Annotated in this window: 55 protein-coding genes (2 of these 55 running past the window's edge); 35 read left to right on the top strand and 20 right to left on the bottom strand. The window is 68.5% G+C overall.

Features of this window, described 5'->3' with window-relative positions; genetic code table 11:
- The 3 genes in view from ACTJI6_RS04765 to ACTJI6_RS04755 are tightly spaced (each overlapping or abutting the next) and all read left to right on the top strand, a layout consistent with a single transcriptional unit that may run on beyond the window.
- Window positions 1-351 carry the 3' portion of an SPFH domain-containing protein gene (locus ACTJI6_RS04765; RefSeq protein WP_420899381.1) on the top strand. It extends 507 nt beyond the left edge of the window, so 351 of the gene's 858 nt are visible here — the last part of the coding sequence; its start codon lies off the left edge, out of view; the stop codon is at window positions 349-351.
- Window positions 348-608 (top strand): hypothetical protein, encoded by a 261-nt coding sequence (locus ACTJI6_RS04760; protein ID WP_126153057.1) that lies wholly within the window; start codon window positions 348-350, stop codon window positions 606-608. Before ACTJI6_RS04765 ends, ACTJI6_RS04760 begins: the two co-directional genes overlap by 4 nt.
- Window positions 605-1096, top strand: a complete 492-nt coding sequence (locus ACTJI6_RS04755) for an NUDIX hydrolase (RefSeq protein ID WP_440798311.1) — start codon at window positions 605-607, stop codon at window positions 1094-1096. Before ACTJI6_RS04760 ends, ACTJI6_RS04755 begins: the two co-directional genes overlap by 4 nt.
- Here ACTJI6_RS04755 and ACTJI6_RS04750 read toward each other — a convergent pair.
- Complete coding sequence (locus ACTJI6_RS04750) at window positions 1044-1763, bottom strand: hypothetical protein (RefSeq protein ID WP_440798309.1); 720 nt, start codon at window positions 1761-1763, stop codon at window positions 1044-1046. The two genes, ACTJI6_RS04755 and ACTJI6_RS04750, sit on opposite strands and share 53 nt — an antisense overlap.
- A gap of 21 nt (window positions 1764-1784) precedes the next feature.
- Complete coding sequence (gene pyrF / locus ACTJI6_RS04745) at window positions 1785-2468, bottom strand: orotidine-5'-phosphate decarboxylase (RefSeq protein WP_440798307.1); 684 nt, start codon at window positions 2466-2468, stop codon at window positions 1785-1787.
- Window positions 2469-2624: 156 nt separating this feature from the next.
- On the opposite strand from pyrF, the gene clpB reads away from it, so the two are divergent.
- From clpB to ACTJI6_RS04730, 3 genes are all read left to right on the top strand, one after another.
- Window positions 2625-5264, top strand: coding sequence for an ATP-dependent chaperone ClpB (gene clpB, locus ACTJI6_RS04740; RefSeq protein WP_440798304.1), 2640 nt, complete (start codon window positions 2625-2627; stop codon window positions 5262-5264).
- A 140-nt stretch (window positions 5265-5404) separates the two neighbouring features.
- Window positions 5405-6460, top strand: a complete 1056-nt coding sequence (locus tag ACTJI6_RS04735; protein WP_440798302.1) for a glycerophosphodiester phosphodiesterase family protein — start codon at window positions 5405-5407, stop codon at window positions 6458-6460.
- A 54-nt stretch (window positions 6461-6514) separates the two neighbouring features.
- Window positions 6515-7186 (top strand): hypothetical protein, encoded by a 672-nt coding sequence (locus tag ACTJI6_RS04730; RefSeq protein ID WP_440798300.1) that lies wholly within the window; start codon window positions 6515-6517, stop codon window positions 7184-7186.
- Between the two features lie 38 nt (window positions 7187-7224).
- On the opposite strand, the gene dxs is transcribed toward ACTJI6_RS04730, so the two are convergent.
- From dxs to ACTJI6_RS04705, 5 genes are read right to left on the bottom strand one after another with little or no spacing between them, the layout of a single operon-like run.
- On the bottom strand, window positions 7225-9141 hold the full coding sequence (dxs, locus tag ACTJI6_RS04725; RefSeq protein ID WP_440798298.1) for a 1-deoxy-D-xylulose-5-phosphate synthase: 1917 nt from the start codon (window positions 9139-9141) through the stop codon (window positions 7225-7227).
- 33 nt (window positions 9142-9174) lie between these two features.
- Window positions 9175-10035, bottom strand: a complete 861-nt coding sequence (locus tag ACTJI6_RS04720; RefSeq protein WP_440798296.1) for a polyprenyl synthetase family protein — start codon at window positions 10033-10035, stop codon at window positions 9175-9177.
- Window positions 10035-10271, bottom strand: a complete 237-nt coding sequence (locus ACTJI6_RS04715; protein ID WP_126153065.1) for an exodeoxyribonuclease VII small subunit — start codon at window positions 10269-10271, stop codon at window positions 10035-10037. The genes ACTJI6_RS04720 and ACTJI6_RS04715 overlap by 1 nt, the downstream gene beginning before the upstream one ends.
- A complete protein-coding gene (locus ACTJI6_RS04710) occupies window positions 10268-11188 on the bottom strand; it encodes a histone deacetylase family protein (RefSeq protein ID WP_440798293.1) in 921 nt (306 codons plus the stop codon). Before ACTJI6_RS04710 ends, ACTJI6_RS04715 begins: the two co-directional genes overlap by 4 nt.
- Window positions 11188-12828: an MFS transporter gene (locus ACTJI6_RS04705; RefSeq protein WP_126153067.1), complete on the bottom strand. Its 1641-nt coding sequence runs from the start codon at window positions 12826-12828 to the stop codon at window positions 11188-11190. Before ACTJI6_RS04705 ends, ACTJI6_RS04710 begins: the two co-directional genes overlap by 1 nt.
- A 351-nt stretch (window positions 12829-13179) precedes the next feature.
- On the opposite strand from ACTJI6_RS04705, the gene ACTJI6_RS04700 reads away from it, so the two are divergent.
- The 3 genes from ACTJI6_RS04700 (at window position 13180) to ACTJI6_RS04690 (ending at window position 15938) form a co-directional block, all read left to right on the top strand.
- On the top strand, window positions 13180-14022 hold the full coding sequence (locus ACTJI6_RS04700) for a L,D-transpeptidase family protein (protein WP_126153116.1): 843 nt from the start codon (window positions 13180-13182) through the stop codon (window positions 14020-14022).
- Window positions 14023-14140: 118 nt separating this feature from the next.
- Window positions 14141-14971: a hypothetical protein gene (locus ACTJI6_RS04695; protein WP_440798290.1), complete on the top strand. Its 831-nt coding sequence runs from the start codon at window positions 14141-14143 to the stop codon at window positions 14969-14971.
- Complete coding sequence (locus tag ACTJI6_RS04690; RefSeq protein ID WP_440798288.1) at window positions 14943-15938, top strand: lytic transglycosylase domain-containing protein; 996 nt, start codon at window positions 14943-14945, stop codon at window positions 15936-15938. The genes ACTJI6_RS04695 and ACTJI6_RS04690 overlap by 29 nt, the downstream gene beginning before the upstream one ends.
- A 118-nt stretch (window positions 15939-16056) precedes the next feature.
- On the opposite strand, the gene ACTJI6_RS04685 is transcribed toward ACTJI6_RS04690, so the two are convergent.
- A complete protein-coding gene (locus ACTJI6_RS04685) occupies window positions 16057-16440 on the bottom strand; it encodes an Ig-like domain-containing protein (protein ID WP_440798286.1) in 384 nt (127 codons plus the stop codon).
- 108 nt (window positions 16441-16548) lie between these two features.
- Complete coding sequence (locus tag ACTJI6_RS04680) at window positions 16549-18750, bottom strand: primosomal protein N' (protein WP_440798284.1); 2202 nt, start codon at window positions 18748-18750, stop codon at window positions 16549-16551.
- A 107-nt stretch (window positions 18751-18857) separates the two neighbouring features.
- Here ACTJI6_RS04680 and fsa point away from each other — a divergent pair, with 107 nt between their 5' ends.
- From fsa to ACTJI6_RS04640, 8 genes are all read left to right on the top strand, one after another.
- Window positions 18858-19514, top strand: a complete 657-nt coding sequence (gene fsa, locus ACTJI6_RS04675; protein WP_440798282.1) for a fructose-6-phosphate aldolase — start codon at window positions 18858-18860, stop codon at window positions 19512-19514.
- A 31-nt stretch (window positions 19515-19545) separates the two neighbouring features.
- Entirely contained in the window at window positions 19546-20241 is a 696-nt protein-coding gene (locus ACTJI6_RS04670) for a DUF484 family protein (protein WP_440798280.1), read from the top strand.
- Entirely contained in the window at window positions 20238-21167 is a 930-nt protein-coding gene (locus ACTJI6_RS04665) for a tyrosine recombinase XerC (RefSeq protein ID WP_440798278.1), read from the top strand. Before ACTJI6_RS04670 ends, ACTJI6_RS04665 begins: the two co-directional genes overlap by 4 nt.
- 63 nt (window positions 21168-21230) lie before the next feature.
- Window positions 21231-22013 carry a dienelactone hydrolase family protein gene (locus ACTJI6_RS04660; protein ID WP_440798276.1) on the top strand — a complete coding sequence of 261 codons (783 nt, stop codon included), beginning with the start codon at window positions 21231-21233 and terminating at the stop codon, window positions 22011-22013.
- 62 nt (window positions 22014-22075) lie between these two features.
- Window positions 22076-22639 (top strand): peptide-methionine (S)-S-oxide reductase MsrA, encoded by a 564-nt coding sequence (gene msrA / locus ACTJI6_RS04655; RefSeq protein ID WP_440798274.1) that lies wholly within the window; start codon window positions 22076-22078, stop codon window positions 22637-22639.
- Entirely contained in the window at window positions 22639-23511 is an 873-nt protein-coding gene (locus ACTJI6_RS04650) for a 50S ribosomal protein L11 methyltransferase (RefSeq protein WP_440798272.1), read from the top strand. Before msrA ends, ACTJI6_RS04650 begins: the two co-directional genes overlap by 1 nt.
- A gap of 163 nt (window positions 23512-23674) precedes the next feature.
- Window positions 23675-23881: a cold-shock protein gene (locus ACTJI6_RS04645; protein ID WP_126153077.1), complete on the top strand. Its 207-nt coding sequence runs from the start codon at window positions 23675-23677 to the stop codon at window positions 23879-23881.
- A 103-nt stretch (window positions 23882-23984) separates the two neighbouring features.
- Window positions 23985-24239, top strand: a complete 255-nt coding sequence (locus ACTJI6_RS04640) for a DUF982 domain-containing protein (RefSeq protein WP_440798270.1) — start codon at window positions 23985-23987, stop codon at window positions 24237-24239.
- An 82-nt stretch (window positions 24240-24321) separates the two neighbouring features.
- On the opposite strand, the gene ACTJI6_RS04635 is transcribed toward ACTJI6_RS04640, so the two are convergent.
- Window positions 24322-24516 (bottom strand): DUF1127 domain-containing protein, encoded by a 195-nt coding sequence (locus ACTJI6_RS04635; protein WP_126153078.1) that lies wholly within the window; start codon window positions 24514-24516, stop codon window positions 24322-24324.
- A 193-nt stretch (window positions 24517-24709) separates the two neighbouring features.
- On the bottom strand, window positions 24710-25426 hold the full coding sequence (locus tag ACTJI6_RS04630) for a 16S rRNA (uracil(1498)-N(3))-methyltransferase (protein ID WP_440798268.1): 717 nt from the start codon (window positions 25424-25426) through the stop codon (window positions 24710-24712).
- Window positions 25427-25439: 13 nt separating this feature from the next.
- Here ACTJI6_RS04630 and ubiA point away from each other — a divergent pair, with 13 nt between their 5' ends.
- From ubiA to ACTJI6_RS04615, 3 genes are all read left to right on the top strand, one after another.
- Window positions 25440-26378: a 4-hydroxybenzoate octaprenyltransferase gene (ubiA, locus tag ACTJI6_RS04625; protein WP_440798266.1), complete on the top strand. Its 939-nt coding sequence runs from the start codon at window positions 25440-25442 to the stop codon at window positions 26376-26378.
- Window positions 26379-26440: 62 nt separating this feature from the next.
- Window positions 26441-28567 carry an OmpA family protein gene (locus ACTJI6_RS04620; RefSeq protein ID WP_440798264.1) on the top strand — a complete coding sequence of 709 codons (2127 nt, stop codon included), beginning with the start codon at window positions 26441-26443 and terminating at the stop codon, window positions 28565-28567.
- Between the two features lie 19 nt (window positions 28568-28586).
- On the top strand, window positions 28587-28895 hold the full coding sequence (locus ACTJI6_RS04615; RefSeq protein WP_440798262.1) for a hypothetical protein: 309 nt from the start codon (window positions 28587-28589) through the stop codon (window positions 28893-28895).
- Between the two features lie 29 nt (window positions 28896-28924).
- On the opposite strand, the gene ACTJI6_RS04610 is transcribed toward ACTJI6_RS04615, so the two are convergent.
- Both ACTJI6_RS04610 and ACTJI6_RS04605 read right to left on the bottom strand, forming a co-directional pair.
- Window positions 28925-29356, bottom strand: coding sequence for a VOC family protein (locus ACTJI6_RS04610; RefSeq protein ID WP_440798260.1), 432 nt, complete (start codon window positions 29354-29356; stop codon window positions 28925-28927).
- Window positions 29357-29388: 32 nt separating this feature from the next.
- Window positions 29389-30753 carry an aminotransferase gene (locus tag ACTJI6_RS04605; protein ID WP_440798258.1) on the bottom strand — a complete coding sequence of 455 codons (1365 nt, stop codon included), beginning with the start codon at window positions 30751-30753 and terminating at the stop codon, window positions 29389-29391.
- A gap of 138 nt (window positions 30754-30891) precedes the next feature.
- Here ACTJI6_RS04605 and ACTJI6_RS04600 point away from each other — a divergent pair, with 138 nt between their 5' ends.
- On the top strand, window positions 30892-31338 hold the full coding sequence (locus ACTJI6_RS04600) for a DUF2380 domain-containing protein (RefSeq protein ID WP_440798256.1): 447 nt from the start codon (window positions 30892-30894) through the stop codon (window positions 31336-31338).
- A 21-nt stretch (window positions 31339-31359) separates the two neighbouring features.
- Here the strand turns inward: ACTJI6_RS04600 and ACTJI6_RS04595 are convergent, their stop codons facing one another.
- Window positions 31360-31686, bottom strand: coding sequence for a TfoX/Sxy family protein (locus ACTJI6_RS04595; RefSeq protein WP_440798254.1), 327 nt, complete (start codon window positions 31684-31686; stop codon window positions 31360-31362).
- 62 nt (window positions 31687-31748) lie between these two features.
- Here ACTJI6_RS04595 and miaB point away from each other — a divergent pair, with 62 nt between their 5' ends.
- The gene (gene miaB / locus ACTJI6_RS04590; protein ID WP_440798252.1) at window positions 31749-33080 is read left to right on the top strand and encodes a tRNA (N6-isopentenyl adenosine(37)-C2)-methylthiotransferase MiaB; all 1332 of its coding nucleotides are present in this window, start codon (window positions 31749-31751) and stop codon (window positions 33078-33080) included.
- 37 nt (window positions 33081-33117) lie between these two features.
- Here miaB and ACTJI6_RS04585 read toward each other — a convergent pair whose 3' ends face one another.
- The 4 genes from ACTJI6_RS04585 to ACTJI6_RS04570 all read right to left on the bottom strand — a co-directional run bounded on the left by ACTJI6_RS04585 (window position 33118) and on the right by ACTJI6_RS04570 (window position 38634).
- Window positions 33118-35721, bottom strand: coding sequence for a DNA translocase FtsK (locus tag ACTJI6_RS04585; RefSeq protein ID WP_440798250.1), 2604 nt, complete (start codon window positions 35719-35721; stop codon window positions 33118-33120).
- A 6-nt stretch (window positions 35722-35727) separates the two neighbouring features.
- A complete protein-coding gene (locus tag ACTJI6_RS04580; RefSeq protein ID WP_440798248.1) occupies window positions 35728-36936 on the bottom strand; it encodes an aminotransferase class I/II-fold pyridoxal phosphate-dependent enzyme in 1209 nt (402 codons plus the stop codon).
- Between the two features lie 169 nt (window positions 36937-37105).
- Complete coding sequence (locus ACTJI6_RS04575; protein WP_440798246.1) at window positions 37106-38440, bottom strand: amidase; 1335 nt, start codon at window positions 38438-38440, stop codon at window positions 37106-37108.
- 2 nt (window positions 38441-38442) lie between these two features.
- Entirely contained in the window at window positions 38443-38634 is a 192-nt protein-coding gene (locus ACTJI6_RS04570; RefSeq protein ID WP_126153090.1) for a DUF1674 domain-containing protein, read from the bottom strand.
- A gap of 90 nt (window positions 38635-38724) precedes the next feature.
- On the opposite strand from ACTJI6_RS04570, the gene ACTJI6_RS04565 reads away from it, so the two are divergent.
- The 9 genes from ACTJI6_RS04565 to ACTJI6_RS04525 all read left to right on the top strand — a co-directional run bounded on the left by ACTJI6_RS04565 (window position 38725) and on the right by ACTJI6_RS04525 (window position 49279).
- Window positions 38725-39957: an RsmB/NOP family class I SAM-dependent RNA methyltransferase gene (locus ACTJI6_RS04565; protein ID WP_440798639.1), complete on the top strand. Its 1233-nt coding sequence runs from the start codon at window positions 38725-38727 to the stop codon at window positions 39955-39957.
- Between the two features lie 109 nt (window positions 39958-40066).
- A complete protein-coding gene (gene purH / locus ACTJI6_RS04560; RefSeq protein WP_440798243.1) occupies window positions 40067-41656 on the top strand; it encodes a bifunctional phosphoribosylaminoimidazolecarboxamide formyltransferase/IMP cyclohydrolase in 1590 nt (529 codons plus the stop codon).
- The gene (lspA, locus tag ACTJI6_RS04555) at window positions 41656-42327 is read left to right on the top strand and encodes a signal peptidase II (protein WP_440798241.1); all 672 of its coding nucleotides are present in this window, start codon (window positions 41656-41658) and stop codon (window positions 42325-42327) included. The genes purH and lspA overlap by 1 nt, the downstream gene beginning before the upstream one ends.
- Window positions 42328-42356: 29 nt before the next feature.
- Complete coding sequence (locus ACTJI6_RS04550; protein ID WP_126153092.1) at window positions 42357-42875, top strand: DUF3035 domain-containing protein; 519 nt, start codon at window positions 42357-42359, stop codon at window positions 42873-42875.
- On the top strand, window positions 42872-44086 hold the full coding sequence (locus ACTJI6_RS04545; protein WP_440798239.1) for a cytochrome P450: 1215 nt from the start codon (window positions 42872-42874) through the stop codon (window positions 44084-44086). Before ACTJI6_RS04550 ends, ACTJI6_RS04545 begins: the two co-directional genes overlap by 4 nt.
- A gap of 70 nt (window positions 44087-44156) precedes the next feature.
- Window positions 44157-45560, top strand: a complete 1404-nt coding sequence (locus tag ACTJI6_RS04540) for a M16 family metallopeptidase (protein WP_440798237.1) — start codon at window positions 44157-44159, stop codon at window positions 45558-45560.
- Window positions 45557-46891, top strand: coding sequence for a M16 family metallopeptidase (locus ACTJI6_RS04535; RefSeq protein WP_440798235.1), 1335 nt, complete (start codon window positions 45557-45559; stop codon window positions 46889-46891). The genes ACTJI6_RS04540 and ACTJI6_RS04535 overlap by 4 nt, the downstream gene beginning before the upstream one ends.
- 141 nt (window positions 46892-47032) lie before the next feature.
- A complete protein-coding gene (gene mutL / locus ACTJI6_RS04530) occupies window positions 47033-48844 on the top strand; it encodes a DNA mismatch repair endonuclease MutL (protein ID WP_440798233.1) in 1812 nt (603 codons plus the stop codon).
- Between the two features lie 63 nt (window positions 48845-48907).
- Complete coding sequence (locus ACTJI6_RS04525; RefSeq protein ID WP_440798231.1) at window positions 48908-49279, top strand: DUF3775 domain-containing protein; 372 nt, start codon at window positions 48908-48910, stop codon at window positions 49277-49279.
- A gap of 1 nt (window position 49280) precedes the next feature.
- Here the strand turns inward: ACTJI6_RS04525 and ACTJI6_RS04520 are convergent, their stop codons facing one another.
- Together ACTJI6_RS04520 and ACTJI6_RS04515 are read right to left on the bottom strand one after the other, a co-directional pair.
- On the bottom strand, window positions 49281-50480 hold the full coding sequence (locus tag ACTJI6_RS04520) for a PQQ-dependent sugar dehydrogenase (protein ID WP_440798229.1): 1200 nt from the start codon (window positions 50478-50480) through the stop codon (window positions 49281-49283).
- Between the two features lie 71 nt (window positions 50481-50551).
- The gene (locus ACTJI6_RS04515) at window positions 50552-51616 is read right to left on the bottom strand and encodes a saccharopine dehydrogenase (RefSeq protein WP_440798227.1); all 1065 of its coding nucleotides are present in this window, start codon (window positions 51614-51616) and stop codon (window positions 50552-50554) included.
- Between the two features lie 101 nt (window positions 51617-51717).
- Between ACTJI6_RS04515 and ACTJI6_RS04510 the strand changes: the two genes are divergently transcribed.
- The 4 genes in view from ACTJI6_RS04510 to ACTJI6_RS04495 are tightly spaced (at most 42 nt apart) and all read left to right on the top strand, a layout consistent with a single transcriptional unit that may run on beyond the window.
- Window positions 51718-52494: an MBL fold metallo-hydrolase gene (locus ACTJI6_RS04510; protein WP_440798225.1), complete on the top strand. Its 777-nt coding sequence runs from the start codon at window positions 51718-51720 to the stop codon at window positions 52492-52494.
- 42 nt (window positions 52495-52536) lie between these two features.
- A complete protein-coding gene (locus ACTJI6_RS04505; RefSeq protein ID WP_440798223.1) occupies window positions 52537-53478 on the top strand; it encodes an ABC transporter permease in 942 nt (313 codons plus the stop codon).
- Window positions 53475-54287 carry an ABC transporter permease gene (locus ACTJI6_RS04500; RefSeq protein ID WP_440798221.1) on the top strand — a complete coding sequence of 271 codons (813 nt, stop codon included), beginning with the start codon at window positions 53475-53477 and terminating at the stop codon, window positions 54285-54287. The genes ACTJI6_RS04505 and ACTJI6_RS04500 overlap by 4 nt, the downstream gene beginning before the upstream one ends.
- A protein-coding gene (locus ACTJI6_RS04495; RefSeq protein ID WP_440798219.1) for an ABC transporter ATP-binding protein crosses the window boundary here: on the top strand, window positions 54284-54856 show its start. The gene runs 981 nt beyond the window's last position; only the first 573 of its 1554 coding nucleotides appear in the window; it begins with the start codon at window positions 54284-54286; the stop codon falls past the right edge of the window. The genes ACTJI6_RS04500 and ACTJI6_RS04495 overlap by 4 nt, the downstream gene beginning before the upstream one ends.

The raw sequence follows: 54856 nt of genomic DNA, 5'->3' as shown, positions 1-54856 counted from the left end.
ATGCTGCAACAGTTGAACGCCGAGCGCGCGCGGCGGGCGTTGGTGACCGAGGCCGAGGGCAAGCGCCGCGCGGTCGAACTGGCCGCCGACGGCGATCTGTATGCCGCCGAGCAGCTTGCCAAGGCCAAGCGCGTCCTGGCCGATGCCGAGGCTTATGCCACTGCCGCCATCGCAGAGGCGATCCAGAAAAACGGGCTTGAGGCCGCGCAGTATCAGGTGGCGCTGAAACAGGTCGAGGCGCTGGCCGAGGTCGGCCGGGGCGATGGCAAGCAGGTCGTGCTGCTGCCCGCCGCCGCGCTGGATGCCTTTGGCGACGCCTTCAGCCTGCTGCGCGCGCGGTCGTCGTCGTGAACGGCTGGCTGTGGCTGATCGCCGCCTTCGTGCTGGCGGGAATCGAGTTGCTGGTGCCGGGCTGGGCCTTCATGGGCCTTGCGGCCTCGGTCGGGCTGATGGGGGTGCTGCTGCTGACCGGCCTGTGGACGGCGGGCCTGCCCGCGACGCTGGTCGTCACCGCCCTGCTGTCGGCGGCGGCCTGGCTGCTGTTCCGGCGGTTGTGGCCGACCAGCCGGGGCGACAAGCGGATCTGGGACCGCGACATCAACGAATGACGGCGCTGACGGATGATGCAGCCGGGTATTTGGGCAAAGAAGAAGCGCCCTTTCACGGCGCCAAGCTGATCCTGGTCCATGAGGGGCGGTTGCTGACCTATCTGCGCGACGACAGGGCGGGGCTGCCGTTTCCGGCCTGCTGGGACCTGCCCGGCGGCGGGCGCGAGGACGACGAATCGCCCTTGGATTGCGCGCTGCGCGAACTGCGCGAGGAATTCGGCTTGGCGCTGCCGCCAGCGCGGCTGGAGGGGCGGTCCTTCGCGTCGATCCAGCATCCCGGCTGGCGGTCGTGGCTGTTCACCGGGCAGTTGAGCCCGGCCGAAGTCGCGGCGATCCGTTTCGGCGACGAGGGGCAGGACTGGCGGATGATGCCGCTGGCGGACTTCGCCGCCCATCCCCGCGCGGTCCCGCAGTTCCGCGAGCTGGTCCGCGCCTTTATCGCATCGCCGCCACGCCCCGCACCAGCGGGCGCAGCGCGTCGCCCTTGACCATCCAGCTTGTGGCAAAGGCGAAGGTGGCGATGGTTTCCAGCCAGAAGACCGGGCGCCACCAGATCAGCCGGTCGTCCAGCCCGGTCGCGAACAGGACTCCGATCGACCCGATGCTGGCCACGATCGTCCAGCCGCACAGCCGATAGATCCGGTTCGAGGCGTCCTTTTCCGGCCCGTCCACCGTGCCCTTGGTGAACAGCACCAGGCAATAGACCGCCAGGGCGCCAAAGAACACCGCCGCCGCACCCAGATGCACAAGCGACGCCAGCGGCGGTCTCAGCAGGCATTGCAGCAGCGTGCAGGTTGCGTTGTCGGGAAGGACGCAGCCGTCCTTGCAGGTGGGCGACAGCGCCACCAGGGCGATCGCCACCGCCGCCACCCGCGCCGTGCCCCTGTCCGTGATCAGGTCGCCCGCATCGGGGCGGAAGCCCTCGTAGCTCCATAGAAACACCGCCTGGGCGATCAGGCTGCCGACGAAAACCTCTCGCATCGGGCTGTAATAGGCCGAGGAGATGCTGGGCAGCAATTCGCCCACCGCTAGCCCATAGGCTAGCAGCGCCACGGGCAGGAAGAAGCCGAGCGCGCCGATGGCCCGCCGGACCGCCAGGAATGACAGAACCAAGTCGTTGCGCGATTTCTGCCCGATGCCGTGATCGTCCGCCATCGCGTTGCCCTCCTGATCCCGTCAGCCCCGCAGTTCCGCCAGGATCGCCTGCGCCGCCGCGCGGGGATCGGCGGCCTGCCAGATCGGGCGGCCGACCACGATATGATCGGCCCCCGCGCCGATGGCGCTGGCCGGGGTCTCTACCCGCTTCTGGTCGCCCAGGGCCGCGCCGGCGGGACGCACGCCGGGCGTCACGATCAGCCCCGCGTTCGGCAGGGCGCGGATCGCCGCCGCTTCCCGCGGGGAACAGATGATGCCGTCGGCCCCGGCCTCGAAGGCGCGGGCGGCGCGTTCCACGGTGATCTCGTGCAGCTCGCCCGGCTGGATCATGCCCGCGTCCAGATCCGCGCGCTCCAACGAGGTCAGGATCGTCACGCCCAGGATTTTCAGCGCCGATCCTGCCGCGCCCTCCTTGGCGGCGCGGACCACATGCGGGTCGCCATGCACGGTCAGGAAATCCAGGTCGAACCGCGCCAGCCCGCGCACGGCGGCTTCCACCGTGGCGCCGATGTCGAACAGCTTCATGTCCAGGAAGATGCGCTTGCCGTGGTCCGCCTTCAGTTCCTGCGCCAACGCCAGCCCGCCGCCGGTCAGCATCCCCAGGCCGATCTTGTAGAAGCCCACGGCATCGCCCAGCCGTTCGGCAAGCTCCAGCCCCGCAACAGCGTTCGGCACATCCAGTGCCACGATCAGCCGGTCATCCATTACAGCCCCCATCCGCAGGAAAATCGCGGCGTTATGGCACAGGCCAGAGCCGCTTGAAAGCGCGGCGAAACTTCCCAAATCTTGATCCGAAGACCCGGATCGGGCGTGCCTTCGGGGCGTCCGCGCAACGGGGGCTATTGAAAGGGGAATGTGCCGATGAACATGGAAAAGTTCACCGAGCGGTCGCGCGGCTTCATGCAGGCCGCCCAGACCATCGCGATCCGCGAGGAAAACCAGCGGGTCGTGCCGGAACATCTGCTGAAGGCATTGATGGATGACGATCAGGGGCTGTCGGCCAACCTGATCACGCGGGCCGGCGGCGACGCGCGCGCCGTCAGGCAGGCGGTCGATCAGGCCGTCGCCAAGCTGCCCAAGGTCAAGGGCGGCAACAACCAGGTCTATGTGGATCCGTCGCTGGTGCGCGTGCTGGACGAGGCCGAGCAGGTCGCCAAGAAGGCGGGTGACAGCTTCGTCCCGGCCGAGCGGATCCTGATGGCGCTGGCGATGGTCAACACCAATGCCCGCGACGCGCTGACCGCAGGCGGCGTCACCGCGCAAAAGCTGAATGCCGCGATCAACGACATCCGCAAGGGCCGCACCGCAGACAGTGCCAGCGCCGAGGACAGCTATGAGGCGTTGGAGAAATACGCCCGCGACCTGACCCAGGCCGCGCGCGACGGCAAGATCGACCCGATCATCGGCCGAGACGAGGAAATCCGCCGCGCCATGCAGGTTCTGTCCCGCCGCACCAAGAACAACCCGGTGCTGATCGGCGAGCCGGGCGTGGGCAAGACCGCCATCGCCGAGGGGCTGGCCCTGCGCATCGTCGACGGCGACGTGCCCGAAAGCCTGCGCGACAAGCGGCTGATGGCGCTGGACATGGGCGCGCTGATCGCCGGAGCCAAGTATCGCGGCGAGTTCGAGGAACGCCTGAAGGCCATCCTGAAGGAAATCGAGAACGCCGCCGGAGAGATCATCCTGTTCATCGACGAATTGCATGTGCTGGTCGGCGCGGGCAAGACCGATGGCGCCATGGATGCCGCGAACCTCATCAAGCCCGCCCTGGCGCGGGGAGAGCTGCATTGCGTCGGTGCCACCACGCTGGACGAATACCGCAAGTATATCGAAAAGGACGCGGCCCTGGCCCGGCGGTTCCAGCCGGTCATGGTCGAGGAGCCGACGGTCGAGGATACGATTTCCATCCTGCGCGGCATCAAGGAGAAGTACGAGCTTCACCACGGTGTCCGCATCTCGGACGCGGCCTTGGTCGCGGCGGCGACGCTGAGTCACCGCTACATCACCGACCGCTTCCTGCCCGACAAGGCCATCGACCTTGTGGACGAAGCCGCCAGCCGCCTGCGCATGGAGGTCGACAGCAAGCCCGAGGAACTGGACCAGCTCGACCGCCAGATCCTGCAAATGCAGATCGAGGCCGAGGCGCTGAAGAAGGAAGACGACGCGGCCAGCAAGGACCGTCTGGAACGGCTGGAAAAGGATCTGTCCGACCTGCAACAGCGCAGCGCCGAGATGACCGCCCGCTGGCAGGCCGAACGCGACAAGCTGGAAAGTTCCCGCAACCTCAAGGAACAGCTTGACCGCGCCCGCGCCGAACTGGACCAGGCCAAGCGCGAGGGCAACCTGGCCCGCGCGGGTGAGCTGTCCTATGGCATCATCCCCGGCCTGGAGAAGAAGCTGGCCGAGGCCGAGAACGGCGGCGCCGACGGGCTGATGGTGGAAGAGGCCGTCCGCCCCGAACAGATCGCCGAGGTGGTCGAGCGCTGGACCGGCATCCCCACCAGCAAGATGCTGGAGGGCGAGCGCGAGAAGCTGTTGAAGATGGAAGAGGAAATCGGCGCCCGCGTGATCGGCCAGCAAGAGGCCGTGATCGCCGTCAGCAACGCCGTGCGCCGGGCGCGGGCCGGCCTGAACGACGAGAACCGTCCGCTGGGCAGCTTCCTGTTCCTGGGCCCGACCGGCGTCGGCAAGACCGAACTGACCAAGGCGCTTGCCGAATACATGTTCGACGACGACAGCGCGATGGTCCGCATCGACATGTCCGAGTTCATGGAGAAGCACTCGGTCGCCCGTCTGATCGGCGCGCCTCCGGGCTATGTCGGCTATGACGAGGGCGGCGTCCTGACCGAGGCGGTGCGGCGCAGGCCCTATCAGGTGATCCTGTTCGACGAGGTCGAAAAGGCGCATCCGGACGTGTTCAACGTGCTGTTGCAGGTGCTGGACGACGGGCAGCTGACCGACGGGCAGGGCCGGACGGTGGACTTCAAGCAGACGCTGATCATCCTGACCTCGAACCTTGGGTCTCAGGCGCTGTCGCATCTGCCCGAGGGCGCCGATTCCAGCGATGCGCGCAGCCAGGTGATGGAGGCGGTCAGGGCGCATTTCCGGCCCGAGTTCCTGAACCGGCTGGACGAGATCATCATCTTCCGCCGCCTGACGCGGGCCAATATGGACGCCATCGTCAAGATCCAGCTGCGGCGCCTGGAAAAACGGCTTGCTCAGCGCAAGATCACGCTGGACCTGGACGACGGGGCGCGCAAATGGCTGGCCGACCAGGGTTATGACCCGATCTTCGGCGCGCGTCCGCTGAAACGGGTGATCCAGCGCGCCTTGCAGGATCCGCTGGCCGAGCTGCTGCTGTCGGGCGAGGTTCTGGACGGCCAGACCGTCCATGTCAGCGCCGGGCCGGACGGGCTGATCGTCGGCAACCGCGTCGGCCGCGCTGGCCACAAGCTGGGCGCGGTCGGCGAAGGGCCGAAGCCCGACCTGACCGTCCACTGATCCGAAAAGGCCCCGCATCGCCGGGGCCTTTTCATGCAACAGTCACAAACCCGTCACGACCTGTCCACGTTTCCGTGATCTTGCCCTGATACCAGACCGCATCGCGAAAAAGCGCGAAATCGTTGTTCAGGATCAAGATCATGCAAAGAATTGCAGAGTTTGCCGCCGCAGCCGTCTGCGCCTCGGCCCTTTTCGCCCTGCCCGTCGCGGCGGCTTCGGTCGACAGCCCCTATGCCACGCTGAACGGCCAGGCCCCGATCGTGATCGCCCATCGCGGCGCCCCGGCCTATCTGCCCGAGAACACCATCGGCGGGAACGAACTGTCGGCCAAGATGGGCGCGGACTATATCGAGACCGACGTGATGATGACCCGTGACGGCGTTCTGGTGGCGATGCACGATTCCAGCCTGGCGCGCACCACCAATGTCGAATCGGTCTATGCCCCGCGCAACGGCGGCTATGCGGTCAAGGATTTCACCTATGAGGAATTGCAGGCCCTCACGGTCGAGCCGACCGGCTCGGGCCGGTGGACCTATCCCGATTTCGCGCCCCAGGATCCGAATCCCTATCGCATCCCCAGCTTCGCGGACATGCTGGACGCGCTGACCGCCTATAACGACAAGAACGGCACCAATGTCGGGATGCTCACCGAAGGCAAATACGCCTATGACGAGGCGACCAGCCGCGCGGTGATCGAAACGCTGATCGACAAGGGCTATACCACCCGCGAAAAGTCGATGGTCCAGTCCTTCGATTTCGGCAATGTCTTCGCCTACAGCAACCTGCTGCGCGAATACGGTGTGGACATGGGCGTGGCCCAGTTGGGCGGCATCGGCAAGGCGGGCGGCCAGTGGACCATCGACGGCGTGCTGGTCAGCCAGGTTGCCGGCCATATCGACACGCTGGCGGCCAGCTATGGCTCGATCACCAAGGAACTGATCGACTATGCGCATGGCCTGGGCCTCGGCGTCTATGGCTGGACATTCCGCCCCGCCGATCAGGACATGGCCTTCGCGCAACTGAAGGATCTGCTGGACTGGGGCCTGGACGGCATCATCACCGACAACCCCGACTATGCCCGCGCGGTGGTCGATTCGCTTGACCTGGCGCCGGTGCCGCTGCCCGCGGGCCTGCCGCTGATGGCCGCGGGCCTTGGCGCGCTGACCGCGCTGCGCATCCGCCGCCGCCGGGCCTGACCCCCATCGGGGCGGCTCCTCCCGCCGCCCTTTTCCCGATTTCACGAGGATACCATGTTCAACCCGATCCTGCGCGCCGCCGCGCCGCTGCTTGCCCTGGCCGTCCTGGCGGCCCCCGTTTCCGCCGCCAGCGTCATCGTCAACGGCACCTTCGACAACAACACGACCGGCTGGACCGGCAGCTATTCCACCCGGATCGCCGATCCCTGGATCGACACCGGCAGCTATTACTTTCCCGGCGCGGGTCCGACCCATTCCATCTCTCAGGACTATGCCCTGAGCACCGAGGAGCGCGCCAAGACCCAGACCGGACGGCTGGGCTATGCCTTCTCGGCCGACATGTTCGGCTGGCACGGGCAGCGCGACTATTCGATCCTGTCGGTGTCCTTCTTCGACAGCGCGAACACGCTGATGGGTTTTGCCGCGCTGGATACCCGCGACATCTATCCCGACACCGGGATGCCCTGGGATCTGTTCATCTATGCGGGCGGGAAATACTATCAGGAACTGACCGGCTTCCTGCCCACCGGCACCGCCCTGCTGCGCTTCGCCATCGATTCGGTCCGGGTCGGCGGCGGCACCAACAATGACGGCTATATCGACAACGCCTCGTTCGTGCTGACCGACATGCCCGCCCCGGCGCCGGTTCCCCTGCCCGCGACGCTGCCGCTACTGGCCGCTGGCGTCGTCGGGATGGGCGCGCTGCGCCGCCGCAAGACCCGCTGACATCAGACAGGTCGCGCCCCTATCCGGGGGCGCGGCGTTCAGGCGGTCCTGCCCGCCAGTTGCGCGACGCCCATCACCTCCAGCACCTTCGCCTCGATATGGGCGGCGTTCAGGGCCGAGGTGTCATACATCGCATAGGGCGCGTCGTGATCGACGAACCGATCCGGCAGCACCATGGACCGGAAGCGCAATCCGCTGTCAAAGACCCCCTCATCCGCCAGCAGCTGCGCGACATGGCTGCCGAAGCCGCCCACCGCGCCTTCCTCCAATGTGATCAGCGCGTCATGGCCCGCCGCCAGCCGCAGGATCAGGTCGCGGTCCAGCGGCTTGGCGAAGCGGGCATCCGCGACAGTCGGGGTGATCCCGCGCGCCGCCAGGGATTCGGAGGCCTTCAACGCCTCGGACAGGCGGGTGCCGAAGGACAGGATGGCGACGCCCTTGCCCTGCTGGACGATGCGGCCCTTGCCGATCTCCAGCACCTGGCCGCGTTCCGGCATCTCGATCCCGGTGCCCTCGCCGCGCGGAAAGCGGAAGGCGATGGGACCGCTGTCATGGGCGGCGGCGGTGGCGACCATGTGCATCAGTTCGGCCTCGTCGGCGGCGGCCATCACCACCATGCCGGGCAGGTTCGCCAGAAAGGCGATGTCATAGGCCCCGGCATGGGTCGGGCCGTCCTGGCCCACCAGCCCGGCGCGGTCGATGGCGAAACGCACCGGCAGGTTCTGGACCGCCACGTCATGCACCACCTGGTCATAGCCGCGCTGCAAAAAGGTCGAATAGATCGCGCAGAAGGGCTTCATCCCGCCCGCCGCCAGCCCCGCCGCGAAGGTCACGGCGTGCTGTTCGGCGATGCCCACGTCGAAGGTCCGGCGCGGGAAACGCTCGGCGAACTGCTTCAATCCGGTGCCGTCCGGCATCGCGGCGGTGATGCCGACGATCCGGTCGTCGCGCCCGGCCTCGTCGATCAGGGCACGCGCGAAGACGGCGGTATAGCTGGGGGCGTTGGATTTCGCCTTGGCCTGGACGCCCGTCACCATGTCGAACTTGGCCGTGGCATGGCCGCGGTCGGCGGCGTTTTCGGCCGGGGCATAGCCCTTGCCCTTTTTCGTCACGGCATGGATCAGCACCGGCCCGGTGGCGCGCGATTTCACCGTGCGCAGCAGCGGCAGAAGCTGGTCCAGATCGTGCCCGTCGACCGGGCCGATATAGGAAAAGCCCAGTTCCTCGAACAGCGTGCCGCCGATGGTCATGCCCTTCAGCATTTCCTTGGCCCGGCGCGCGCCTTCCTGGAAGGGCGGCGGCAGCAGGCCCACGGCGCCCTTGGCGGCGGCCTTCAGATCCTGGAAGGGCGCGCGGCTGTAAAGGCTGGTCAGGTATGACGACAGCGCGCCCACCGGCGGGGCGATGGACATCTCGTTGTCGTTCAGGATCACGAACAGCCGCTTGCCCAGATGGCCCGCGTTGTTCAGCGCCTCGAAGGCCATGCCCGCGCTCATGGCGCCGTCGCCGATCACCGCGACCGCATCGCCCGGATCGCCGCCCAGATCGCGCGCCACCGCAAAGCCCAGTGCCGCGCTGATCGAGGTGCTGGAATGGCCCGCCCCGAACGGATCATAAGGGCTTTCGGCGCGCTTGGTGAAGCCCGCCAGACCGCCGCCCATGCGCAGGGTGCGGATCCGGTCGCGCCGCCCGGTCAGGATCTTGTGGGGATAGCACTGATGGCCCACGTCCCAGATGATCTTGTCGCGCGGCGTGTCGAAGACCGCGTGCAGCGCCACGGTCAGTTCCACGACGCCCAGGCCCGCTCCCAGATGCCCCCCGGTGACGCTGACCGCGCTGATCGTCTCGGATCTCAACTCGTCGGCGAGCTGGCGCAGTTCCCGATCGCTGAGCGTCTTCATATCCGAGGGCAGCTTGACCCGGTCGAGGATCGGCGTCTTGGTCAGGTCGGTCATGGGCTGGCCCTCTCAGGCATCAGGGGCGGGCGATCAGGTGTCGCGCTCGATAACGAAACGCGCCAGGCGGCGCAAGTTTCCGGCGGCCTCGCCATAGGGCGCCAGGGCGGCATCGGCATCCGCGGCCAGCCGCGCCGCCGTTGCCCGCGCGCCGTCCAGGCCCAGCAGCGACACGAAGGTGGCCTTTCCCGCCTGGGCGTCCTTGCCGACGCGCTTGCCGGTCACATCTTCGTTGCCGGTCACGTCCAGGATGTCGTCGGCGATCTGAAAGGCAAGCCCCACCGCATCGGCATAAGCCGCCAGCGGCGCGGGATCGGCATCGGCGATCAGCGGCCCGGCGATGGCAGCAAAGCGGATCAGCGCGCCGGTCTTGCCGCCCTGCAATTCGGTGATCTGGTCCAGCGTCAGCGGCTGCGCCGCCGTTTCCGCAGCAATGTCCAGGGCCTGCCCCCACACCATCCCCGCCCCGCCGACCGCCTGCGCGAAAGCCGCGACCAGGCGGCGGGTGGCCGCATCGCCGATGGCGGGATCGGCCAGCAGCCCGAAGGCCAGCGATTGCAGCGCGTCGCCCGCCAGGATCGCGGTGGCCTGGGACCATTTCACATGCACCGTGGGCAAGCCGCGCCGCAGGTCGTCGTCGTCCATCGCGGGCAGGTCGTCATGGACCAGGGAATAGGCGTGCAGCGCCTCGACCGCCGCGGCGACCGGCAGGGCGGCATCGTCGGAAATGCCATGCAGGCCGGCGGATTCCATCACCAGAAAGGCCCGGATCCGCTTGCCTCCCGCGCAGGCATAAGCCATCGCGTCTTGCAATTCGCCGGGCGGCAGGGCGCCGACGGCACGGTCCAGCGCGGCCTGGACCTGCGCCTTTACCCCGTCCAGCCGGTCCTGCATCACAGCCCCTCGGCCGGTTCCGTTCCCGTGGGCTGGCCATTGGCGGCCAGGGTGATCTTTTCCACCCGGTCCTCGGCCTCGCGCAGGCGTTTCTCGCAATGCTGGCGCAGCAGGGCGCCGCGTTCGTACAGGCGGATGGATTCGTCCAGCGTCGCGTCGCCGGTTTCCAGCTTGCCGACCGTGGCCTCCAGCTCTTTCATGGCTTCCTCGAAGCTCATGGTCGCGATGTCGTTCATGTTCCGGCCTCCAGCAGCACTTCGACATGGGCGCGGACGGACCGGCCCAAAGCGGCCAGATCATAGCCACCTTCCAGGCAGGATACCACCGGGGCCGACAGATCCGCCGCCATGCCGCAGATCATCCGGGTGATGGCGGCGAAATCGCTGTCATCCCAGTTCAGTTGCGCCAGGGGGTCGGCCGCATGGGCGTCAAACCCGGCCGAGACGATCACCAGTTGCGGGCCAAACGCGCGACAGCGGGCCAAGATGTCGCGCCAGGCCGCCTGCCCCGCCGCGCCGTCCGATCCGGGCCTCAGCGGCACGTTCACCACCTGCCCATGCGCGCCGCGTTCCGTGGCCGCCCCCGTACCGGGATAGAGAGGCATCTGGTGGGTGGACGCAAAGAAGGCCTGGGGTTCGTCCCACAGCAGATCCTGCGTGCCGTTGCCGTGATGCACGTCGAAATCCAGCACCGCCACCCGGTCCAGCCCGTGATGGTCCAGGGCACGCTTGGCCGCGATGGCGGCATTGCCGAAGATGCAGAAACCCATCGGCTTTTCACGTTCGGCGTGATGGCCGGGCGGGCGCATGGCGACGAAAGCATTCGCGGCCTCACCCACCAGCACGGCATCCACGGCGGCAACCGCGCCGCCCACCGCGCGCAGGGCGGCATCCAGGCTGCCGGGCGACAGATGGGTGTCCGCGTCCAGCATCCGCCAGCCTTCGTCCGGCACAGCGGCGCGGGTGCGGTCCAGATAGGATTGCGGGTGGCAGCGCAGGATCTCGGCCTCGTCGGCGCGGGGCGCCTCGCGCCGGTCCAGCGGCAGGTCGGCAAGCGCGTCCAGAACGGCGGCGTGGCGGGCCACCTGTTCGGGATGACCGGGCGGCGTGATGTGGCGTTCGGCGTCGGAATGGGTGAACAGGGCCGTGGTCATCAGACCTCCATCTTGCCGATCAGGGGCAGGTCGTCCTCGGGTCCGACGCTGTGGCGTTCGATCATGCGGTGGACCAGCGGATCGCCCTCGCCCTGATGCAGGGCGCGCAGGGCGACGGTGATTTCGGCATCCGACTTGGTGCGGCGCAGGTTGTGGCGGACGTATTCGTCCCAGGTGGCGATGTGATAGCTTTCCGACCACAGATCGGGATGTTCCAGATCGCGCAGCAGCGCCCAGTTGCGCGCGCCGTCGCGGCGGCGCACGCCCCGGCGCAGCTGCATCAGGCGCAGGAATTCGGCCGTGTCCTTCTGCGCGATCCGGTAATCGACCATCACCATGATCGGCCCCGACCGGCCCCGCAGATCCAGCCGCAGCGCCGGTTCGCGGAAGCGGTTGAGCGGCTCCAGATCGGCGGTGCCGAAATCGGGCGCCTTGAACCAGAAGCCGATCACCGCCCCCGCCAGCAGCACGATGCCGGCCGCTGTCAGCGCATCGCCCAGGCCATGCGCGCCCGCAACGGCGCCCCAGATCCAGGATCCCGCCGCCATACCGCCGAAGGTCGCCGTCTGATACAGCGCCAAGGCGCGCGCCACGACCCAGCGAGGCGTCGAAAGCTGCACCGTCACGTTGAACAGCGACAGGGCCAGCACCCAGGACGCCCCGGCAGGCAGCAGCGCCAGGGCGTGCAGCCAGACGTTCTGGGTCTGGCCCAGCACGACGGCAGACAGGGCGAAACCCGCAAAGGCCATGCGCACGATGTTTTCGTTGTCGAAGCGTGCCCGGATGCGCGGGTTCAGCGCCGCGCCGACGATGGCGCCCAGACCATAGCAGCCCAGCAATCCGCCGAACAGCATGGATCCCCCCTCGGGGTGGGCCTTGGCGATCAGCGGCAGCAGCGCCAGCACCGATACGGCGGCGAAACCGAACAGCGCGCCCCGGCCGATCACCTTCATCAGGTTCGGCGACAGGAAGACATAGCGCAGCCCGGCGGCGACAGCGGGCAGGAACGCCTCGGGCGGCGCGGTTCGGGGGGCGATGTTGGGACGCCAGCGCAGCAGCGCGCCCAGAAGCGGGATATAGGACAGCGCGTTGACCGCAAAGGCCGCCGCCGCGCCGAAAGCCGCGACGATGAAGCCCCCGGCGGCAGGCCCGACGCTGCGCATCAGGTTGAAGCCGACCGAGTTCAGCGTGACGGCGGCGGGCAGGTCGGCGCGCGGCACCAGATCGCCCATGCTGGCCTGCCAGGGCGGGTTATAAAGCGCCTGCCCCGCCCCGATCAGGAAAGTGAAGGCCAGCAGCAGCCAGGGCGTCAGCCAGCCCTGCCAGGCGACGACGGCCAGGACCAGCGACACGATGCCCATGAAGCATTGCGCGAACAGCAGGATCGTCTTGCGGTCGAAGATGTCGGCCAGCGCGCCCGAGGCCAGCGCCAGCAGCATGATCGGCAGCGTGTTGGACGCCTGCACCAGAGCAATCAGCGTGGCGCTGTCGGTCAGCTGCGTCATCAGCCAGGCCGCGCCCACCGCCTGGACCAGGCCGCCGAAGTTCGAGACCAGCGTCGCGCTCCACAACAGGCGGAAGTCGCGGTGGCGGAACGGGGCAAGGGCAGAGGGACGGGGTGGCGGCGGCTGCTGGGTCACGGATACGGTCGCTTCGGGCTTTCCGTCACCCTAGCCAGCGGCGCGCGAGGGGGCAATGCAGGGCAGGACGACAAGGGCAGACGCGCTTCTTTCCATGGCGATGAAACCAAAACAAACGCGAATTTGTTCCGCCGTCAGCCGATCTTGATGAGACTGCCGCCCTTTCGCCACAACCCGCGCCCCGCTTCGATCCGGGCTGGGGCGCAAGGCTTGACGACCACTGTCTGTGACGGGCTGATGAACCCCAGCGCGAATCACCCCCTGCCCCGACGGGCACGGGCGATTCACACGAAATCTTGGATGCTGCCGGCGCCCGCGACAGGTCGCCGGATGCCATGAAGGAACATGATGATGCGTCTTGTGACCCTGTTCACGGCGGTCGCCCTGGGGCTTGCCGCATGTGGAAGCAGCCAGCCGGTCACGCTGGCCACCCCCACGGTGCCGCCGATCTATCAGGCCCGGACCGATACCGGCCCGAACGGAGAGCCGATCCAGATCCCCGCTGTCCGCGCCGCCTATCTGAACGAACGCAACCAGCGCCAGCAGGTCGCCTATAACGGGCCGGAAGCGCCGGGCACCATCGTCGTCGATCCCTATGCCCGCGTGCTGTATCACGTCCAGCCGGGCGGCCAGGCGATGCGCTATGGCGTGGCCGTGGGCCGGGCGGGCACGGGCTACGCGGGCACCGCGACCATCGCGCGCAAGGCGGCCTGGCCAAGCTGGCGGCCGACCGACAACATGATCCGCACCCAGCCCGACCTTTACGCGCAGTTCGCGGGCGGGCTGTCGGGCGGGATGCACAACCCGTTGGGGTCGCGAGCGCTGTATCTCTACGAAGGCGGGCGCGACACCTATTACCGCATCCACGGCACGATGGACCCGTCCTCGATCGGCAAGGCGACCTCGGCCGGGTGCATCCGGCTGTTCAACCAGGACATCATCGACCTGTTTTCGGAAGTCAGCACCGGCACCACGGTCCATGTCCGCACCCAGGCGGAAAGCATCCGCTATGAAGGACCGATGACCGAAACGCCCGAGGGCTATGTGGTGCCCGCCGGGCAGGCGCCGATGGCCACGGCCTCTCTGGCCCCGGCCACCGCGCAGGTGACCGATCCCTATGCGGTGACGACCGTCGCCACGCCCTACAGCGCGCCGGTCACGACCGTTTCGCCGGTGGAAAGCGCCGTCCAGTAACGCCGCGCCGCCCCATCCTGCCGAAGGCCCCGGTTCGCGCCGGGGCCTTTCCGTTTGCAAATCCTGGAAATCTTCCGCAAAATCCGCGCGAAATCAGGCCCGCGCCAAGGATGAAGCGATGCCCAACTATAGCAAGCTGGAACAGGAACTGCTGACCGCCGAACAGCGCGCCCTGACGGAAAACAGCCGCGGCGCGGCCTTCGGGACGCTGGACGACCCCGGATTGTCCCGGCTGATCGCCGATCTGGACAAGGCTGTCGGCCAGGCCGGGCCCAGGGGCGCGGACGGTCAGATCGCGGCGGCGGATGTCCTGGCGGCGGCCCTGCGGCGGGCCAAGGCAGAGCGGCGCAAGCGCAGTCAGGCTGCACAGGGGGGCCAGGGCACCGCGGCGGAAGGTGCCGCCGCGACGCCGAAGCCTGCCGCCGCCGCCAAACCTGCTGCCAAACCCGCCGCCAAACCCGCCCGGCGCAAGCCTGCCTCTCCGGCGCGGAAGCCTGCGGGCCGCGAAAAGGCCGAGGTGCGCAAGGCCGACCTGCGCACCGGATCGCGCCGCATCGCCAAGGCGAAGCCCGCGACCGCCGCTCCGGCCGAACCGGCGCCGCAGCCCTCCGTCGCACCCACGGTTGCGCCCGCTCCGGCTAAATCGGCCGCCCCTGCCGTGACGAAACCGGCCGTAGCGGACAAGGCCCACGCGGATCGGAAGCACCAGGACAAGGCCGCCCGGAAAGCCGCAAAAGAGGCCGAGAAGGAAGCCCGCAAGGCTGCCCGCAAGGCGGAAAAGGATGCGGCCAAGGCCGCCCAGAAGGCCGAAAGAAAGGCCGAAAAAGCCGCTGCAAAGGCCGCGAAGGCCGATTCAGCCAAAACCAAGAAGACCAAGGGGAAGAAGGACAAGCCCAAGAAGGGCAAGGCGGGCAAGTCGCGTGCCGCCGATCCCCTGGACGCCGCCTGATCCCGATCCGGGGATGGGGGGACCGATCGCCCTTTGCCGCCGCGCGGTCGGCCGGATAGGACGGGCCGCAGCCGCCTTGGCAGTGCTGGCCCTGCCCGCGCAGGCCTTTCCCGCCGTGGACGCCCTGGCCGGACGCCCGCCCGTCCGCCAGTCGGATTCGCTGCGCTGCACCGATGACGGGCGCGACTGCGTGCGGCTGGACCACTATGCCGCCGATGTCTGCAAGCTGATCGAACGGAACGCGGCGGAGCGCGGGCTGGATCCGAACTTCCTGGCGCGGCTGCTGTGGAAGGAAAGCCGGTTCGAACCCGGCGCGATCAGCCCCGTGGGCGCGCTTGGCATTGCGCAGTTCATGCCCGGCACGGCCGATCTGTATGACCTGCACGACCCGTTCAACCCCGCCCAGGCGATCCACAAATCCGCCTGGTATCTGCGCCACCTGACCGACATGTTCGGCAATATCGGCTTGGCCGCCGTCGCCTATAACGGCGGGGAAAACCGCGCCGCGCGCTTCGTCGGCAAGACCGGCGGCCTGCCCTATGAGACCCAGGATTACGTCGCCTCGATCACCGGATTCGAGGCGCTGCGCTGGCGCGACAACCCGCCACCGGCCAGCGACCTGAAGCTGGCCCTGAACCCCGACATGGCCTTCCGCCCCGCCTGCGAGAAATTGGCGGGCGACCGCAAGCTGCGCGAATTCCTGATCCAGCCCAAGGTCTTTCCCTGGGGCGTGATCGTGGCCAGCCATCCCAGCCAGTCGGGCGCCATCCAACAGGTCGCCCGCCTGAACCGCAGCCTCCGCCCGATCCTGGGCGACAAGCAGGTGGGCTATGTCAGGAAACGCATCACCGGAATGCCGCGCGCCGTCTATACCGCCCAGATCGGCTGGGACAGCCGACGCGAGGCCGCAGCGTTCTGCAACCGCTTCAAGCAGTTGGGCGGGCGCTGCATCGTGCTGCGGAATTAAGGTCGGCGTGGTCCGGCCCAAAGGCCAATACCCTATCGTTTCTTGGACATTCGGCAGACGGTTTATCTCCTCGGGCGACAGATAGCTGTCGTCTGAGTCGTGCCAGAGGCAGCAACGCTTATCTTACAGTGACGGTCACACAGCCGGACAAGGTTTTGCCACGCACCTCTGGCGTCGTGTTCCGAATGCAGAACTTGTCCTGCCCTGCAAAGCCTGCGGACGGCATATAGACGATCCCTTGCGGCGAAACGCCGATTTTCCCATTCGCAGGTGCGCGGGTAAGCGCAAGTTCGGTCGCAAAGGTTCGGGTACCTTTCGCATCGTCGATAAAGGCAGGATAGTCGATGATGCAGGACGACTCGCCCATACGCATTTCGAATTGACCGTTCCCCTTTCCGCTTGCCCAGCCCCGACCCAATCCGCCATTACAATCCGCATAAGCGGCGGGGGCCAAGACAAGAACCAGGGGAACGATTAAGGCAGATAACCTGGACATGCGCATCTTACTCTCCGAACTGATTAACAGCGCAATCAGACATGATTCGCATTACTAAATTATCACGATTTTAATTGATCCTATAGTTTGCATGAATACTGCAAGCGTCCCAATTCACAAAAAACTCTGCGGATCAATATCCACCGACAGCCGCAAATTCGCGGGCGGCTTGTGCGGGGCCAGCCATGCGGCGATGGCGGCCTGCACCGGCGCCTGGCGGGGGGCGTGGACCAGCATCCGCATCCGGTGGCGGCCCCGGATCCGCGCGATGGGCGCGGGCGCCGGTCCCCACAGTTGCGCGCCCGCCTGGTCCAGCGGCGCGGCATGGGCGGCCAGGTGGCGGGCGAAGTCGCTGACCACGCCCAGGTCGGGATGGGACAGGATGATCCCCGCCAGACGGCCGAACGGGGGCATTCCGGTGGCCTGGCGCCCGGCGGCCTCGGCGTTCCAGAAGGCTTCGTCCTCGCCCGACAGGATCGCGCGGATCACCGGATGGTCGGGCTGATGGGTTTGCAGCAGCGCCACACCCGGCGCCGCGCCCGACACCCGCCCGGCCCGGCCCGCGACCTGGCGCATCAACTGAAAGCTGCGTTCCGCCGCGCGCAGGTCGGCGCCTTGCAGGCCCAGGTCGGCGTCGATCACCCCCACCAGCGTCAGGCGCGGAAAGTTGTGGCCCTTGGCGACGATCTGGGTGCCGATGATGATCTGCGTGTCGCCATTCGCGATCTCGGCGATGGTGTCCTTCAGCGCGCGGGCGGACTGGAACAGGTCCGACGACAGCACCGTGGCTTTGGCATCGGGGAACCGGGCCGCGACCTCCTCGGCGATGCGTTCGACGCCGGGGCCGATGGGGGCCAGCTTGCCCTCGACCTTGCAGGACGGGCAGGCGGTCGGGATAGGCCGGGTTTCCCCGCATTGGTGGCAGACCAGGCGGTTCTGGAAGCGGTGTTCCACCATCCGCGCGTCGCATTGGTGGCAGGCGATCTGTTCGCCGCAGGCCCGGCAGACCGTCACCGGGGCGAAGCCGCGCCGGTTGAGGAACAGCAGCGACTGTTCGCCGCGCGCGATCCGCGATTCGACCGCACCCGCCAGCGTGGGCGAGATCCAGCGGCCCGAGGCCATCTCCTCGGCCCGCAGGTCGATGGCAGCCATGTCGGGCAGTTCGGCGGCGCCATAGCGCGACCGCAGATCCAGCCGCCGGTATTTGCCGCTGGCCGCGTTCACCCAGCTTTCCAGGCTGGGCGTGGCGGATGCCAGCACCACCTGCGCCCCGTTGATCGAGGCCCGCAGCACCGCCATGTCGCGGGCGCTGTAATAGACGACATCCTCTTGTTTATAGCTGGAATCATGTTCCTCATCGACGACGATCAGGCCCAGGTCGCGGAAGGGCAGGAACAGCGCTGATCTTGCGCCGACGACCAGACCGACCTCTCCGCGACCGGCCATGTGCCACAGACGGCGGCGTTCGGTGCGGGTGATGCCGCTGTGCCATTCGCCGGGACGGGCGCCGAAGCGGGCCTCGACCCGGTCCAGAAACTCGGCCGACAGGGCGATTTCGGGCAGCAGGACCAACGCCTGACGGCCCGCGCGCAGGCATTCGGCGACGGCTTCCAGATAGACCTCGGTCTTGCCCGACCCAGTGACGCCGCGCAGCAAAGTGGTGCCGTAACCGCCCGACCCGAGGGCTGCGCGCAAGGCGTCCGCCGCAGCCTGCTGGTCAGCGTCCAGCGGCTTGCCGGGACGCGCCGGATCAAGACGGGGATAGGGCAGGTCGCGCGGCGCCTGGATCTCGGCCAGGGTGCCCGCCGCGACCAGGCCCTTGACCACCGCCGTGCCGACCCCGGCCAGGTGCGCCAGTTCCGACGCTGCAAAGCTTGCCCCCCCGTGGTCGGCCACGACCTGCATCACGCGCTCGCGCGCCTCGGTCATGCGCGACGGCGCGGCGCCGCCCGGCACGATTACGCGGCGCGCGGCAGGCGGCTGGTCCAGATCCGGCGCGCGGGTCGCCATGCGCAGCATCAGCGGCAGCGGCGTCAGCGTGTATTCGGCGGCGCGGGCCAGAAATTCCAGGAACCGCGCATCGAAGGGGTCCGCATCCAGCACCCGCGCGACCGGGCGCAGCTTGGCGAGGTCGAAATCGCCCGTCCCCGGCCCCATCACCAGGCCCAGCACCCGGCGCGGCCCCAGCGGCACCAGAACCAACTGCCCCTGCGCCACCCCGCCTTCGGGCGCCAGGTAATCCAATACGCCCACAGGTTCGACCGTCAGGACGGCGATGCGGTCGCGCGCGGCGAAAAAGGCGTGGGGGCTTTTCATCGCCCTGATAAAACCCCGCCCCGCGCCCGTTGCAAGCCCGCCCTGCCCCTTTCGGCGGACGGGGTTTTGCGCTATCACCCCCGCGAACCGCCTTGGGGAGCCTGGCCATGAAATTCTTCCTTGATACCGCCGATGTGGATGCCATCCGCGAACTGAACGACCTGGGCATGGTCGACGGCGTGACCACCAACCCGTCGCTGATCCTGAAAGCCGGCCGCAACATCGAGGAGGTGACGGCCGAAATCTGCGCCCTGGTCGACGGCCCCGTCAGCGCCGAGGTCGTCGCCGAAAACGCCGAGGACATGATCCGCGAGGGCCGCCACCTGGCGAAGATCGCCAAGAACATCGCCATCAAGGTGCCGCTGACCTGGGACGGGCTGAAGGCCTGCCGGACCTTCGCCGACGAAGGCCACATGGTCAACGTGACGCTGTGCTTCACCGCCGCCCAGGCGATCCTGGCCGCCAAGGCGGGCGCCACCTTCATCAGCCCCTTCGTGGGGCGGCTGGACGACATCGGCCTGGACGGCGTGGATCTGATCGCCGACATCCGCGAGATCTATGACAACTATGGGTACGAGACCCAGATCCTCGCGGCCTCGATCCGGTCGGTGAACCACATCGTCGAGGTGGGCAAGATCGGCGCCGACGTGATCACCGCGCCCCCCGCCGTCATCAAGTCGATGGCAAAGCATGTCTTGACGGACAAGGGGCTTGAGCAGTTCACTGCCGACTGGGCCAAGACCGGTCAGAAGATCGGCGGATAACGCACAGAAACAGGTATAAGGCGGGACAGGCATGACGGCGGAACAGCAGGCGATTCTGGATTCGGAAACGCGCGACAGGCTTCTGGCCGATCCCGGCGTCATCCTGGCCGACCGCGACCTGATGCGGGCGCTTGTCGCCGCCCGCGAGGCCGAGGTCGGCGACAATGTCATCGACATCCGCGGCCGCGCGATGGAGGTGCTGGAATCGCGCCTCGACCGGCTGGAAAGCCAGCATGAAAGCGTGATCGCCGCCGCCTATGACAACCAGTCGGGCACCGCGGTCATCCACCGGGCGGTGATCGGGCTGCTGGAATCGGCCGATCTGGCCGAACTGGTGGACAGCCTGCAATCCGACATCGCCCCCCTGCTGCGGATTGAAACCCTGCGGCTGGTGGTCGAACCCGCCCCCGCCATCCCCGGCCTGCCCGAGGATGCCGTGACCGTCCCCGACGGCGCCATCGGCAGGATCATCGCCGCCGGACGGCGCACGCCGCGCGGCGACGACATCGTGCTGCGCCCCGCCTCGCCCATCACTCAGCCGCTGCACGGCCGCCAGGTCGCGTCCGAGGCGATGCTGCCCATCGACCTGGGCGCCCGGCGCCCGCGCGCCATGCTGCTGATGGGCAGCGGCGACGCGTCCCGCTTCATGCCCGCCCACGGCACCGACCTGCTGCGCTTCTTCGCCCAGGTGTTCCGGCTGGTGCTGCTGTCGCGGCTGCGCGGATGACCGCGCCGCTGGCCCTGGCCCCCGCCATGGCCGACGCCCTGTCCCGCTGGCTGGAGGTCGAGGCCGCGACCCGCGACAGGTCGAACCATACAGTCACCGCCTATCGCGGCGACCTGCTGACCTTTCTGGCCTTCCTGGGCAGTCATCACGGCCAGCCCGCGACGCCGAAATCACTGGGGGATCTGCGCCAGACCGACATGCGCGCCTTCGCCGCCGCCGAGCGCGCGCGGGGCCTGGGCGCGCGGTCGCTGGCCCGGCGGCAATCGGCGGTGCGCAGCTTCCTGCGCTGGATCTCGGACCGCGAGGGCCACGACCTGTCCGCCGCGCTGTCCACCCGCAGCCCGAAATACACCCGGTCCCTGCCCCGCCCGCTGACCCCCGACCAGGCGAGGGACACGCTGGACATGGTGGCCGTCCAGCATGACACCCCCTGGGTCGCCGCCCGCGACACTGCGGTGATGACGCTGCTGTGGGGCTGCGGGCTGCGCATCTCCGAGGCCCTGAACCTCGACGGCGCCGACTGGCCGTTCCGCGACAGCCTGACCATCACCGGCAAGGGCGGGCGGCAGCGGCATGTCCCCGTCCTGCCGGTGGCCCGCGACGCGGTGGCCGATTACCTGCGCCAATGCCCCTGGCGGCTGGCACCGGACCAGCCGCTGTTTCGCGGCGTGCGCGGCGGGCGGCTGTCGCCCGGTGCGGTCGAGGGGACGATGCAGAAGGTCCGCGCATCGCTGGGCCTGCCGCCCACCGCGACGCCCCATGCGCTGCGCCATTCCTTCGCGACCCATCTGCTGGCGGCAGGGGGTGACCTGCGCACCATCCAGGAGCTTCTGGGCCATGCGAGCCTGTCCACCACGCAGGTCTATACCGGCGTGGACGACGCGCATCTGATGGCGGTCTATCATTCGGCGCATCCGCGGGGATGACGCCTCTGGACGGGAACCCGGCGATGGCACAGGATCGCCGCGTCACCCCGTCCCGAGATTTTCATGACCCCAGATCGCAGACAGTTCCTCGGCAGCGCCCTCGCGCTTGCGGCCCTTGCCGGTCCCGGCGCAGCAGAATCCGCGCGCGTCGATTACATCCCCTATCCGCGCGAAGCGCCCCGCGCAGGGGCCAACCCCGCCTATGACGAACCCGCGACCATCGGCGAGACGCTGACCGTCGACCATGCCGGGCAGGAACGGCGGGTTCACCTGTATGTGCCGCAGGGCGGCGACGGGCCGCGCCGGTCGATGCTGCTGCTGCACGGGGCGCAGCGGACCGGGCGGTCGATGCTGGACATGTGGCAGGCGGCGGCGGATCGCAGCGGCGTGGTGCTGATCGCCCCCGACGCGCTGGCCCAGGGCTGGTCGCCCGATGCCGATCCGCCCGACCTGCTGGTCGCCGCGCTGAACGCCGCCGCGGCGCGGGTGCCGCTGGCCCCGGACGGGGTCGCGATGTTCGGCCATTCCTCGGGCGGGATGCTGGCGCAGCTTTACGCCAACCAGGTCCAGGGACCGTGGCGCGCCGTCGCAACCCACGGCGCGGCGCTGCCCGCCGACGCGATCCGGTCGCCCGCCGTCTCTCCGGTTCCGATGCGGCTCTACATCGGCGCGGGCGACCACCTGTTTCCGCCCCGCCAGGCGCGCGTGACGACGGATGCCCTGGCGGCGGCGGGCCATCCCGCCCAGATGATCGGGATCGCCGGGCATACGCATTGGTATTACGCCCTGGGGCCGTGGCTGGCCGAAGATTGCCAGGCCTGGCTGTCGGATCACGGCCTGGGCTGACAGGCAGCAGAACCCCGCCGCCCGTTTCCGCGTTTAGCGCGCAGGATCAGAAGGATGTCACGATGACCACACATGCGATCTTCAACCGGCCGATGGACGCGCCGATCCCGCCGGGCTTTGACCAGGCGATCTTCGGCATGGGCTGCTATTGGGGCCCCGAGCGGCTGTTCTGGAAACAGAACGGGGTCTGGCTGACCCAGGTGGGCTTCGCCGGCGGCACGACCGAGAACCCGACCTATGAGCAGGTCAAGTCCGGCACCACCGGCCATGCCGAGGTCGTGCGCGTGATCTATGACAGCTCGAAGATCAGCTATGACCACCTGCTGCAACTGTTCTGGGAAAACCACGACCCGACCCAGGGCGACGACGTGGGCGACCAGTACCGCAGCCTGATCATGGTCTTTACCGACAGCCAGCGCGCGGCGGCCGAGGCGTCGAAGATCGACTATGACAACCGCCTGGCCGTGGCGGGTTTCGGCAAGATCACCACCCGGATCGTCGGCCCCGCCCCCTTCTGGCCCGCCCATGACGCGCATCAGCAGTATCTGGAAAAGAACCCCGACGGTTATTGCGGCCTGAAGGGCACCGGGGTAGAGGCGAGCCTGCCCAACCCGGATCCGATCTGATGACCACCTTTACCGCGCTGACCCATGTCCAGGGCCGCCAGGCCGCCGAAGCCCTGGCCGAGGCTTGCGAGGATCTGGATCCCGAACCCGTCGGCACCGGCGTCTTCGAGATCGAGGACGGGTCGAACCGCTGGGAAGTCGGCGTCTATTTCACCGAGGCCCCTGACGAGATCGGGCTGGCGCTGCTGGCGGCGGTCCATGGCGCCAACCCCTTCGCCGTGTCCGAACTGCCCGAGGTGGATTGGGTGGCCCATGTCAGGCGCGAACTGACCCCGGTGCGCGCGGGGCGGTTCTTCGTCCATGGCAGCCACGACGCCGACAAGGTGCCCGAAGGCGTCGAGGCCCTGTGGATCGAGGCCGCGATGGCCTTCGGCACCGGCCATCACGACACCACCAAGGGCTGCCTGGAGGCCCTGGACCGTCTGGCCGTGCAGGGATTCCAGCCGCATCGCATCGTCGATATCGGCTGCGGCACCGCCGTCTTGGCGATGGCCGCCGCTCGGCTGTGGCCGGTCACGGTTCTGGCCAGCGACATCGACGCGGTGGCGGTCGATACGGCGGCCGCCAATGTCATCGCCAACGGCTTGGACGGCCGGGTGATCTGCCTTGAAGCCGCAGGCTTCGGCCATCAGATGCTCGAGGACAACGCGCCCTACGACCTGGTTCTGGCCAATATCCTGAAGCAGCCGCTGATCGATCTGGCCCCGCAGATGGCCCAGATGGTCGCGCCGAACGGGCGGATCATCCTGTCTGGCATCCTGACCACCCAGGCAGACGAGGTGGCCGAGGTCTATGGCGCGCAAGGCTTTTCCCTGGACCGGCGCGATGACCTGGGCGACTGGTCGGCGCTGTCGCTGTCGCGGCGATCCTGACCGCCCTGGGCGGGCTTGAAAAACCGGCGGCAATCGGCTATGTAACGGTGGCTGATGTTCTTCCTACGACCTTCTGTCTGCTTCACGGCTTCAGATGTTCTTGCGACGACTGGGCCGCGCCACCGCAATCTCGCGGGTGGCATACATGACAGGAGATATCACGATGGCCAATGGCACCGTGAAATGGTTCAACGCCACCAAAGGCTTCGGCTTCATCCAGCCGGAACATGGCACGAAAGACGTGTTTCTGCACATTTCCGCAGTGGAGCGCGCCGGCCTTCAGCAGATCAAGGACGGCCAGGCCGTGACCTTCGACGTGGAACGTGGCCGCGACGGCCGCGAATCGGCGACGAACCTGGCACTGGCCTAAGTCGCCTCTGCACTGAAAAATCGGGCGGCAGCATTGGCTGCCTCCCTTCCCGATCACCGGACGCTGCGGCGCGGGATCGGATGAATTCCATGAAAGATCCGTTTTGATAGAAATCAACTGGGGCAAGCCCCTGTCCTTTGTCATTTCGCCCGAGGGCGAGGTGAAGACCTTTTCCACCCTTGAAACCGCCGCCTATTGGCTGGACCGCAAATGGCCGGTCGACGACGTTCAGCGCCGCCATGCCGCGCAGATGCTGGATGCGGCCGCCCATTGCATGACCCCGGTCGGAACCGCGCGCCAAGCCTTTGCCCATGCCGCTCGGTCGGCGGGGTTCCTGGCCGTCGCCAAGCCGCACTGATCCCGGCAGGGATCCCCGGACAAGAAAAAACCCCCTCTGCATCCGCATTGGGGGTTCGTTCGTCTTGGCCGGTGGTGCTGGCTTAGAAGCCGCGCGCAATCCGCTCGATGTCGCCGCGGCACAGACCGATATCGTCCAGCTCGCGATCCGACAGGCGGTTCAGTTCACGACGGGTCACGCGGGCATCGTTCCACGCGCTCAGCATCGAGAAGAAGTTCGCAGCGACTTTGCCAACGCCCCCAACAGCATGGCTGCGGTTCAGTTCCATCGTCGACATTTTCATCACCTGTTTCAGAAGTGCCCGACCATCGGGCATTTGCTTCATGCAGCAGGATATAGATTGAGCACCTCGTTAAGAGTAGCCGCAGACCGGGCAAGGCGGCTATGCGCGGATTGCAGATTGGAAAAGCCTCAAAACGGCAGGAATGTCGCTTTTGCGCCGTGGAATGCCGCATTGCAGCAATCGTTTCTTACCAATCCCCTAACGCCGCCTGCCACAATGCAAGTGCCGCTACGGCAGCCGTATCGGCGCGCAGGATTCGCGGTCCCAGGCTGATGCGATTCACGAAGGGCAAGGCCCTTAGCCGGGCGCGTTCGGCATCGGAAAACCCGCCCTCGGGACCGATCAGGATCGCCCAGGGACCGCGCGGCAGGCCCGCCAGGGTATCCGCCGGACCGGCCATCGCCTCGTCCGCCCACAGGATGCGGCGGGACGCGTCCCAGCCGTCCAGCAGGCGCGGCAGCGGCGCCAGGTCGGCGATGGCGGGCACGAAGGTGCCGCCGCATTGCTCGGCCGCTTCGACCGCATGGGCTTGCAGGCGGTCCTGCCGGATGCGTTCGGAATTGGTGAACTCGGTCTGCACGGGCAGGATCCGCGCGGCGCCCATCTCGGCAGCTTTCTCGACGATGAAATCGGTACGCGCCTTCTTGATCGGCGCGAAGACCAGCCACAGATCGGGCGGGTTCCGCTGCGGCGCGGTCTGTTCCAGAACGTCCAGCGACCCGCCGCGCTTGCCCGCCGACGCGATCCGCGCCGACCAGGCGCCGTCGCGGCCGTTGAACACCTCGATCACGGCGCCGGGCGACAGGCGCATGACACCCCCCAGATAATGCGCCTGGGCGGCGTCCAGCGGAACGGGTTGTCCCGCGCCCAGCGGGTGATCTATGAACAGCCTGATCCTTGCCATGGGGACAGACGCTATGCAAAGCCGGACCGAAAGACCAGACGCCGTCGTCGACGCGCCGAAGGGAAACTGGGTCGACACCATCGCCCCCCCGGCCTGGAGGCCCTGGCTGCGCCTGTCCCGCGCCGACCGGCCCATCGGGACATGGCTGCTGCTGCTGCCCTGCTGGTGGGGGATCGGGCTGGCGATGATGGCCGACGCGCCCCGCTGGGCGGATCTGTGGATCGCGGTCGCCTGCGGCGTCGGCGCCCTGGTGATGCGCGGCGCGGGCTGCACCTGGAACGACATCACCGACCGCGACATCGACGACAAGGTGGCCCGCACCCGGTCGCGGCCCCTGCCATCAGGGCAGGTGACGCTGCGCGGGGCCTATCTGTGGCTGGCGGCGCAGGGGCTGGTGGGGCTGGCGATTCTGCTGACGCTGGACCGGGCGGCGATCTGGATGGGGGTGGCCTCGCTTGCGCTTGTCGCGATCTATCCCTTCGCCAAGCGGTTCACCTGGTGGCCGCAGGTTTTTCTGGGACTGGCCTTCAACTGGGGCGTGATGCTGGCCTATGCCGCGCATATGGGCCGGGTCGATCTGGCGCCGGTGATGGCCTGGCTGGCCGGGATCGCCTGGACGATCTTCTATGACACGATCTATGCCCATCAGGACGTGGAAGACGACGCCCTGATCGGGGTGAAATCCACCGCCCGGCTGTTCGGCGACAACAGCCCGCGCATCCTGGCGGGATTTGCGGTGCTGACGGTCGTGCTGCTGGCGGTCGCGATCTTGCTGACGGGTCGCAATCTGTTGATGGCCTATGCGGGGCTTGCCGGGTTCGCCCTGCATCTGGCCTGGCAGCTGCGGAATTTCCAGCCGGATCAGGGCGCTGTCTGCCTGCGGCTGTTCCGGTCGAACCGCGACGCCGGGCTGATCCTTGCGCTGTTTCTTGCCTTGGCCGGGCTGGTCTGATTGCGCGACGCCCGGCCTGACGCTACACCGCGCGTTCAGGAAACAGCCCAAGGTCATGCCCTATGGCGTCATCCCGCAGGCGGATTCTGCCGCCGGTCGCCACGATTCTTGCCCTGTCCGCCGCAGGCGGGCTGTGCTGGCTAGGCGCCGACGCCGCCGCCCGTTATCTTGAGGATCGGTCGCGGCAGGACGTGGAACAGGCGCTTGCCGCATCGGGCCAGGATTGGGTGACGGTCGCCACCGACGGCTTGCAGGTCCGCCTGACCGGCACCGCCCCGACCGAGGTCGACCGCTTTCGCGCCGTGACCCAGGCGGGCGGCGCCGTCGATCCGTCCCGCATCCTGGATCGCATGACGGTCGCCTCGGCAGAGGCCAGAACGCCGCCCGAGTTCAAGGTGGAGCTGCTGCGCAACGACCAGGGCATCTCGCTGATCGGGCTGGTTCCGGCCTCGACCGACCGGGCCGGCCTTCTGCGGGGGCTTCGCAGCGAAACCGCCGCCCCGTCGGTGACCGATCTGCTGGAAACCGCCGACTATGCGGTGCCCCAGGGATGGGACGACGCGCTGCGATACGGGTTGCGCGCCGTGCAGATGGCGCCCCGTGCCAAGATCTCGATCCAGCCGGGCAGCGTGTCGGTGTCCGCCTTGGCCGACAGCAGCGACGACAAGGGACGGCTGGAGGCGGCGCTGCGGCGCGGCCTGCCCCCCGGAGTGACGCTGGTCACGGATATCTCGGCCCCCCGCCCGGTGATCGCGCCCTTCACCCTGCGCTTCGTCCGGGACAAAGACGGCGCGCGGTTCGAAGCCTGCGCCGCCGATACCGACGAGGGGCGCGACAGGATCGTGGCGGCGGCGCAGGCAGCAGGCGTGGCCCAGGTGCCCGCCTGCACGCTAGGCCTGGGATCGCCCTCGCCCGACTGGTCCGACGCGGCGGTGGCGGCCATCGGCGCGGTGGCCGAACTGGGCCGGGGCGCGGTCACGCTGTCGGATGCGGATGTGGCGCTGACCGCGCCGCCTTCGGTGGAACAGCCCGCCTTCGATGCCGCCGTGGCCCGTTTGCAGCAGGCCCTGCCGCCGGTCTTTTCGCTGCAAGCCACGCTGGAACAGGCGCCCGACGCCACCACCCCCGGCCCGGCGGAGTTCACCGCCACCCTGTCGGAGGCGCAGGTGCTGGCCATGCGCGGCGCCATCAGCGATTCCCGGATGGCCGAGACCGTGGACAGCCTGGCCCGCGCGCGCTTCCCGTCGGTTCAGGCCGACCTGACCGACAATTCCCAGGTGCCGCCCGGCTGGACGGTGCGCGTCATCGGCGCCATCGAGGCCCTGGATATCCTGCAAACCGGCAGCGTGCAGGTCACGCCCGACCTGATCCACGTGACCGGCACCTCGGGCGATCCGGGGGCGGCGGAATCGGCGGCCGCGCGGCTGTCCGAACGGCTGGGACCGGGCGCGGCCTATGAATTGTCGATCCGCTACGATCGCAGGCTGGATGCCTCGCTGAACCTGCCCGACGGGGCGGAATGCGTGCGCCAGTTGAACATCGTCATGTCGGAATCCGAGATCGGCTTCGAGCCGTCGAAATCCGCCATCGCGGGCGATCCGGCGCCCACCCTGGACCGGCTGGCCTCGGTCATGGCCGAATGCGCCGATTTCCAGATCGAGGCCGGGGGCCATACCGATTCCCAGGGGTCCGAGGGCTTCAACGCCGACTTGTCGCGCGGCCGGGCCCAGGCTCTGGTCGCCGCCATGGCGGGCGCGGGGATCGACGTGGCCAACATGACTGCGCGCGGCTATGGCGAAAGCCAGCCCATCGCCACCAACGAGACCGAGGAAGGCCGCGAGGAAAACCGCCGCATCGAATTCCGCCTGCTGTCGGATTACCCGGTGCGCTCCGCGCCGCTGCCCCCGCCCGTCACCCTGACGGGCGTGACCGCCGAACCCGCGCCCGCCGAACAGCCCCAGGCGGATCCGATCGGTCCCATGCAGCCGCCCGCCTCGCCGCAGATGTTCGGGCCGCAGATGCCGCGCGTCACCGCCGGTCCCACCGCCCCCGCCACGGTCGGCGCCAGCGAGGTCTTCCAGACGCTGGACGAACGCGAGGAAAACATTAGGCTGCCGGTCCAGACGCCGACGCCGGACACGCCCCGCCCCTCGCCCCGGCCGGACGAAGCATCAGCCCCCGCCGATTGACCGCAAGCCAGGCACCGTCATGAACCGCACGGAATTCGTCACCATCACCACGATCATCCTGTTCGGCGTCTTCGTGCTGGGCTGGTTCGCAAGCTGGCTGATCGGCCGCCTGACCCGGCCGTCCCAGGCGGATATCCGCGACCTGACCCGGCGGCTGCGCGACACCGAACGCGAACGCGACATGGCGATTTCCCTGCTGAAGGACCGCGAGGCGACCTTGGCGGCGACCCAGGGGGAACTGAATGCCGCATTGGAGGGCCTGCGCGAAAGCCGTACCGAGATCGAGGAATTGCGCGATTATATCGAACGCAAGCTGGCGCGGCGCTGACAGCGGGGACCGCGACGCGGCCCCTGCCCCTAGAAGTCGATGACCACCGAGGCCGCGCTGCGTCGCGCCTCGCCATGGTAGACCGCCTCGATATTGTTGCCGTCGGGGTCCAGAACGAAGGCCGCGTAATAATCAGGATGATAGGCGGTGCGCTCTCCGGGTGCGCCGTTGTCGCGCCCCCCATGGTTCAGCGCGGCACGATAGAAGGCGTCCACGGTCGCGCGGTCTTCGGCCTGGAACGCCAGATGCTGGCGCCCCGTCAATTCCCCCGCCGCCGCCGGGCTGTCGGCCGATGACACGACCAATTCGTCAGCCCAGAAATAGCCCTCATCCGTGGTGACGATGGGAATCCCCAGCACGGCCAGAATCGCCGTGTAAAAGTCCCGACTGGCGCGCAGATCCCGCACGACAAGCTGAATATGGTCAAGCAGCCGACCGCGATGCAGTTGAGTGGCTTCCATCGTCATTTTCCCCGACATTGCCGCGCGGCAGGTCACGCCACCTCGGCGAAGACCTTCCGCAACGCCTGTTCCAGCTTGTCGAAAATCTCGTCCATCTGCGATTCGGTCAGGATGAAGGGCGGGCACAGCACGATGGACTGGCCCAGCGGGCGGCAGATCAGGCCCAGATCGGTACAGGCGTTGGCGATGCGCTCGCTGACCGACAGATGCGCGTCGAAGGGCGTCTTGGTGGCCTTGTCGCGCACCGCCTCCAAGGCCCACATGAAGCCCACGCCGCGCAACTCGCCGATATTGTCGCTGCGTTCCATGATGGCGCGCAGCCCGGCCTCCAGCCGGGGGGCAAGGCGACGCACGTTGTCGGCCAGACCTTCGTTCATCACCACGTCGATGGCCTTCAGCGCGATGGCGCAGCCGACCGGGTGGCCGGATGCGGTGAAGCCATGGGGGAATTCCTCGATCTTTTCCACCGCCGCCTGAACGCGGTCGGCCAGATCGCCGCCCAGGATCACCGCGCCCATCGGGAACAGGCCCGCCGTCAGGTTCTTGGACGAAATGATCGCGTCGGGCGTGAAGCCATAGGTCTGGCAGCCCCAGGTATTGCCGGTGCGCCCGAAGCCGCAGATCACCTCGTCCGAGATCATCGGGATGTCGTATTTCCGCAGGATCGGCAGCACCGCCTGGAAATATCCCTGCGATGGCAGAATCACCCCGCCCGCGCCCATCACGGGTTCGGCGAAGAACCCGGCGATGGTGTCGGCGCCTTCGCGCTGGATCGTGTCCTCCAACTCGCGCGCAAGGCGGGCGGTGAACTGGTCTTCGGTCTCGCCCTCCTGGCCATAGCGCCAGTAATGCGGGCAGGTCAGGTGGATGAAGCCGGGCAGCGGCAGGCCGAAAACCTCGTTATAGGGTTTGCCGGTCATGGATGCCGAAACCGCCGTGACGCCGTGATAGGCGTTCCAGCGGGTCAGGATCTTGCGCCGCCGCGGGTTGCCTTCGCTGGCGTGCAGGAACCACAGCATCTTGACCATGGTGTCGTTCGCTTCGGACCCCGAATTGGTATAGAACACCTTGCCGCGTTCGAAGGGCGACACCTCGACCAGCTTTTCGGAGAGCATCACGGTCTGGTCAGACAGCCGCCCGAAAAACGCGTGGTATCCGGGAAAGCGGTCGTATTGCGCCTTCGCCGCCTCGGCCAGGCCCTTGTGGTCGAAGCCCGCGACCATGTTCCACAGACCGGAATTGGCGTCCAGATAGCGGCGGCCGTTCACATCGACGACATAAGGCCCCTCGCCATGGGTCAGCACCACGGCGCCGCGCTTGTGGACACTGGGCAGGTCGGTAAAGCCATAGAGCGAATATTCGTCGGCGCGGGCTTCCCAGCTTTGCGGTTTGGTCATCGGGGCCTCCATCGGTTTGCCCGCAGGCTATCCGGGCCGCCGCGGGCGATCAATGCCCGCCGGGGGGCCGGGTCCAACCAAGGTGTGATTGCCGGGGCCGCCGATAGCCGTCTATCCTGGCCTGCGAAGGGAGACGCCATGCGCCTTTTTCTTGCGCTGCTGCTGACGCTGATGCCGCTGGCCGCCGCCGCCCAGCTGGTGGCGATCCTGCCTGTGAAGCTGCTGGACACCTCGCACGAGGCGCGTGACCAACGCGCCGATCACGACCGGCGGCTGGCGCTGATGGCCGAGGTGATCGCGGCCGAACTGGGCGATACGGTCGCGATCACCCCCGAGGATGTGGCCACCTGCCAGCCCGAAACCACCGAATGCCTGCTGGCCCTGGCCCGCGACAAGGGCGCCGATCAGGCCTTGTTCATCGTGACGCAAAAGACCAGCACGCTGATCCTGCAGATGTTCGCGAACCTTGTGGATGTTCAGACCGGCGCGCCGATCCTCAGCCGCAACCTGAACTTTCGCGGCGACAACGACGATTCCTGGCGCCGGGCGGCCCGCTTTCTGGCCCGCGACATCCGACCGGACTGACCGGCCGGATCAGGGGCCGGATCAGGGGCGGCGCAGGCCGATCAGGTCCAGTTCCGCCTCGATCCCCGACAGGGGCGCGCGGCGCGTCTCGGCCACCAGCGAATCAAACCGTTCGCGCAGCGCGGCCTTTTCCGCCCCCCTGCAGTCGTTCCAGGGTCGCCCCTGCAAGGCCATGACCAGGACGTAATAGCCGATGAAATGCGGCCGCTCGCCCGCCGCCAGAAGCGCGCGATAGGCCTCGTGCGCGCCGATCCGGCGCAGGGCTGCGGCATCGGGCACGCCCGCCGCGATCAGCGCCCTGGCCGTCGCCGGGCCGATATTGGTGATCCCCGTCAAGTCGCTGTCCATGGCCGCCTTTCCAAATCCCCGTTCTTCCTGTATCAGCGCAAGATCCCTTAGGACAGCACGGCATGACCGACCAAGCCCATCCCCCGGCAGTGAAAAAGCTTTTCATCAAGACCTATGGCTGCCAGATGAACGTCTATGACAGCCAGCGCATGGCCGAGGCCATGGGCGCCGAGGGCTATGTCCTGACCGAGGATCAGGCGCAGGCCGACATGGTGCTGCTGAACACCTGCCATATCCGCGAGAAGGCGGCCGAGAAGCTTTACTCCGACCTGGGCCGGCTGAAACCGCTGAAGGCCGAGCGTCCCGACCTGAAGATCGGCGTGGCGGGCTGCGTGGCCCAGGCGGAGGGCGAGGAGATCGTGCGCCGGATGCCGCTGGTCGATCTGGTGGTCGGCCCGCAGACCTATCACCGCCTGCCCGCGATGGTGCGCGGCGAGGCGCCCGCGATCCTTACCGACTTCCCAAGCGAGGACAAGTTCGACCACCTGCCGCAACGCCGCGCCACCCGCCGCGCCCCCGCCGCCTTCCTGACCGTGCAGGAGGGCTGCGACAAGTTCTGCGCCTTCTGCGTGGTCCCCTATACCCGCGGGGCCGAGGTCAGCCGCCCCGTGGACCGTATCCTGCGCGAGGCGCGCGATCTGGTCGAACGCGGCGTGCGCGAGATCACCCTGCTGGGCCAGAACGTGAACGGCTGGCACGGCGCGGGCACGGACGGGGACTGGGGCTTCGGTCGCCTGATCCGCGCCCTGGCCCAGATCCCTGGGCTGGACCGGATCCGCTATACCACCAGCCACCCCAACGACATGTCGGACGACCTGATCGACGCGCATCGCGACATTCCGCAGCTGATGCCCTATCTGCACCTGCCGGTTCAGTCAGGCAGCGACCGGATCCTGCGCGCGATGAACCGCAAGCACACGGCGGCGGAATACCTGCGCCTGATCGACCGGATCCGCACCGCGCGGCCAGACATCCTGCTGACCAGCGACTTCATCGTGGGCTTTCCGGGCGAGACGGATCAGGACCATGCCGACACCCTGCGCCTGGTGGCCGAGGTCGGCTTCGGCACAGCCTTCAGCTTCAAGTATTCCCCCCGTCCCGGAACCCCCGCCTATGACCGTCCCGAGGTGGACGGCGCGGTGGCCGATCAGCGGTTGCAGGAATTGCAGGCCCTGCTGACAAAACAGCAGAAGGCCGCGCAGGAAGGCATGGTGGGGCGCAGACTGGGCGTGCTGTTCGAGAAGCCGGGCAGGCAGGCAGGCCAGATGATCGGCAAGTCGGATTACCTGCATTCGGTCTTTGTCGAGGCGCCCGATGCGCAGGTCGGGGACCTGGTGCAGGTGCGGATCGTGGAAAGCGCGTCGAATTCGCTGCGCGGAGAACTGGCGGCGTAACCGGCCGCCCGCCGGAACGCCCCCGGATCCGGCGCCCTCAGACCTCGGGCACCAGCACCTCGCGCTTGCCGACATGGTTCGCCGCCGAGACCACCCCCTGCTCCTCCATCTGCTCGACCAGCCGGGCGGCCTTGTTATAGCCGATGGCCAGTTTCCGCTGGATATAGCTGGTGGAACACTTGCGGTCCTTGGCCACGATCATCACCGCCTGGTCGTACAGCGCGTCGTCCCCGCCATCGCCGCCCAGGCCCAGCACGGCGTCTATATCGGATGCCACCTCGTCCTCGGGGCCCTCGACCACGCCCGACTTGTAGGACGGCGGGCCGAAGGATTTCAGATGCGTCACGACCTCTTCGACCTCTTCGTCGCTGACGAAGGGGCCGTGGATCCGGGTGATCCGCGCGCCGTTGCCCATGTACAGCATGTCGCCCTGGCCCAGAAGCTGTTCGGCCCCCTGTTCGCCCAGGATGGTGCGGCTGTCGATCTTGGAGGTGACCTGGAAGGAAATCCGGGTCGGGAAGTTCGCCTTGATCGTACCGGTGATGACATCGACGGACGGCCGCTGCGTCGCCATGATCAGGTGGATGCCGGACGCGCGGGCCATCTGCGCCAGCCGCTGGATGCAGGCCTCGATCTCCTTGCCCGCGACCATCATCAGGTCGGCCATCTCGTCCACGATCACGACGATATAGGGGAAGGTCTCGGGCTTGAATTCCTCGGTCTCGAAGACCGGCTCTCCGGTATCCTCGTCGAAGCCGGTCTGGACGGTGCGCTTGAACATCTCGTTCTTCGACAGCGCCTCGCGGACGCGGCCGTTATAGCCCTCGATGTTCCTGACGCCCATCTTGGACATCTTGCGATACCGCTCCTCCATCTCGGAGACGACCCATTTCAGCGCGACGACGGCCTTTTTCGGATCGGTGACGACCGGCGACAGCAGATGCGGGATGCCGTCATAGACCGACAGTTCCAGCATCTTCGGGTCGATCATGATCAGCCGGCATTCGTCGGGCGTCAGTTTATACAGCAGCGACAGGATCATGGTGTTGATCGCGACCGATTTCCCGGATCCGGTGGTCCCGGCGATCAGCAGGTGGGGCATCTTCGCCAGGTTCGCCACGACCGGATCGCCGCCGATGTCCTTGCCAAGCGCCAGCGGCAGCGGCTGGGTGCCGTCGCCGAAGGCGCGGGATGCCAGGATCTCGCGCAGCAGCACCTTTTCGCGGCGCGCGTTCGGCAGTTCGATCCCGATCACGGTGCGGCCCGGCACGGTGCTGACACGCGCCGACAGTGCCGACATGGACCGCGCAATGTCGTCCGACAGCCCGATCACGCGGGACGCCTTCAGCCCCGGCGCGGGTTCCAGTTCGTACAGCGTCACGACCGGGCCGGGACGGACCTCGGTTATCTGGCCCTTGACGCCGTAATCGTCCAGCACGGCCTCCAGCATCCGGGCGTTTTCCATCAGCGTTTCTTCGGACACGGTCGGCTGATCGCCCGCCTGAGGCGCGCTCAGCAGGGCCAGCGGCGGGCGTTCATAGGTGTTCAGCACGTCCTCGAATTGCAGATCCGGCGCGGATTGCGGTCGCGGCGCCTGGGGGGCGGCAGGCTTCCTCAACGGGGGGACGTCCGGGCGCGGCAGGTCCGCCGCGGCGGCGGGGGCCTCGGGCGCAGGCGGATCGGCGCGGCCTTCCTTTCCGGCCTCGCGCGACAGGCGGGCGGCCACGACGGCCAGGACCGAGGGCTTGGCCGAACGCGATCGGATCGCGTCGCTGATGCGGCCGCTGACCTCCTCGGCCGAGGGGGCGTCGCCGTTGTAATCGGAATCGTGCTCGATCAGTTCGGGTTCTGGCAGGTCTTCTTCAAGCTCCAGATATTCGGGGGCGGCCGGCTTGCGCCGGGCCACGACCGGGGCACGCGTCGCGGACGCGGCGGGCGCGGCCTTCGCCTCGCGCCGCGCCTGCAACCGCTGCCGCATCCCGGCCGAGACCGCAGCCCCCCGGCCCAGGGCGCGCATCGCCAGATCCAGGGCGGTCAGCAGCCCGAACACGAAGCGGCGCCACAGCCCCAGCAGTTCGGCCCGCGCGAAGCCCAGCGAAAAGGCGGTCATCGCCAGCACCGCGACGGCCGCCGCCAGCCCGGCCAGCCGGATGCCGATCTGCGCCTTGACCGGCAGCAGGTTCAGCATGGCGCCCATGATCATGTCGCCGAAATGCCCGCCCAGGCCATAGGACTGCTCCCACCCGGCCCCCGGCAGCAGCGTGCTGCAATAGACCGAGGCAAGCGCCACCGCGATGGGCGTGAACAGCGCGCGCATGAAGCGGTCCTCACCCCGGTGCAGCATGAAGCGCAGCCCCCAGACAAGCGCGGCGATCACCAGCATCCAGGATCCGTATCCCGCGATCATCATCAGGGGCGAGGCGACATAGGCGCCGAAGCTGCCCAGCATGTTCTGTGCGGGTTCGTCGGTGGCCGACAGAAAGCTGGGATCCTCGGACGACCAGGTGCCCAGCATGATCGCCATCAGGATGCCCGCCAGGACCAGCCCGGTGCCCAGCAGTTCCTTGCCGCGCCGTTCCAGCGCCGCCTGGGTGGACTGGTCGAACAGCGGATCGCGGTGTTTTGCTTGCCAGCTTGCCATGGTCCCTCAGCCTTCCCCGCCCGTCGTTCCGTCGTAAAGCACCGCGCGCAGCCGCTGCAGCGCCGGTTCGGTCTGTTCCGCATCGGCCACCAGTGCCACGCGGATGAAGCCCTTGCCGGGATTGCAACCGTCCACCTCTCGGGACAGATAGGCCCCCGGCAGCACCTGGATCCCCGCCTGCGCCCACAGCATCCTGGCCGCGTCTTCGCCATCCGTCACCGGCAGCCACAGGAAGAACCCGCCCTGGACCGGACGGTATCCGGGGACGTTGCCCAGCACCCGGTCGGCGATGGCGTATTTCTGCTGATACAGCGCGCGGCTGGCCGCGACATGCGCCTCGTCCCGCCAGACGGCCTCGCTGACGGCCTGCGCGGGCAGCGACAGGGGCGCGCCGGCATAGGCGCGCAGCCGGCGGATCTGGGCGATATTGGCCGCCGAACCCGCCACGAAGCCCGACCGCAGGCCGGGCAGGTTCGACCGCTTGGACAGCGAATTGAAGATCACCACCCGGTCGGCCAGCCCCATCTCGGCCGCCACCGCCAAAGCGCCGGGCGGAGGCGCCTCGCGCCAGATCTCGGAATAGCATTCGTCGGCGAAGACCAGGAAATCGTGCCGCTCGGCCAGGGTCAGCAGCGTTTCCAGGTAATCGCGGTCTGCGATCGCGCCCTGCGGATTGGCGGGCGAACACAGATAGGCGATGGCCGCGCGGTCCAGCACGGCGGGCGGCAGGGCGGCGTAATCGGGCAGGTTGCCGGTCTCGGGCGTGGCGGACGCGAAAACCGGATCGGCCTGCACGGCGGCGGCGGCCACGGCATAGACCTGATAGAAGGGATTGGGGATCAGGATCGCGGGCCGCGCACCGTTCTTCCGTTCCGGGCACAGCGCCAGCGCCGCGTTGAACAGCCCCTCGCGCGTGCCGTTCAGCGCCATGATCCGGTCCGGCGCCACGTCCAGGCCGTACCGCGCGCCCAGCCAGCCGCCGATGGCGGACAGCAGGCCGGGCGTGCCGTCGTTCGGCGGATATTTTCCGAAACCGCCGATATTGGCGGCCATCACCCCGGCCACGAAATCCGGCATGGCATGGCGCGGCTCTCCGATGGTCAGGACCGTCGGGGTTTCGCCGTTCTTCAGACCCGGCTCGATGCCGGACAACAGCGCCCGCAGCCGCGGAAACGCATAGTCCGGCAGGTTCGAAAACCGCTCGGGGATCGCCATTCTGCCTCGCTTTCGGGGTCTTCGGCCCCGTTTATCACAAGAAACATTAGCGTGATCGCGCCCTTGCGTCCAGCGAAAGCCCGCCCCGAGGAGATCATCTTCTGTGCGCAAATATCCTCGGGGGGTGAATTGGCCGCAGGCCAAGAGGGGGCGCGAGCGCCCCCTTGCGCTACCCCACGGCCAGGGCCGCCTCGACCCCCGCGGCCAGATACAGCAGATGCGTGTCGCGCCCGGCATGGCCCATCACCGAAATCCCGCAGGCCGGGTGGCCGGTGGGCAGGGTGCAGACCGGCAGGCCCAGCAGGTTGCCGATCCGGGTGTTGCGCAGCGTCAACAGGTTCGCGCGCACGAATTCGGCCTCGTCCGCCATCAGCCGGGCGGCGACCGGAGGCAGGATCGGCACGGTCGGCAGCAGAATCGCGTCATGGCGCGACGCGACCTCCTTGATCCACTTGCGGCGGATGCGCACCAGGCTTTCCCAGGCCGAGACATAGGCGGGGGCGCTGACATCGGCGCCGCCCCGGAATCGGTCCAGGATCGGCTTCCACATCAGCTCCGGCGCATCCTCGATCTGGGCGCGCCAGATGCCATAGGCCTCGGGGGCGAACAGCGATGCCGACAGGGGCATCGCCTTCGCCACCCAGTCGCTCGACACGCGGTCGATCTGCGCGCCCTCGCGGGCCAGCCGGTCCACGGCATCCTCGAAGGCGGCGACCGGACCTTCCTCGGCATCCTCGAAGGGCACGCCGTCCAGCACCATCAGCCGGCGTCCCGCGACCGAGGCGCCGGTCAGGTCGGCCGGCTTCGTCCCCGCCATCAGCGCGAACAGTTCGGCGCAATCCTCGACCGTGCGGGCGATGGGGCCGGTGATGTCGAACTTGCGGCACAGGGGAACCACGCCCTTTTCCGGCAGCGAATCGTGGCTGGGCTTGAACCCCACCAGATCGTTCCAAGCGGCGGGCACCCGCAGCGACCCGCCGGTGTCCGATCCGATCGCCGCCGCCGCCAGCCCCAGGGCCACCGACACCGCCGCGCCCGACGACGACCCGCCCGGCGCCAGATCGGGATCCAGCGCGTTCGGCGGCGTCGCCGTGTTCGGGTTCAGCCCCAGGCCGGAAAAGGCCAGCTCGGTCATATGCGTCTTGCCCAGGCAGATCGTGCCCTGCCGCGCCGCGCGGGCCAGCACGATGGCATCCTTGCGCGGGACGCGGCCCTCCAGCAGCTTCGACCCGGCTTCGGTCACGGTGCCGCCGCTGTCGATATTGTCCTTCCAGCTGATCGCCACGCCGTCCAACAGCCCGCGCCGCAGTTCCAGCTTGGCGCGGTCATGGGCGGCCACGGATTCGGACCGGGCGCGGACATCGGTGACGCGGGCATAGATGCGCCGGGCGTCGGGATGGGCCTTGATGGCGGCCAGATAGGCTTCGGTCTGGTCCAGCGGATCCAGCAACCCCGCCATGATCGCACGGCCCTGCTGGGCGGCGGGCGCGCGCAGCCAGTCCATCCTCAGAAATCCACCGCAAGGCCGTTCTTTTCGTAATCCCCGAAGCGCACGGGTTCCGGTCCGTCGCGCCCGCCGTATTCCTTGGGCAGGGGCTGCGCGGCGGCGGCGGCCTTGCGGCGCTCGGCGGCCTCGGCCAGGGCGCGGCGGGCTGCGGGCGGCAGGTCGTCGCGGTCGTCCTGTGGCAGATCGGTCATGGCAACAGTCCCCGAATGAACGTAAGGGTCGGTTCAGTCTTTCAGCGGATTTAGGCAAAGGAAAGCGATTTGGCAAAGCGTGGCGTGGATATGGCGCGTTCGGGGGCATTGCGCCTGCTGGCGGGCGTGCGCGAGGGGCTGTCGCTGTCGGATCAGGCGGGCGCCCTGAAGGCGCTGCCGCCGGCGGACCAGGCCCGCGCCGCGCGCCTTGCGGCGGCGGTGCTGCGCCACCAGTCCCGCGCGGATGGGGTGATCGCGGCCTATGTCGGGCGCAAGCCCAGCCCGCAGGTCGCCGACATCCTGCGCCTTGCCGTGGTCGAGATGCTGGACCTGGACGGCGCCGCGCATGGCGTGGTCGATGCCGCCGTGACCCTGACGCGCGGCCTGGGGCAAAAGGGCCAGGCCGCGTCGGGCATGGTCAACGCGGTTCTGCGCAAGGTGTCGGCCCATCCCGGCTGGGCGGACCTGCCGCCTCAGCCCATGCCCGCGTGGCTGCGCGATCCCGTCGCCGCCGCCTATGGCGAGGACGCCGCCCGCGCCATCGAGGCCGCGCATCAGGCGGGGGCGCCGCTGGATCTGACGACCAAACCCGGCGCCACTGTCGAAGGCGCGGAACCCCTGCCGACCGGATCCCTGCGCCTCCACGGCCCGGCGCAGGTCAGCGCCCTGCCCGGCTATGCCGAGGGCGACTGGTGGGTCCAGGACGCTGCCGCCGCCCTGCCCGCGCGGCTGCTGGATCCGCGTCCCGGCGAACGAATCGCCGATCTCTGCGCCGCGCCGGGCGGCAAGACCCTGCAACTGGCCGCCGCCGGGGCGCAGGTCACCGCCGTGGACATCAGTCCCGCCCGGCTGCGGCGCGTGGCCGAAAACCTGAAACGCTGCGCCCTGACCGCCGATCTGATCGCGGCCGACGCGCTCGAATGGCGGGCCGACGGTCCCCTGGACGCGATTCTGCTGGACGCGCCCTGTTCGGCCACCGGCACGATCCGCCGCCATCCCGACCTGCCCTTCCTGCGCGACGGTTCGGGGATCCCTGCGCTGATCGACCTGCAATCGCGGCTGATCGACCATGCCCTGTCGCTGATCCCGCCGGGGGCCCGCATGGTCTATGCCGTCTGTTCCCTGCTGCCCGACGAGGGCGAGGCCCAGGTCGCCGCTGCCCTGTCGCGCCATCCGGGGCTGAGGGTGGACACGCCCGCCCTGCCCGGCGTTCCGGCGGACTGGATCACGCCCGAAGGCGGGTTGCGCACCCGGCCCGATTACTGGCCGGATCGCGGCGGCATGGACGGCTTCTTCATGGCGCGGCTGCGCAAGGCGGGATGAGGGAAATGGGTATTTGGGCAAAGAAGAAATCCCCGTTTCCGTGACTGGAGTGCTGGACCTCGGGCGGCGGGGGGGATAGTTGGGCGCCGAATCCAGATGCGAGGCCACCATGTCCCATCCCGTGCCGATCCGACGCGCGCTGATTTCCGTTTCCGACAAGACCGGGCTGATCGACTTCGCCCGCAAGCTGGACGCGCGCGGGGTCGAGATCCTGTCCACCGGCGGCAGCGCCAAGACGCTGCGCGAGGCCGGGCTGACCGTGGTGGACGTGGCCGATGTGACGGGTTTCCCCGAGATGATGGACGGCCGCGTCAAGACGCTGCATCCGGCGGTGCATGGCGGGCTGCTGGCGCTGCGCGACAATGGCGAACATCTGGCGGCGATGGAGGCCCATGGCATCGGTCCGATCGACCTGCTGGTGGTGAACCTCTATCCGTTCGAGGAAACCGTCGCCAAGGGCGGGGGCCATGACGATTGCATCGAGAATATCGACATCGGCGGCCCGGCGATGATCCGCGCGGCGGCCAAGAACCACGCCTTCGTCACCGTGATCGTTGACGTGCAGGATTACGACGCGCTGCTGGCGGAACTGGACGCCAACGACGACCGCACCACCCTCGCCTTCCGCCAGCGGCAGGCGCAGATCGCCTATGCCCGCACCGCCGCCTATGACGCCGCCGTCAGCACCTGGCTGGCCGCCGCCATCGGCGATGAAACGCCCCGCCGCCGCGCCTTTGCGGGCACGCTGGCCCAGCCCTTGCGCTATGGCGAGAACCCGCACCAGCAGGCGGCCTTCTATGTCACCGGCGACGACCGCCCCGGCGTCGCCACGGCGCGGCAGTGGCAGGGCAAGGAACTGTCCTACAACAACATCAACGACACCGACGCGGCCTTTGAACTGGTGGCGGAATTCGATCCCGCCCAAGGCCCGGCCTGCGCGATCATCAAGCATGCCAACCCCTGCGGCGTGGCGCGGGGCGAGACGGCGGTGGAGGCCTACAAGCGGGCCTTCGACTGCGACCGCACCTCGGCCTTCGGCGGCATCATCGCGCTGAACCAGACACTGGACGGGGCGACCGCCGAGGAGATCGCGAAGATCTTCACCGAGGTCGTGATCGCCCCCGATGCGGATGAGGACGCGAAGCGCATCTTCGCCGCCAAGAAGAATCTGCGTCTGTTGACCACCGGCGGGCTGCCCGATCCGCAGGCGGCGGGGCTTGCCTTCCGGCAGGTCGCGGGCGGCTTTCTGGTCCAAGGCCGCGACAACGGCCATGTGGCCCTTTCGGACTTGAAGGTGGTCAGCGACCGCCAGCCTTCGGACAGCGAACTGAACGACATGCTGTTCGCCTGGACCGTCGCCAAGCATGTGAAATCGAACGCCATCGTCTATGCGCGCGACCTTGCCACCGTCGGCATCGGCGCGGGCCAGATGAGCCGCGTCGACAGCACCCGCATCGGCCGCCGCAAGTCCGAGGACATGGCCGAGGCCCTGGGCCTTGCCCAACCGCTGACGATCGGCGCGGTGGTGGCCTCGGACGCGTTCTTCCCCTTTGCCGACGGGATCGAGGCCCTGGCGGAAGCCGGCGCCAAGGCGGTGATCCAGCCCGGCGGATCGATGCGCGACGACGAGGCGATCGCGGCGGCCAACCGCCTGGGGCTGGCGATGGTCTTCACCGGCCAGCGGCATTTCCGGCACTGATGCAGCAGGAACTGCCCCTGGAACCGACGCCCCCCGCAGCGTCCCAACCGGCGCCCCAATCCGCGCCCAAGCCCCGGCGTCCGCGCAGGCCGAAAAAGCCCAAGGGTCCGGTCCGCACCGACATGCGGCTGGTGATCTGGATCGCGACGACGATTTTCGTGATCGATCAGGTGCTGAAATACTGGGTCGTCCATGTCCTGCAACTGGACCGGCTGCGGGAAATCGACGTGCTGCCGCCTTGGCTGAACTTGCGCATGGCCTGGAACCAGGGGGTGAATTTCGGGCTGATGGCGTCGGATACCGATGTCACGAAATGGATCCTGATCGCGGTGGCCCTGGCCATCGTCGCCTGGGTCTGGATCTGGATCTGGCGCGCCGATGCCGGGCGCTTTGCCCGTGTCGCGGCGGGGCTGCTGATCGGCGGCGCCCTGGGCAATGTCATAGACCGGCTGCTTTACGGCGCGGTGGCGGATTTCCTGAACATGTCGCTGCCGGGCTGGCAGAACCCCTACAGCTTCAACGTGGCCGACATCGCGATCTTCGCCGGGGCCATCGGGCTGGTGCTGGTGCCGCAGAAGAAGGAACCGCCCAAGCCCGCCCGCAAGCCGCGCGCCAGGGGCGGTGACGGCGCGCGCGAGAAGGCCCGTGACGGCACGGGCAAATCCGGCTAGAACGGGCGGAACGAATGAAGGGGCAGGACATGCAGGCTTTCGTCAGGGGCATCGCCGTCGCGGCCGTGATCGGGCTGTCGGCCTGCGGCAGCAACCAGTTGATGAATATCGAAACCGGCCAGAACAGCCCGGACGAATTCGCGATCCTGCCGACTCGCCCCCTGTCCATGCCGCCCGACCTGGCGCTGCTGCCCGCGCCGACGCCGGGCGGGGCCAACATCACCGACCCCAATCCGAACGCCGATGCGGTGGCCGCGCTTGGCGGCAATCCCGCGCGGCTGGCGGACCAGGGCATCGCCGCCGCCGACGGCGCGCTGATCGCCCATGCCAACCGGCGCGGCACCGACCCCGCCATCCGCGAGAAACTGGCCCAATCCGACGCCGACTGGCGGTCGCGCAACAAGCGGCGCCCGCTGGAGGCGCTGTTCGGCACCACCGTCTATCAGCGCGCCTATCGCCCCATGGCGCTTGATTCGCGGACCGAACAGCAACGCTGGCAGCGCGCAGGCGCCATCACCCAGACCTCGCCCCCGCCCGCCGAGGAATGACGGCGGACTTCGACCCCGCCCATCCCGGCTTCGGCGCGGATCCCTGGCCGGCCTATGCCCGGCTGCGGGCCATGCCGGGCCTGCCGCAGTGGCAAGGCTTCCGCCTGGCATCCCGCGCTGACGATGCGCGCGCCATCGCCTCGGACCGGCGGATGGTGCGCGGCACCGCGATCTTCGGCCCCGCCGAACGCCGCCGCAGGCAGGTGGCCCAGAATTTCCACGACATGCCGTTCCACGAACGCTTCGTGCAGACCTCGATGCTGGAACTGGATGGGCCGGACCATGACCGGCTGCGCCGCGCGGTGTTTCCCTTCTTCACCAAGACCCGGCTGGACAGTCTGCGCCCCTTCGTCACCCGCTGGGTCGATGCCGCGCTGGACCGGCTGATCCCGCAGGGCCGCTTCGACTTCATCGCCGATCTGGCCGCCGATCTGCCGGGGCAGGTCATCGGCCATCTGATCGGCGCCGACCCCGCGCTTGCCCCGCAGATGACGCAATGGTCCGAGGACACCGTCAGCTATTTCGACATGAGCCGCCGCACGGCAGACCGCAAGGCGCAGGCCGAACGGGCGGTGGTCCTGTTCCACGACGCCCTGCAAGATCTTCATGCGGACCGCAAGGCCCGCCCCCGCGACGACCTGATGACCGCGATGATCGGGGCCGAGGATGCGGGCCTGCTGACCCATGACGAGCTGATCGCGACCGTCATGCAGATCCTCCATGCCGGACACGGATCGACCATCGACGCGATGGGCAGCGGCCTGCACGCGCTGCTGGTCCATCCCGACCAGATGGCCCGGCTGCGCGACGATCCCGGCCTGATGCCGACGGCGGTGCACGAGATGTTCCGCTTTGCCCCGCCGCTGATCTTCTTCCACCGCTACGCGGCCGAGGATCTGTCGATCTGCGGGCAGGACTGGCCCAAGGGGACGGCCTTCGGGCTGCTTTACGCCAGCGCCAACCGCGATCCCGGCGCCTTCCCGGACCCCGACCGTTTCGATGTCGCGCGCAGGCCCAACCTGCACCTGGCCTTCGGGGCGGGGCCGCATGTCTGCCTGGGCAACACCCTGGCGCGGCTGAACATGGAGATCCTGTTCGCGCGCCTTCTGGCCCGCGCCCGGCGGATCGTACCTGCCGGGACCGCCGTCTGGAAGACCGGCCTACAGGCGCATGGCCCCCTGTCGCTGCCTGTCTCTGTCACGACACATTAGCGTGTTGCCGGTTGCGCGCCCGGTCGCCTTTGGTCAGATTTCCGCGCGAGACCAAGGAGGTTCCGCCCCCATGCTGCGACCGACGCTGCCTGCCCTGCTGGCCCTGACCGTCAGCGCCCTGCCCGCCCTTGCGGACATGCCCGCCCCCGAAACCAACGGCATCACCCATTTCACCCTGCCCAACGGCCTGGAAACCGTGGTGATCGAGGATCACCGCGCCCCGGTCGTGGTGCAGATGGTCTGGTACAAGATCGGGTCCGCCGACGAACAGCCCGGCAAGTCCGGGATCGCGCATTACCTGGAACACCTGATGTTCAAGGGCACCGACACGCTGGAGCCGGGCGAACTCTCCAAGACCGTCACCGCCAATGGCGGCATGGACAACGCGTTCACCAGCTATGACTATACCGCCTATTTCCAGCGCATCGCCGCCGACCGCCTGCCCCTGGTGATGGAGATGGAGGCCGACCGCATGGCCAACCTGCGCATCGGCGAGGACGACTGGCAGGCCGAACGCCAGGTCGTGCTGGAGGAACGGGCGCAGCGGGTGGACAGCGACCCCGGTTCGCTGTTCGCCGAGGAACGCAATGCGACGCTGTTCTATAACCATCCCTATGGCCGCCCGGTGATCGGCTGGCGCGCCGAGATGGAGGGGCTGACCCGCGACGACGCGCTGGCCTGGTATGACGACCATTATTCCCCGAACGAGGCGGTGCTGATCCTGGCGGGCGACGTGACGCCCGAAACGGCCCGCGAGCTTGCGGAAAAATACTATGGCCCGATCCCCGCCAAGGGCGAGGCCGAACCCCGCATCCGCCCGCAGGAACCGACCCAACGTTCGCCCCGGCGGATGGAGATGACAGATCCCCGCGTGCCGCAGCCGGTGATGACGCGCAGCTATCTGGCCCCCGAACGCAATCCCGGCGACCAGAAGGACGCCGCCGCGCTGACGGTGCTGGCGGAACTGCTGGGCGGGTCGGCCCAGACCTCGGTCCTGGGGCGCGAACTGGCGATGAAGGGCAAGGCGCTGTGGGTGAATGCAGGTTATGACGGGTTTTCGGTCGATCCGACCAGCTTCGGCATCTCTCTGGTCCCGGCCGACGGCGTGCCCCCCGAGAAGGCCGAGGCCGAACTGGACCGGGTTCTGGCGGCCTTCCTGGAAAAAGGCCCAGACCCGGCCGATCTGGACCGGGTGAAGACCCAGATCGAGGCCGCGCGGGTCTATGCGCTCGATTCCGCGCATGGCCGCGCCTATGACTATGGCCAGGGGCTGGCGACCGGGCTGTCGGTCCAGGACGTGAACGACTGGCCCGACATCCTGGCCGCCGTCACGGCCGAGGACGTGATGGACGCCGCCCGGCAGGTGCTGGGCAGCGAGGCCACCGTGACCGGCTGGCTGCTGCCGCCGCCGCCAGAGGCCGGGGACGCCCCCGCCCCGACCGCCACCACCCCCAAGCCCGAGGTGCAAGAATGATCCGCGCCGCCATCGCCCTGTTCGTCGCCGTCCTGGCGGTTCCCGCCCACGCCATCGACATTCAGGAAGTCACCTCGCCCGGGGGCATCAAGGCCTGGCTGGTCCAGGACGACAGCATCCCCTTTGTCGCGTTGGAATTCGACTTCAAGGGCGGCGCCAGCCTGGACGCGCCCGACAAGCGCGGCGCCATCAACCTGATGACCGCCACGCTGGAGGAAGGCGCAGGCAGCCGCGATGCCGTGGCCTTCGCCCAGGCGGTCGAGGGCCTGGGCGCGCGGTTTTCCTTTGATGTCAGCGACGACGCGCTGTCGGTCGGGATGCGCGCGCTGACGGAAAACCGCGACGAAGCCGCCGCCCTGCTGGCCGAGGCACTGACCCGGCCGCGTTTCGACGATGCCGCGGTGGAACGCGTCCGCGCGCAGGTGCAATCCATCATCCGGTCCGAGGCGACCGATCCGCAATCCATCGCCGCCAAGGAAATGGCCCGCCAGGCCTGGGGCGAGCATCCTTATGCGACTTCGATCAACGGCACGGCGGAGTCGGTGGCCGGGCTGACCCGGCAGGATTTGGTCGCGGCCAAGAACCGCGTGCTGGCCCGCGACCGCGTGGTGGTGGGCGCGGCGGGCGACATCAGCCCCGAGGAATTGGGCCTGCTGCTGGACAAGGTGCTGGGGGGCCTGCCGGAACAGGGCACCGCGCCGCTGCCGGAACCCGCGCAGTTGCAGTTGACCGGCGGCGTCACGGTGATCGACTGGGACAGCCCGCAGACCGTGGTCAGCTTCGCCGGGCCGGGCCTGCCCATCGACGATCCCGATTATTTCGCGGCCTATGTCGCCAATCACATCCTGGGCGGCGGCGGCTTCAGTTCCCGTCTGATGGAAGAGATCCGCGAAAAGCGCGGCCTGACCTATGGCGTCGGAACCGCGCTGGCGACGGGCCTTTATGGCCAGACCTGGCAGGGGGGCATGGCGGGGTCGAACGCCACCACCGGACAGGCGGTCGATCTGATCCGGCAGGAATGGGACCGGCTGGCCGAAGGCGTGACCGACAAGGAACTGAACGACGCCAAGACCTATCTGACCGGCGAGTATCCGCTGCGCTTCGACGGCAACGGCAAGATCGCAACCATCCTGGCCGGGATGCAGCTGATCGGCTTTCCCATCGACTATGTGAACACCCGCAACGCCAAGGTCGAGGCGGTGACGGCCGAGGACGTGAAGCGCGTGGCTGGGCGGCTGCTGGACGCGGACGGGCTGCGCTTCGTGTTGGTGGGGCGCCCCGAAGGGATCGCCGCGACGGACAAGGCCGAACCGGCCGAGGCGGCGAACTGACCTTGGCTGTTGCACCGGGGGCTTCGCGCCCCCGGACCCCCGCGGGATATTTGGACAAAGGTGAAAAAGCGCGCCTCCTGCCTGTCCAGTTCCCCATGGAATCGCTTCCCACCCTACCCCGCCCCTGCTAGATTTGGGGGCATGAACAGCCATGCCCCCCATATCCGCCCCGTCATCCGGCAGTTGGACGAGGCCACCGCCAACCGCATCGCGGCGGGCGAGGTGGTGGAGCGTCCGGCCTCGGCCGTCAAGGAGCTGGTGGAGAACGCGCTGGATGCCGGGGCCACGCGCATCGACATCGCCATCGAGGACGGCGGCAAGCGGCTGATCCGGGTCTGCGACGACGGTTGGGGGATGCTGCCCGAAGATCTGCCGCTGGCCTTGGCGCGCCATGCCACCAGCAAGATCGACGGCAGCGACCTGCTGGCGATCCGCAGCTTCGGCTTCCGGGGCGAGGCGCTGCCCTCGCTAGGCGCCGTGGGGCGGCTGACCATCACCTCGCGCGCCCGGGGCGGCGACGGCGCCGTGATCGCGGTCAGCGGCGGCAAGGTGACGCCGCCGCGCCCGGCCGCCGCCAATCCCGGCACGGTCGTGGAACTGCGCGACCTGTTCTTCGCCACGCCGGCGCGGCTGAAATTCCTGCGCGGCGACCGGGCCGAGACCATGGCGGTGGCCGAATGCGTCCGCCGCCTGGCCATGGCCGAGCCGCATGTCGGCTTTAGCCTGACCGCCGATGGGAAAGAAGTCTTTCGGGCCGATGCCGAACAAGGCGATCTGTTCGACGCCTTCCATGCCCGGCTGTCGCGCGTCATGGGCCGCGACTTCATCGACAACGTTATCGCCCTGGATGCCGAACGCGACGGGCTGTCCCTGACTGGATTCGCCGCCCTTCCCACCTATTCGCGCGGCGCGGCGGTGGCGCAGCATGTCTATGTCAATGGCCGCCCGGTGCGCGACAAGCTGCTGACCGGGGCCTTGCGGGCGGGTTACATGGACGTGCTGGCCTCGGGCCGGCATCCGGCGGCTGTGCTGTATCTGTCCTGCGACCCGCAGCTTGTCGATGTGAACGTCCATCCCGCCAAGGCCGAGGTCCGGTTCCGCGACCCGCAGGCCGCGCGCGGCCTGGTAGTCAGCGCGCTGCGGCACGGGCTGGCGGGGGCGGGCCATCGGGCGTCGTCGACGGTGGGCGACGCCACGCTGGCGGCCTTTGCCGTCGAACCTGCGGCGCCGCGCGCCTATCAGATGGATTACCGCCCCTCGGCCCGGGCGATCCGCGCCAGCTTGGACTTGCAGGCCCCCGTGACCGACCTTGCGCCAGGCTTTGCCGAGGCGCCTTCGGCCCGCGCCGAGGAACCGCCGACCGTGCCCATCGATGCCCCGCTGGGCGCCGCGCGGGCGCAGATCCATGAAAACTACATCATCGCCCAGACCAAGGATGGTCTGGTCATCGTCGATCAGCACGCGGCGCATGAGCGGCTGGTCTATGAACGGCTGAAGGCTCAGGCGGCCGGCGGCATCGCCCGGCAGGCCCTGCTGATCCCCGAGATCGTCGATCTGCCGCCCGCGGACGCCGCGCGGATCCTGGCCATCGCGGAGGATCTGGCCGCATTGGGCCTGGTGATCGAGCCCTTCGGCGGCGGCGCCGTCGCCGTGCGGGAAACGCCCGCCATGCTGGCCAGGCTGGATACCGCCGCGCTGATCCACGACATCCTGGACGATCTGGCCGACCAGGGCGCGTCTGACCGTCTGCGCGGGCGGATCGACGCGGTTCTGTCCAGCATGGCCTGCCATGGATCGGTCCGGTCGGGCCGCCGCATGACGGCCGAGGAAATGAACGCCCTGCTGCGGGACATGGAGCGCACGCCCAAATCCGGCCAATGCAACCACGGCCGCCCGACCTGGGTCAAGCTGCGGCTGTCGGATATCGAGCGGCTGTTCGGCCGCAGCGGATGACCACAGCCGATTGACCCGCGCGTCAAAGGGCGCGACAGTCATCGCCAGTCAAGGAGCCATGCCATGCTGCAAATCAGCCCCGACAAGATCGCCCATATCATCATCCGCGCGCGCGAATATGACAGCGGCGTCAATCCCTGGGCGCATTCCGGCAGCCGGGCGCAGCACGGGGTGCAGAGCGAGTTGCGCGACTTCATCGCCACCCTGAACGAAGATGAACAGGCGTCGCTGGTAGCTGTTATGTGGATCGGACGCGAGAGCTTCGAGCCGGAGGAACTGGAAGAAGCCATCCAGACCGCCCGGATCGAACGCACCACCCCGACCGAGGATTACCTTATGGGCGAACCGCGCCTGGCGGACCTGCTGGAGGCGGGGCTGGAAGCCCTCGGCATCTCGCCCGAGGATGCCGAGGACGATCTGAACCCGTCCGTCTGACTTACTGCGCGGGCGTGACCCGGATCAGCTTGCCGTCGTCCTCGTCCGTCAGCAGCATGATCGCGCCGTCGCGGGCCACCTCGACCTCGCGGACGCGGCCGATGCCTTGCAGGTGGCGCGCCTCGCCGGTCACGCGGTCGCCGTCCAGTTCCAGCCGCACAAGCGCGCCCGCCTGCAACCCGCCGATCAGCAGGTCGCCCCGCCAATCGGGGAACAGATCGCCGTCATAAAAGGTCATCTGGCCCGGCGCGATCACCGGATCCCAGTAATAGAGCGGCTGTTCGGTGCCCTCGACCTGGGTATTGCCCTCACCGATGGGGCCGCCCGCATATTCGATGCCATAGGTGGCGATGGGCCAGCCATAGTTGCGGCCTGCCTGCGGTCGGTTCAGCTCGTCCCCGCCCTTGGGTCCGTGATCGATGGTCCACAACGCGCCATCGGGGCCGATCGCGGCGCCCTGGACATTGCGGTGGCCCCAGGACCAGATCTCGGGCAGCGCGCCCTCGACGCCCGGATCGCCCATCGGCGCGCCGGTCTGAGGGTCGATGCGGACGATCTTGCCCAGCGTGGTGGTGGCGTTCTGCGACAGCGGCCGGGCATCGATGACCGAGCGTTCGCCGGTGGTGACGAACAGCCCGCCATCCCCGTCGAAAACCAGGACCGAGCCGTAATGCTTGGTCGAATCCCAGGCGGGCTGCTGCTGCCAGATGACCTTGGTGTCCTCCAGCGTGGCGCCGTCGGCCGACAGGGTGCCGGTGGCGACGGCGGTGGCGGTCTTGCCGCCTTCGCGCGGCTGGGCGAAGCTGATCCAGACACGGCGGGTCTGGGCGAAGTCATCGGCCACGGCCACGTCCAGCAAGCCGCCCTGGTCGCGGGTGTCGATATCAGGCAGGCCGCCGATGGGATCCGACAGCGCGCCGTCAGCCCCCACCAGCCGCAGGTTGCCCGCGCGTTCCGTCAGCAGCCAGCTTCCATCCGGCAGTTCGGCCAGGCCCCAGGGATGATCCAGCCCATCGGCGATCACCGTCTGGTCCAAGGCCACATCGTCCGCCAGCACCGGGGCGCGGGTCTGGCCCTCGAAGGCGGGCTGCTGGTCGGGGGCGTTGGGCGGCGCTGCGTTGAAATCCTGCGCGGATGCGGTCCCGGCGATCAGCGCGGCGGCGGCTGCGGTCAGACGGATGGCGGGACGGAACGGAATCATCGGTGCCTCTTTGCGGGATGGATCGCTGCTGGCCGAACACGCCTGGACAGGCACCGTTCCGCCTTGCGCCTTCACGTCTGTGTCAGGCGGTCCCGATGCGCCTGGAACAGCGCCCCGGCCCGGACCCAGGGACCATCCTCGATCCTGTCAAGCCGCGCCAAAACCGGCAGCAACTGCCCTGCATAATCCAGCGAGCTTTCGCGCGGCAGCATCGACGGCAAGTTGTCGATGGCCATGACATCGAGCGGAGGCCTGTCCGCCACGCGCAGCACCGGCCGGGCCCAGGTGGTCGTGCGGTCATAAACCTTGATCGGGGAAAAGTCGCTGGCCGGGTCGCAGGCCACGTCGCCGATCACGGTCAGCGCCCGCCCCGGCGCGGCCGCCGTGGCGGGTACGAAGACCGGCGCGCCCGGCTGTGCCAGGATCGCGTTGACGAAGATGTCATGGGCCAGCACCTCGGGGAAGGGGCCGCCATGCGCGGTCTCGGCCATGTCCCAGCGGGTGACGGGCGCACCCATCGCCACCAGCAGGTCGGCGGCACCCGTGCCGACGCGGCCCTTGGCGCCGATCACCAAAGCGCGCGGGCGGGCGCGGCCCGTGGCGTCCAGCTGGGCGCGCAATTCGTCCAGCAGCAGATCCTTGTCGGCATAGGCACGGACCGGCCCGCAGATGCCGCCGCGCTGCTGGGCCGCCCAGGCCTTCAGGCTGACCGCCGCCCCGGCATAGCCCGCCCAATAGCCGAAGGCGGCCAGGCGGCGGCCCTCCTCGTCCGTCAGGTATTCCAGGTCGTACAGCGTCCCGCCCCCCGCGGCAAAGCGGCGCAGCAGCGCCTGCCCGGCGGGCTGGCCCTTGAAGGCATGGCCGAACATGACGTGACGGTGGCGCAACGGCGTCCCGTCGTCAGGCAGTTCCTTCAGGCCGAAGACGATGGCGTCGTCGGGCGCGGCGGGCCAGCTTCCCTCGGGTGCGATGGCCGCGCCCGCGCGGGCATAGGCATCCGTCGGCAGGACGCGGCGCGGGCTGTCCTCGACCGTGACGGTGAAGCCGCGCGCGATCAGGTCGGCCACGCCTTCGGGGGTGATGCCCACCCGATCCTCGTTCGGGCGGCTTTCGGCCCGCACCCACAGATGTGTCATCGCCGTCTCCTATGCTGTCCGCCGCCATCCATGCCGGGGAACCCGTCCGGCGCAAGGGATGTTCCCTGTCGTCCCCACGATCATATCATGGAGAATCCGCGATGATCCTCAGCCGCCGCGCCAGCCTGATGCTTGGCCTTGCCACCGTCAGCACCGCCGTCATGCCCCGCATCGCCCTGGCCCAGACCGCCGTGCCGACCTCGTTCTCGTATCCGGTCGAGGGCGGGCAGGTCGTCTTTCACCCGGTCGATCACGCCTCGATGGTGATCGAGACGCCGGGCGGGGCGATCTATGTCGATCCGGTCGGGGGGGCCGAGCCGTATCGCGGACTGCCGCAACCTTCGCTGATCCTGATCACCCACGAACATGGCGACCATTTCGACCTGCCGACGCTGCAGGCCCTGCCCGCCGTGGCGATCATCGCCAATCCGGCGGTCCATGCGATGCTGCCCGCCGAGATGCAGTCCCGCGCCACCGCCATGGCGAATGGCGATGCCGCCCAGGCCATCGGCCTGACCATCGAGGCCGTGCCCGCCTATAACACCACGCCCGACCGCCAGCAGTATCATCCGCAGGGCCGCGACAACGGCTATGTCCTGACCATCGGCGGCAAGCGGTTCTATATCGCCGGCGACACCGAGGACACGCCCGAGATGCGCGCCCTGGAGGACATCGAGGTCGCCTTCCTGCCGATGAACCTGCCCTATACGATGACCGTCCAGCAGGCGGCCGAGGCAGTGGCGGATTTCCGGCCGGTGACGGTTTTTCCCTATCACCACCGGGGCAGCGACGTGCGGGAATTCGCCCGCCTGGTCGAGGCGTCAGGCGCGGGCAGCCTGGTCGTGATCGCCAACTGGTATTCGGGCGGCCAGGACTGACGCGCCTTTACCGATCCGGCAGGCCGCGCTAGCAATGCCGCCATGCTGCGATACGTCTTGCGCCAAACGACCGTGATGGGGCTGAGCCTGCTTGTGGCCTCGGCCCTGATCTTTTCGGTCGTGGAACTGGTGCCGGGCGATCCGGCCAGCTTCATGCTGGGCACCGGGGCGCAGCCGGAAACGCTGGCCGCGCTGCGCCAGCAGATGGGGTTGGATCAGCCCCTGCCGCTGCGCTACGCGGGCTGGCTGGGGGCGATGCTGCATGGCGATTTCGGCACCAGCTTCACCTACAAGACGCCCATCGGCGGGATGATCCTGGACCGTTTGCAGGTGTCGCTGCCGCTGGCGGTGCTGGCGCTGTGCCTTGCGGTGGCGATCGCGCTGCCGGCCGGGCTTTACGCGGCGGCGCGCCGGGGGCGCGCGGGCGGCGGGCTGGCGATGGGGGCCACGCATGTGGGGATCGCGCTGCCGAATTTCTGGCTGGCGATGCTTCTGGTCCTGGTCTTCGCCGTCAGGCTGCGCTGGCTGCCTGCCGGAGGCTTTCCCGGCTGGTCGGACTCCGGCGCGGCGCTGAAGTCGCTGATCCTGCCCGCCGTGGCGCTGGCCCTGCCCCAGGCCGCGATCCTGGCGCGCGTTCTGCGCTCTGCCCTGATCGAGACGATGGGCCAAGACTATATCCGCACCGCCCGCGCCAAGGGCCTGACAGAGGGGCAGGCGCTGCGCCGCCACGGGTTGCGCAACGCGCTGATCCCGGTGCTGACAATTCTGGGGATGCAGTTTTCGTTTCTGCTGGCGGGCGCGATCATCATCGAGAATGTCTTCTTTCTGCCGGGCCTGGGCCGGATGATCTTCCAGGCGATCACGCAGCGCGACCTGATCGTGGTGCAATCGGCGGTGCTGGTGCTGGTCGCCGCCGTGATCGCCGTGACCTTCCTGGTCGACCTGGCCTATGCCGCCGTGGATCCCAGGCTGCGCCGCGGATGAGGGTGGGGGTGGTCCTGGGCGGTGCGCTGGCCGGGCTGGCGCTGGCCCTGGCCGCCCTGTCGGTGGTCTGGACGCCCCATGACGTGACGCAGATGGCGATCGCGGACAAGTTGCAGCCGCCATCGGGGGCGCATTGGTTCGGCACCGATCATTTCGGGCGGGACATCCTGTCGATGGTCATGCTGGGGGCGCGGACCTCGATGGCGGTGGCCCTGGTCGCGGTGGCGATCGGCATGGGGCTGGGCGTGCCGCTGGGCCTGCTGGCGGCGGCGCGGCGCGGCGGCTGGGTCGATGAGATCGTGATGCGCGGCAGCGACCTGATCTTCGCCTTTCCGTCGCTGGTGATCGCGATCCTGATCACGGCCGTCGCCGGGCCGTCGGCGCTGAACGCCATCGTCGCCATCGGCATCTTCAACATCCCGGTCTTTGCCCGCGTCACGCGCGGGGCCGCCCTGCCGATCTGGGTGCTGGACTATATCCGCGCGGCGCGGGTGGCGGGCAAGGGTGCCGCGCTGATCAGCCTGCACCATGTCCTGCCCAACATCGCCAGCCTGCTGATCGTGCAGGCGACGATCCAGTTCAGCCTGGGCATCCTGGCCGAGGCCGGGCTGTCCTATGTCGGCCTCGGCGCGCAGCCGCCGACGCCAAGCTGGGGCCGGATGCTGGCCGAGGCGCAGACCATGATCGCCCTGGCCCCGCATGTGGCGATCATCCCGGGCCTCTGCATCGTGCTGACGGTGCTGGGGCTGAACCTGCTGGGCGACGGCTTGCGCGACGCCTTGGACCCGCGCCTGCGGGTGCTGCGGTGATCGCGGTCGAAGACCTGTCGGTCGCCATCGGCGGGCGTCCGGTCGTGGCCGGTGTCTCGTTCGATCTTGCGCCGGGAACGGTGACGGGGCTGGTCGGCGAATCCGGCAGCGGCAAGTCGATGACCGCGCTTGCCGTCATGGGTCTGCTGCCCGGCCTGGCGCGGGCCTCGGGCCGGGTGGTTCTGGACGGCCGGAACCTGCTGACCCTGCCGGAACGCGACCTGTGCCGGATCCGGGGCCGCCGCATCGGCATGATCTTCCAGGAACCGATGACCGCCCTGAACCCGCTGATGACCATCGGAGACCAGGTGGCCGAGGTGCTGCGCATCCACCAGGCCCTCGACCGCCCCACGGCGCTGCGGCAGGCGCGAGAGCGATTGGACCGCGTGGGCCTGCCCGCCGCACGCTTTCCGCTGACGCTCTATCCGCACGAGTTGTCGGGCGGGCAGCGCCAGCGGGTCGCCATCGCCCTGGCCATCGCGCTGCGCCCCGGCCTGCTGATCGCGGACGAACCGACGACCGCCCTGGATGTGACAACGCAGGCGCGGATCCTGTCGCTGCTGACCGAT

This window comes from Paracoccus sp. 22332, from assembly GCF_052045125.1.
Lineage (GTDB): Bacteria > Pseudomonadota > Alphaproteobacteria > Rhodobacterales > Rhodobacteraceae > Paracoccus > Paracoccus haematequi_A.
This window is presented reverse-complemented; position numbering and strand designations above follow the sequence as displayed.

Bases quoted from the DNA above. Each gene is read 5' to 3' on its own strand.
- ACTJI6_RS04755 (WP_440798311.1), top strand. From the start codon at position 605: ATGACGGCGCTGACGGATGATGCAGCCGGGTATTTGGGCAAAGAAGAA.
- ACTJI6_RS04750 (WP_440798309.1), bottom strand. From the start codon at position 1,763: ATGGCGGACGATCACGGCATCGGGCAGAAATCGCGCAACGACTTGGTT.
- pyrF (WP_440798307.1), bottom strand. From the start codon at position 2,468: ATGGATGACCGGCTGATCGTGGCACTGGATGTGCCGAACGCTGTTGCG.
- clpB (WP_440798304.1), top strand. From the start codon at position 2,625: ATGAACATGGAAAAGTTCACCGAGCGGTCGCGCGGCTTCATGCAGGCC.
- ACTJI6_RS04735 (WP_440798302.1), top strand. From the start codon at position 5,405: ATGCAAAGAATTGCAGAGTTTGCCGCCGCAGCCGTCTGCGCCTCGGCC.
- ACTJI6_RS04730 (WP_440798300.1), top strand. From the start codon at position 6,515: ATGTTCAACCCGATCCTGCGCGCCGCCGCGCCGCTGCTTGCCCTGGCC.
- dxs (WP_440798298.1), bottom strand. From the start codon at position 9,141: ATGACCGACCTGACCAAGACGCCGATCCTCGACCGGGTCAAGCTGCCC.
- ACTJI6_RS04720 (WP_440798296.1), bottom strand. From the start codon at position 10,035: ATGCAGGACCGGCTGGACGGGGTAAAGGCGCAGGTCCAGGCCGCGCTG.
- ACTJI6_RS04715 (WP_126153065.1), bottom strand. From the start codon at position 10,271: ATGAACGACATCGCGACCATGAGCTTCGAGGAAGCCATGAAAGAGCTG.
- ACTJI6_RS04710 (WP_440798293.1), bottom strand. From the start codon at position 11,188: ATGACCACGGCCCTGTTCACCCATTCCGACGCCGAACGCCACATCACG.
- ACTJI6_RS04700 (WP_126153116.1), top strand. From the start codon at position 13,180: ATGCGTCTTGTGACCCTGTTCACGGCGGTCGCCCTGGGGCTTGCCGCA.
- ACTJI6_RS04695 (WP_440798290.1), top strand. From the start codon at position 14,141: ATGCCCAACTATAGCAAGCTGGAACAGGAACTGCTGACCGCCGAACAG.
- ACTJI6_RS04685 (WP_440798286.1), bottom strand. From the start codon at position 16,440: ATGCGCATGTCCAGGTTATCTGCCTTAATCGTTCCCCTGGTTCTTGTC.
- ACTJI6_RS04680 (WP_440798284.1), bottom strand. From the start codon at position 18,750: ATGAAAAGCCCCCACGCCTTTTTCGCCGCGCGCGACCGCATCGCCGTC.
- fsa (WP_440798282.1), top strand. From the start codon at position 18,858: ATGAAATTCTTCCTTGATACCGCCGATGTGGATGCCATCCGCGAACTG.
- ACTJI6_RS04670 (WP_440798280.1), top strand. From the start codon at position 19,546: ATGACGGCGGAACAGCAGGCGATTCTGGATTCGGAAACGCGCGACAGG.
- ACTJI6_RS04665 (WP_440798278.1), top strand. From the start codon at position 20,238: ATGACCGCGCCGCTGGCCCTGGCCCCCGCCATGGCCGACGCCCTGTCC.
- ACTJI6_RS04660 (WP_440798276.1), top strand. From the start codon at position 21,231: ATGACCCCAGATCGCAGACAGTTCCTCGGCAGCGCCCTCGCGCTTGCG.
- msrA (WP_440798274.1), top strand. From the start codon at position 22,076: ATGACCACACATGCGATCTTCAACCGGCCGATGGACGCGCCGATCCCG.
- ACTJI6_RS04650 (WP_440798272.1), top strand. From the start codon at position 22,639: ATGACCACCTTTACCGCGCTGACCCATGTCCAGGGCCGCCAGGCCGCC.
- ACTJI6_RS04645 (WP_126153077.1), top strand. From the start codon at position 23,675: ATGGCCAATGGCACCGTGAAATGGTTCAACGCCACCAAAGGCTTCGGC.
- ACTJI6_RS04635 (WP_126153078.1), bottom strand. From the start codon at position 24,516: ATGTCGACGATGGAACTGAACCGCAGCCATGCTGTTGGGGGCGTTGGC.
- ACTJI6_RS04630 (WP_440798268.1), bottom strand. From the start codon at position 25,426: ATGGCAAGGATCAGGCTGTTCATAGATCACCCGCTGGGCGCGGGACAA.
- ubiA (WP_440798266.1), top strand. From the start codon at position 25,440: ATGCAAAGCCGGACCGAAAGACCAGACGCCGTCGTCGACGCGCCGAAG.
- ACTJI6_RS04620 (WP_440798264.1), top strand. From the start codon at position 26,441: ATGGCGTCATCCCGCAGGCGGATTCTGCCGCCGGTCGCCACGATTCTT.
- ACTJI6_RS04615 (WP_440798262.1), top strand. From the start codon at position 28,587: ATGAACCGCACGGAATTCGTCACCATCACCACGATCATCCTGTTCGGC.
- ACTJI6_RS04610 (WP_440798260.1), bottom strand. From the start codon at position 29,356: ATGGAAGCCACTCAACTGCATCGCGGTCGGCTGCTTGACCATATTCAG.
- ACTJI6_RS04605 (WP_440798258.1), bottom strand. From the start codon at position 30,753: ATGACCAAACCGCAAAGCTGGGAAGCCCGCGCCGACGAATATTCGCTC.
- ACTJI6_RS04600 (WP_440798256.1), top strand. From the start codon at position 30,892: ATGCGCCTTTTTCTTGCGCTGCTGCTGACGCTGATGCCGCTGGCCGCC.
- ACTJI6_RS04595 (WP_440798254.1), bottom strand. From the start codon at position 31,686: ATGGACAGCGACTTGACGGGGATCACCAATATCGGCCCGGCGACGGCC.
- miaB (WP_440798252.1), top strand. From the start codon at position 31,749: ATGACCGACCAAGCCCATCCCCCGGCAGTGAAAAAGCTTTTCATCAAG.
- ACTJI6_RS04585 (WP_440798250.1), bottom strand. From the start codon at position 35,721: ATGGCAAGCTGGCAAGCAAAACACCGCGATCCGCTGTTCGACCAGTCC.
- ACTJI6_RS04580 (WP_440798248.1), bottom strand. From the start codon at position 36,936: ATGGCGATCCCCGAGCGGTTTTCGAACCTGCCGGACTATGCGTTTCCG.
- ACTJI6_RS04575 (WP_440798246.1), bottom strand. From the start codon at position 38,440: ATGGACTGGCTGCGCGCGCCCGCCGCCCAGCAGGGCCGTGCGATCATG.
- ACTJI6_RS04570 (WP_126153090.1), bottom strand. From the start codon at position 38,634: ATGACCGATCTGCCACAGGACGACCGCGACGACCTGCCGCCCGCAGCC.
- ACTJI6_RS04565 (WP_440798639.1), top strand. From the start codon at position 38,725: ATGGCGCGTTCGGGGGCATTGCGCCTGCTGGCGGGCGTGCGCGAGGGG.
- purH (WP_440798243.1), top strand. From the start codon at position 40,067: ATGTCCCATCCCGTGCCGATCCGACGCGCGCTGATTTCCGTTTCCGAC.
- lspA (WP_440798241.1), top strand. From the start codon at position 41,656: ATGCAGCAGGAACTGCCCCTGGAACCGACGCCCCCCGCAGCGTCCCAA.
- ACTJI6_RS04550 (WP_126153092.1), top strand. From the start codon at position 42,357: ATGCAGGCTTTCGTCAGGGGCATCGCCGTCGCGGCCGTGATCGGGCTG.
- ACTJI6_RS04545 (WP_440798239.1), top strand. From the start codon at position 42,872: ATGACGGCGGACTTCGACCCCGCCCATCCCGGCTTCGGCGCGGATCCC.
- ACTJI6_RS04540 (WP_440798237.1), top strand. From the start codon at position 44,157: ATGCTGCGACCGACGCTGCCTGCCCTGCTGGCCCTGACCGTCAGCGCC.
- ACTJI6_RS04535 (WP_440798235.1), top strand. From the start codon at position 45,557: ATGATCCGCGCCGCCATCGCCCTGTTCGTCGCCGTCCTGGCGGTTCCC.
- mutL (WP_440798233.1), top strand. From the start codon at position 47,033: ATGAACAGCCATGCCCCCCATATCCGCCCCGTCATCCGGCAGTTGGAC.
- ACTJI6_RS04525 (WP_440798231.1), top strand. From the start codon at position 48,908: ATGCTGCAAATCAGCCCCGACAAGATCGCCCATATCATCATCCGCGCG.
- ACTJI6_RS04520 (WP_440798229.1), bottom strand. From the start codon at position 50,480: ATGATTCCGTTCCGTCCCGCCATCCGTCTGACCGCAGCCGCCGCCGCG.
- ACTJI6_RS04515 (WP_440798227.1), bottom strand. From the start codon at position 51,616: ATGACACATCTGTGGGTGCGGGCCGAAAGCCGCCCGAACGAGGATCGG.
- ACTJI6_RS04510 (WP_440798225.1), top strand. From the start codon at position 51,718: ATGATCCTCAGCCGCCGCGCCAGCCTGATGCTTGGCCTTGCCACCGTC.
- ACTJI6_RS04505 (WP_440798223.1), top strand. From the start codon at position 52,537: ATGCTGCGATACGTCTTGCGCCAAACGACCGTGATGGGGCTGAGCCTG.
- ACTJI6_RS04500 (WP_440798221.1), top strand. From the start codon at position 53,475: ATGAGGGTGGGGGTGGTCCTGGGCGGTGCGCTGGCCGGGCTGGCGCTG.